Genomic DNA, 56,306 nt, shown 5'->3' on the forward strand with positions numbered 1-56,306 from the left:
AGATGTGTATAAGAGACAGCCTCCCCCTCTGACTGAAAGCAATGGACGCATCATGATTAGCGTATTCGATATTTTCAAAATCGGTATTGGTCCTTCCAGCTCTCACACCGTCGGACCAATGAAAGCCGGTAAGCAGTTCACGGATGACTTGATTGCACGCGGCATTCTGCACGACATCACCCGCGTGGTTGTCGATGTGTACGGCTCGCTTTCCCTGACCGGGAAAGGCCACCATACCGATATCGCCATTATCATGGGCCTGGCGGGAAATCTGCCGGATACCGTTGATATTGACGCGATCCCTGGCTTCATCCAGGACGTGAACACCCACGGTCGTTTGCTGCTGGCAAACGGTGAGCATGAGGTTGAATTCCCGGTTGACCACTGCATGAATTTCCATGCGGACAACCTGTCGCTGCACGAAAACGGCATGCGCATTACCGCGCTGGCCGGCGACAAAGCGGTTTACAGCCAGACGTATTACTCCATCGGCGGCGGCTTTATCGTCGACGAAGAGCACTTTGGTCAAACCACCACCTCTTCTGTTGAGGTGCCGTATCCGTACAAAACGGCGGCGGATCTCCAGCGCCACTGCCAGGAGACGGGGCTTTCCCTCTCTGGCCTGATGATGAAAAACGAGCTGGCCCTTCACAGCAAAGAGGAGCTGGAACAGCACTTCGCTAGCGTCTGGGAAGTGATGCGCGGCGGCATTGAGCGCGGGATCACCACCGAAGGCGTTCTGCCGGGCAAGCTTCGCGTACCGCGTCGTGCGGCGGCGCTGCGTCGTATGCTGGTGAGCACCGACAAAACGACAACGGACCCGATGGCCGTCGTCGACTGGATCAACATGTTCGCCCTGGCGGTGAACGAAGAGAACGCCGCAGGGGGCCGCGTCGTCACGGCGCCAACCAACGGTGCCTGCGGTATCGTTCCGGCCGTGCTGGCGTACTACGACAAGTTTATCCGTGAAGTGAACGCTAACTCCCTGGCGCGCTACCTGCTGGTCGCCAGCGCGATTGGTTCTCTGTACAAGATGAACGCCTCCATTTCCGGTGCGGAAGTAGGCTGTCAGGGCGAAGTCGGCGTGGCATGCTCCATGGCGGCGGCGGGCCTGGCGGAACTGTTGGGCGCAAGCCCGGCGCAGGTCTGCATCGCTGCGGAAATCGGCATGGAACATAACCTGGGGCTAACCTGCGATCCGGTTGCCGGACAGGTACAGGTGCCGTGCATCGAGCGTAACGCCATCGCCTCCGTCAAGGCGGTGAACGCGGCGCGTATGGCGCTGCGCCGCACCAGTGAGCCGCGCGTCTGTCTCGATAAAGTTATCGAAACCATGTACGAAACCGGTAAAGATATGAACGCCAAATACCGCGAAACCTCTCGCGGCGGCCTGGCGATGAAGATCGTAACCTGCGATTAAGCCTCTCAGGAAGCCTCGTTTTGCGAGGCTTCTTCCTGTTTTCCCTCACGCTATTCGTTTCATCCTGCCGACAGTGATACCCTTTACCCATTAGATTTAAGGGAGAATATCTGTGGCTGTTCATTTGCTTATCGTCGACGCGCTCAATCTGATTCGCCGAATCCATGCGGTACAAGGCACGCCCTGCAAGGACACCTGCCTGCACGCGCTGGAGCAGCTTATTCGCCACAGCGAGCCGACGCACGTCGTGGCCGTGTTTGATGACGAAGCGCGCAACAGCGGCTGGCGACATCAGCGCCTGCCCGACTACAAGGCTGGACGCGCGCCGATGCCGGACGATCTCCATGCCGAAATGCCCACCCTGCGTGCCGCCTTTGAGCAGCGCGGCGTCCCCTGCTGGGGTGCACAGGGCAATGAAGCCGACGATCTCGCGGCCACCCTGGCCGTAAAAGTGGCAAGTGCCGGTCATCAGGCCACTATCGTTTCAACTGACAAAGGCTACTGCCAGCTGCTCTCCCCAACTATCCGCATTCGCGACTATTTTCAAAAACGCTGGCTGGACGCGCCGTTTATTGCCAGCGAGTTCGGCGTCTTGCCTGAGCAACTGCCGGATTATTGGGGTCTGGCAGGCATCAGCAGCTCTAAGGTTCCGGGTGTCGCCGGTATTGGACCAAAGAGCGCCGCCCAGTTGCTGACCGATTTTCAGAGTCTGGAAGGGATTTACGCCCGTCTGGATGAGGTGCCTGAAAAGTGGCGCAAGAAGCTGGAGGCGCATAAAGAGATGGCGTTTATCTGCCGCGAGGTGGCGACGCTACAGACAGATTTACAGCTGGACGGGAATTTACAGCAGTTGCGGTTAGAACGTTAAAACGTCAACACGGTTTTGTAGGCCCGGTAAGCGCAGCGCCACCGGGCAAAACAAAGCACGCACTATCGCTCGTCGCGACGTCCGCCTACAGCCGCCCACCAGCGACGGATGTGTACCGTCACCTCTTCGCGGTCGTGGTACAACTGACGCGCCTGGATCTCCACGTTAATACCGTGCTCATCCAGCTGTGCCTGAATATAGGCCAGGTTCTGGGATACCTCCTCGTAGCGCTTTTTCATCGGCAGCTTGAGGTTGAAAATGGTCTCACGGCACCAGCCGTTCACCAGCCAGGAGGCCATCAGCGCGGCCACTTTCGCCGGCTTCTCCACCATGTCGCACACCATCCACGAGATGTTGTTGCGGGTTGGGCGATAGCGGAAACCGTCTTCTCGCAGCCAGGTGACCTGTCCGGTGTCCATCAGGCTTTGCGCCATTGGACCGTTATCCACAGACGACACCCACATGTTGCGTTTCACCAGCTGATAGGTCCAGCCGCCCGGGCACGCGCCAAGGTCGACGGCATACATGCCGTTAGCCAGACGCTCGTCCCACTCATCTGCCGGGATAAAGACGTGAAACGCCTCTTCCAGCTTCAGGGTTGAACGGCTCGGCGCATCTGCCGGGAACTTCAGGCGCGGGATGCCCATAAAGAATGGCGAATTGTTATTGGTGTACGAATAGCCCGCATAGCAGCAGCCCGGTGCGATAAAGAAGATATGCACCACCGGACGCTTCGGCGTTTCGTAGTTTGTCAGTATGCCCGCGTCACGCAGCGCTGCGCGCAGCGGCACGGTGAACTTACGGCAAAACTTCATCAGCTCTTTGCTTTCGTTGGTATCGGCAACCTCAACGCGCAGGTCGCCGCCCTTCTCCACCACGCCCTGCAGCATGCCCACAATCGGCGTGATGCGATCTTCCGGCGGAAGATCTTTCAGCAACTCACCCGCGACGAACATCTGGCGGGCGAAGATCAGCGAGCTGAACGGCAGCTCGCGCGCCAGCTTGTCGGCGTCTTCAGGCTGATAACATTCGAATACCACATAGCCCGCATTTTCTTTTACGCGAGCAAAGCCGAAGACTTCGCGCTTCGCCGCTTTATCGGTAATTTCCGCGGCGCACTCTTTCTCAAACCCCGGGCGACAATATAAAACAACCTTATTCATGAACAACGCCCTTGCGTTTCAGACGGATAGCTCCGATAAACATTAATACCCAACCCGCCAGGAAGCTCACGCCGCCGACAGGTGTAACAAACGCCCAGAGGCGCAAATGCGAGAGGGCCAGACAGTAAAGGCTGCCGCTAAACAGCACGGTACCCAGCGCCATAAATACGCTACTCCAGTAAAACCAGATGCTTATCCGACGCTGCATCGCTACCGCCAGCCCAAAAATAGCCAGCGTATGAAACGCCTGGTATTCAAGGCCGGTCTGGATCCAGCCCATCTCGACGGCGCCCAAAGACTTGCTCAATACGTGCGCGCCAAAGGCGCCCAGTGCAACAAAAATAAAGCCACTCACCGCGGCAAAAATCAGCATGAATCGGCTGGTCATGTTTAAGTCCTGAATTAATGCGTGCCCGGCACACAAACGTTATTGTTCATACCTGAAGCGGAATTTTTCTTGCTCGCTTGCCGCTTTCGCCAGTATCCACTGCCGGAAGGCGGCTATTTTACCCAGTTCTGCCTGACTGTCATGACAAACCAGATAAAATGCATTCTTGCTGACCAGTACATCATTAAAAGGGCAAACCAGACGGCCTGCCTCAATTTCGGACTGCGCCATCACGTTGTTCGCCAACGCCACGCCCTGTCCGTGAATGGCAGCCTGTAGCACCATCGCACTATGGCTAAAAATGGGGCCCTGCTGCACGTTTATATGACTAAGACCTAATTGACGGGTATAAGTTTGCCAGTCGCGGCGAGAGGCATCATGTAAAAGCGTATGCTGCGCCAGGTCAGCGGGTGTTTTCAGCGCCTTGTCGCCTGTTAAAAGCAGAGGCGAACAGACCGGCAGCAGATATTCTGCGTATAATTTCTCGACACGCAAGCCCGGCCAGTTTCCGCGACCATAAAAAATGGCGACATCCACATCATCGGCCAGCTTGTCTTCCTGACGATCCACCGCCTGGATTCGAACGTCGATCCCCGGATAAGCTGAGTTAAAGCTTGAGAGTCTAGGCACCAGCCACTGAATGGCAAAACTGGGCAATAAACTAACAGTCAGGGCACCTTTTGCACTGCGGGCCTGCAGCTTACGCGTGGCTTCCGTGAGCTGGGAAAAAATCTCTTTAATATCCTGAAAATAGCTCTGCCCCTCTTCGGTCAACAGCAAGGAACGATTGCGTCGGCGGAACAGCTTAAGGCCCAGGAAATCCTCCAGGGACTTGATTTGGTGACTTACTGCGGCCTGTGTCACAAAAAGCTCATCTGCCGCACGGGTGAAGCTCAGGTGACGTGCTGCTGCATCAAAAACGCGTAATGCATTAAGGGGTGGCAATCGCTTTGACATGGTTATCTGGCTTAGATGTTAACGGAATTTAACAAACAGGAAACAACGTTTAACCTATTAGTTTTTTTTATCTGAGCCATTATAATTTGTCCGTTGAGGAACTACCAGCAAATACCTATAGTGGCGGCACTTCCTGAGCCGGAACGAAGAGCTTTTTTCGGAATGCGTGTTCTGAAGGGCTTTTGGCTTACGGTTGTGATGTTGTGTTGTTGTGTTTGCAATTGGTCTGCGATTCAGACCACGGTAGCAACGCTACCAATTTTTCACTTCCTGTACATTTACCCTGTCTGTCCATAGTGATTAATGTAGCACCGCCAATTTGCGGTGCTTTTTTTTCGCCTGCGATCGGTTAATGCTCGATCTCTTTCATCTCTTTCACGTCCGTGCGGTTGATCTGCTGCTTGTTCCCGTTAGCATCTTTGTACGAAATCATCCCGGTATCGTTATCGGTAGTCGGTTTCCCTTCCGAAACGATAGAACGACCATCGTTTGTGTGCATCACGTAGTTGTTACCAGAACAGGCGCTCAGGGCAAAAGTAAACGCACAGGCAGAAATGATTGCAGCTGTCTTATTCATGATTATTCTCCTTTAGCAATTAATGCTATTCAAACCTCGATTTATAACAGGCTAAAACATCCGCCTAAGACTATTTAGCATAACCTGCTTTTTCGAGGTCGCCAGGATAAGCAGACAAATCTGATAGATATCAACCTCCTTGCCCTGCCGCTGAAATTGCGCGACGATCTCTCTATCGACACGAGGAATTCCATGAACGCTTTCAGTCCTGCGCAGTTTCGCGCACAGTTTCCGGCGCTGGCCGATGCCGGTATTTATCTTGATAGCGCCGCCACGGCCCTGAAGCCCAAGGCGGTGATCGAGGCCACGCAGCAGTTCTACAGCCTGAGCGCCGGCAACGTACATCGCAGCCAGTTTGCCGAAGCGCAGCGCCTGACCGCGCGCTATGAAGCCGCACGCGATCAGGTTGCACGCCTGATCAATGCCGAAAGCGGAAAAAACATCGTCTGGACGCGCGGCACGACCGAAGCCATCAATATGGTGGCCCAGTGCTATGCCCGCCCGCTGCTGCAGCCAGGGGACGAAATCATTGTCAGCGAAGCAGAGCATCACGCTAACCTGGTGCCGTGGCTGATGGTGGCTGAGCAAACGCGCGCGCGCGTTATTAAGCTCCCGTTGAGTGCAGACTTTCTGCCTGACGTGGCCCGTCTCCCTGAGCTGATTACCCCCCGCAGCCGTATTCTGGCGCTGGGGCAGATGTCCAACGTCACCGGCGGCTGTCCGGATCTGGCTCGCGCCATTGAGATTGCCCATGCCAGCGGCGTGGTGGTGATGGTCGACGGTGCTCAGGGCGTGGTTCATTTCCCCGCTGATGTGCAGGCGCTGGATATCGACTTCTACGCCTTCTCCGGGCACAAACTCTACGGGCCAACCGGGATTGGCGCGCTGTACGGTAAGCCAGAACTGCTGGCCAAAATGACGCCGTGGCTCGGCGGCGGCAAAATGATTACCGAGGTGACCTTCGACGGTTTTAAAACGCAGGAGGTGCCTTACCGTCTGGAAGCGGGCACGCCGAACGTGGCCGGGGTCATCGGCCTCAGCGCCGCACTTGAATGGCTGGCGGAAACGGACGCGGTTCAGGCGGAAAGCTGGAGCCGAGGGCTGGCGACGCTGGCAGAGGAAGAACTGAAAAAACGCCCGGGTTTCCGCTCGTTCCGCGTTCAGGATTCCAGCCTGCTCGCCTTTGATTTTGCTGGCGTGCATCATAGCGATATGGTGACGCTGCTGGCCGGATACGGCATTGCCCTGCGCGCAGGACAGCACTGCGCCCAGCCGCTGCTGGCGGCGCTTGGCGTAAGCGGTACGCTGCGCGCCTCGTTTGCGCCGTATAATACCCAAAGCGATGTCGACGCGCTGGTTAGCGCCGTTGACCGCGCCCTTGAAATACTGGTGGATTAATGACTAGCGCTGCTTTAGCCGGACATCCGTTTGGCACGGTCATCACTGAAGAGACCTTAAAACAGACCTTCGCCCCGCTCCAGCAGTGGGAAGATAAATATCGTCAGCTGATCCTGCTGGGTAAACAGCTCCCAGCTCTTTCCGACGATCTTAAAGCGCAGGCGAAAGAAATTGCGGGCTGTGAAAACCGCGTCTGGCTGGGCGTGAGCGTCTCCGGCGAGAAGCTGCATTTCTTCGGCGACAGCGAAGGGCGCATCGTCCGGGGCCTGCTGGCGGTCCTGTTAACCGCCATTGAGGGGAAAAGCGCGGCGGAATTGTTAACGCACTCGCCCCTGGCGCTGTTCGACGAACTGGGGCTGCGCGCGCAGCTTAGCGCCTCGCGCGGTCAGGGCCTGATCGCGCTCAGCGACGCGGTGCTGGACGCCGCACGTCAGGCTCAGGCCTGACGTTCCGCCTTCGCCATCATCTTCTTCAGGGCGTGAGAGACCGCCACAAAGCCAAAAGAGGCGGTTACCATGGTGGCCGCCCCAAAGCCTGACGCGCAGTCCATGCGTTTTGGCCCTTCCGCCGTGCTTTTCATCGCACAAACTGAACCATCCGCCTGCGGGTAGACCAGCGCTTCGGTGGAGAACACGCAGTCGACGCCCAGCTTGCCCTTGCTGTTCTTCACCACATTGAAGTCGCTCTTCAGGCGTTCACGCAGCTTGGCAGCCAGCGGATCCTGAATGGTTTTCGCCAGATCGGCAACCTGGATCTGCGTGGGATCGATTTGCCCGCCCGCGCCGCCGGTCGTGACCAGCGGCACCTTGTAACGACGGCAGTATGCGATCAGCGCCGCTTTAGGCCGCACGCTGTCGATGGCGTCAATCACATAGCTGTAGCCTTTGCTCATGTACTCCGCGACGTTATCTGCCGTCACAAAGTCGTCGATCACCGTCACCCGACACTCCGGATTGATGAGACGAATGCGCTCCGCCATCACCTCGGACTTCGCCAGGCCGACGTTATCACGCAGGGCGTGGATCTGACGGTTAGTGTTGGTCACACAAACGTCATCCATATCAATCAGCGTGATTGCGCCAATCCCGGTTCTCGCCAGCGCTTCCGCCGCCCAGGAGCCGACACCGCCAATGCCCACGACGCAGACGTGCGCATCCGCAAACAGCTGCAGGGCTTTTTCACCATAAAGACGTGCCGTGCCGCCAAAACGCTGGCGCCAGGCATCGCTGATTACCACAGACATAAAACCTCAGATGTAAAAAGGGTGAGGTTTTCCTCACCCTGAACAGTAATCCGTATTGCGCTCAGAATACCACAATCAGCCGCTGAATACGTTTCCGGTGCCCGGCGCGACCTTCAGCACCCATACGCGTCCGTAGTGGTTATACCAGCCTGCACGGTGACCGGCATCCGGGCCAATGCCCTGATAGATATCAAAGTGCTGGCCCTTAATCGCTCCGCCAACATCCAGGGCTACCATCAGACGCAGCTCATATTTGCCGTTGAACTTGCCGTTGTTGTCGAGCAGAGGAACTTCCGCCAGCAGCGTGGTACCCGCAGGAATGATAGAACGATCCGATGCCACCGACGCGCGGCCAATCAGCGGCACAGCGCTGGCCCCTTTCACCGGGGCGAAGTTTTGCGGCTTGAAGAAGACGAACGATGGGTTCTGCTCCAGCAGCTCGCGCACCTCGGCTTCACTGTGCTTTTCGCCCCACTCGCGGATCGCCTGCATCGACATATCTTCTTTTTTCACTTCGCCGCGGTCAATCAGCACCTTACCGATGCTGCGGTAGGCATGGCCGTTTTTCCCGGCATAGCTGAAGAAGTTAAGCGGTGAACCGTCGCCAAAATCAATGTAGCCGCTGCCCTGCACGTCCATGATGAAATTATCCATCAGGGAGTTGCTGTAGGCCAGGACGTAGTTTTCGCTCAGCGCACCGGCGTAGATTTCGGCGCGGGACGGCAGACGGCCGCGTTTTGGGGGCATACGGTAGATAGGGTACTGGAACTCGCCCTGGCGCGTGTGTCGCGCCTGAACCACGGGCGTGTAATAGCCGGTGAACTGGACGTTGCCGTAGTTATCCGCCCCTTCCATTTGCCAGGCATCAATACCAAACTGGCGCATGTTGCGCGTATCGCCGCCCGCCTTCAGCCAGTCCTGTACCGCGCTATAAACATTGTTCTGTGAGCTATACAGACGCGGCGACGCATTGCGGATCTGGTAGACCTGCTCGGAGAAATCACCGGCGTTGATCGGCGCGCCAACGGCGTCAGGCTGATTAACTAAAGAGAAAGGCTGGGATAACTTCCCGTCTTTATACTGCTGACCGCGATCGGTCGGTTTGGAAGAACAGGCCGCAAGAATCGCTACCATTGCGCCCGCCATCAGATACTTCGCCCAACGTCCTTTCATTATATCTCGTCTTTAAGTTGCCCATTTCCGCGTGATGAAGATAACAAACCGACAAAGCGAATGAAATGCGATCGCATGCCCTTTGGCAAATTCAGAGCAAAAAATAGTCTAAATGTCGCAATGCCGTTCACTTTACATACAAAGTTAATGATTTATGTGAAAAAGGGGTTGCATCACAAACCTATCCGAGTATAGTGCGCTTCCACGGACGCGGGGTGGAGCAGCCTGGTAGCTCGTCGGGCTCATAACCCGAAGGTCGTCGGTTCAAATCCGGCCCCCGCAACCAACACTTCTAAAAACAATAAACACCCTTAAGGGTGTTTTTTTGTATCTGCCGTTTGTGAATTTGCCGGGCATTTCACCCGGCTAAAAACCTACCCGCGCCGCGCCAGCGTCGCCCCGTCTGAGAAATACGCCCGTATCCCCGCCAGAATCGACTCCGCCACCTCCTGCTGGAACTTTGCCGTCTTGAGCTTACGCTCTTCTTCAACGTTACTGATAAACGCGGTTTCTACCAGAATGGACGGGATATCCGGTGCCTTCAGCACCGCAAACCCGGCCTGCTCAACGCTGTTTTTGTGCAGCTTATTGATGTTCCCCAGCTTGCCCAGCACCGCTTTACCAAACTTCAGGCTGTCGTTAATGGTCAGGGACTGCACCATGTCGAACATGGTGTGGTCGACGTAGCGGTCGCCGCTTTTGCTCACGCCACCGATCAGGTCCGAGGCGTTCTGGGTGTCCGCAAGGTATCGCGCCGCGGTACTGGTCGCGCCTTTGGTTGAGAGCGCAAACACCGACGAGCCGCTCGGCTGGCGGCTGGTAAAGGCATCCGCATGGATCGAGACAAACAGATCGGCACGCTGCTTCTGCGCTTTCGCCACCCTCACCTTCAGCGGAATAAAGACATCCTCATTGCGCGTCATGTAGGCGCGCATATTGCCCTCTTTATCAATTAACGCCTTCAGACGACGGGCAATTTGCAGCACCACATCTTTTTCACGCGTATGATATTTCCCCACCGCACCGGAGTCTTCGCCGCCGTGGCCGGGATCGAGCATGATCACAATCGGACGATCGCGCCCTGCTTTCCCCGGCTGCGGGCCGCTTTGCGCAGGCGGCACCTGACGCTGAAGATCGCCTTTGTTGTAATCCTCCAGCAGGGCGAGAAGCGGATCCTGAATATCCGTCGCATTGGCCGGGTAAAGATCCATCACCAGACGCTCTTTAAACGTCGCGACGGGCGCCAGGGCGAACAGCTGCGGCTTAACGTTCTGCTTAAGCTCAAACACCATGCGCACGGTTTGCGGATCAAACTGACCGACGCGCGCCGATTTAATAAACGGATCGTCACCGCGGATCTGCGCCGCTATGCCTTTCAGCACGGAGTTGAGGTTCACCCCTTCGAGATCCACCACCACGCGTTCAGGGTTGCTGAGGGCAAATTGCTTATATTTCAGCACGCGATTGGATTCAACCGTCACGCGCGTATAGGTCGACGACGGCCAGACGCGCACCGCCACCACCTGACTCGTGGCGGCAAGACCGACCTGGCTGACGCTAAGCAACCACATTGCCCCGGCCCCTTTTAACAAACGGCGGCGGCTTATTGCTGAATTGGATCCCGACATGCTTCTCCCGAGCAAGAAAACAAACTGATATACAAAAGTGCAGATTGACCGAAAACTTTAACGAATGACGCATAAACTGTCATCTATAAAAGGGTAAACAATCATACGTTAACGCACGGATTACTTATTAATTTCTGTAGGTCGCAGAAAATTTGCACTTGCACACGCGCCCATAATCGAATAAAAATACATAAATTACGAATAAACATTCATTAAGGGTTGTGCCATGGTGAAGGAACGTAGAACCGAACTGGTCCAGGGATTCCGCCATTCTGTTCCCTATATCAACGCCCACCGGGGAAAAACGTTTGTCATCATGCTGGGCGGCGAAGCCATTGAGCATGAAAATTTTTCCAGCATCGTCAATGACATTGGCCTGCTGCACAGCCTCGGGATCCGCCTGGTGGTGGTCTATGGCGCGCGCCCGCAGATCGACGCCAACCTGGCCGCTCACCACCACGAGCCGATTTACCACAAACATACCCGCGTCACGGATGCCAAAACCCTGGAGCTGGTGAAGCAGGCGGCGGGTCTGCTGCAGCTGGATATCACCGCTCGCCTGTCGATGAGCCTGAACAACACGCCGCTACAGGGCGCGCATATCAACGTCGTGAGCGGCAACTTTATCATTGCCCAGCCGCTCGGCGTGGACGATGGCGTGGATTACTGCCACAGCGGCCGCATTCGTCGTATTGATGAAGAGGCCATTCACCGTCAGCTCGACAGCGGTGCCATTGTGCTGATGGGGCCGGTGGCGGTTTCCGTAACCGGTGAAAGCTTTAACCTGACGTCCGAAGAGATTGCCACCCAGTTGGCGATCAAGCTGAAGGCGGAAAAAATGATTGGGTTTTGCTCCTCCCAGGGCGTCGTAAACGATGAAGGGGTGATTGTGCCGGAACTCTTCCCGAATGAAGCGCAGGCCCGCGTTGAAGCGCTGGAAGCCGAAGGGGATTACCACTCCGGCACCGTCCGCTTCCTGCGTGGCGCCGTGAAGGCCTGCCGCAGCGGCGTGCGCCGTAGTCACCTGATCAGCTATCAGGAAGACGGAGCTCTGCTGCAGGAGCTGTTCTCCCGCGACGGTATTGGCACCCAGATTGTGATGGAAAGTGCGGAGCAGATTCGCCGCGCGACCATCAACGATATCGGCGGCATTCTGGAGCTGATCCGTCCGCTGGAACAGCAGGGTATTCTGGTTCGTCGCTCCCGCGAGCAGCTGGAGATGGAGATCGACAAATTCACCATTATCCAGCGCGATAACCTGACCATTGCCTGCGCCGCCCTCTATCCGTTCCCGGAAGAGAAAATCGGAGAAATGGCCTGCGTGGCGGTGCACCCGGATTACCGCAGCTCTTCACGCGGCGAAATGCTGCTTGAGCGCGTGGCGGCACAGGCGCGTCAGATGGGGCTGAGCAAGCTGTTCGTCCTGACGACGCGCAGCATTCACTGGTTCCAGGAGCGCGGGTTCACGCCGGTGGATATTGATTCTCTGCCGGAAACGAAGAAAGAGATGTACAACTATCAGCGCCGTTCGAAAGTGCTGATGGCCGACCTGGGGTAATCCTTTCTTTGCCGGCGTCGTTCAGAGGGAGTCAAATATCGCGCTCAGCCCGCTTCGGCGTTCCGTGCGGGTGGCAATCGCCTGTACCAGCACCCGTTCATCGGTATACAGCGACAGGCGCTGACGCGCGCGCGTAATGGCGGTATAGATCAGCTCGCGGGTAACGACGGGGGAAAGCTGTGTGGGCAGGATAAGTGCCGCATGGTTAAACTCAGAACCCTGGGATTTATGCACCGTCATCGCCCAGGCAGTTTCATGCTCGGGCAAACGGCTCGGCTGGAAGGACTTCACGCTACCGTCCGGCATCTGGAACCAGACGCGGAGCCCCTGCCCGCGATCGAGCGCAATCCCGATATCCCCGTTAAACAACCCCAGCGCGCTGTCGTTGCGGGAGATCATCACCGGCCGGCCTTCATACCAGCGCGAGTGCGGAGTACGGTTGATTTTACGCTTTTGCGCCAGCAGCTGTTCCAGCCTGTCGTTCAGGCCGCTGACTCCAAAGGGCCCTTCCCTCAACGCGCAGAGCAGCTGGTATTCGCCAAACGCGGCAATGACCTGCTCCGGCGTGCTTTGCTGCTGTACGCCCGTCAGAAAATGTTGATACCCCAGCAGGGCGTCATCCAGCATCGCCTGATACTCTTCCCCGGTTTGCAGCGATTTTTTCTCAATATCGGTAAAGGTACCGTCAAATACCGCACAGGTAGCGTGCCGGTCGCCCCGGTTCACCGCCGCCGCAAGCTGACCAATGCCGGAGTCGCTGCCAAAACGGTAGCTTTTTTGCAGCAGACACAGGCTGTCGCGCAGCGCCCCCGCAAGTAAATGGTTTTCAGCCGCGAGCGAACATCCGGTCAGGCGCGCCAACTCCTCAGCGCGTTCAGCGGTATACCCCAGGCTGGCATAGGTGCAGATATCGCCCAGCACGGCCCCTGCCTCCACGGAGGCAAGCTGATCGCGGTCGCCGAGGAAAATGACGCGCGCGTGCGGCGGTAACGCATCAATCAAACGCGACATCATCGTCAGGTCAATCATCGATGCTTCATCCACCACCAGCACGTCCAGATGCAGCGGGTTACCGGCATGGTAGCGCAGACGCTGGCTACCCGGCTGCGCGCCGAGCAAGCGGTGCAGCGTGCTGGCTTCGTTAGGGAAAAGCGCAAGCCGCTCCCCGGTGAGCGGCAGTTTTTGCAGCGCGCCGCCTAACGACTCCGTCAGACGTGCAGCCGCTTTACCGGTGGGTGCCGCCAGGCGGATACGACACTTTTGCTCACCCGATAACTGAATCAGCGCGGCAAGCAGCTTAGCCACGGTGGTCGTTTTACCGGTGCCCGGCCCGCCCGAAATCACCGATATTCGCCGCGTTAACGCCACTGCTGCCGCCACTTTCTGCCAGTCTGTCTCGTCGTCAGAGGTAAACAGCGTATCCAGCGTTTGCCGGAGCAGTGCTTCATCGCACGGGAGCGGAGCATTGGTCTCGCTGAAAAAGCGCGCCACCGTCAGTTCGTTACGCCACAGCCGGTTCAGATACAAACGTTCACCCGTCAAAATCATTGGCGTACCGGTATCGGCGCTGCTGACGGCGGGCGAGCGGAGTAATATTTCTTGCCAGTCCACTGCCTCACCCAGAAGCGCGAAACACGCCTGTAAAGCCGGCGGCATTTTCTCATCCACCACCAGACGTGAAAGCGGCAGACAGACATGCCCTTCTCCCGCATCTTTACTCAGGATCGCCGCGGCAAGCATGACGGCAGGCTCTTCGCCCGCCACCATCATGGCAAATTGTACGTCCAGGTGGCGAAGTGCACGTTGTTCAATTGCGTCCAGCAGTAGCGCCTGCATCGTCATGCTACTTCCTCCGTGCTTGCAGCAAACAGGTTATCCATCTTTTCAATCAACTCCGCAGCCGGACGGGTGCTGAAGATACCCGAACGCGGGTTGTTAGCATCCACGCCGCGCAGAAAGAGGTAAATGACGCCGCCAAAATGATCTTCATAGCGATAATCGGCCATGCGATGGCGCAGGTAACGGTGCAGCGCCAGGGTGTAAAGCTGATACTGCAGATCGTAGCGATGCATTTGCATCGCTGAGGCCATCGCCTGCTGGGTATAGGCTTCGCTGTTTGCCCCCAGCCAGTTCGATTTGTAATCCAACAGGTAGTAGCGCCCTTCATGGCGGAAAACCAGGTCGATAAAGCCTTTCAGCATCCCCTGCACCTGGCGAAAATTCAGCGGCGGACACCCTGCGGATAACGGATTGTACTCGCGGATCAGCGCATCAAGCGCCTCGGCCCTGAGCGGGCTGGCGATGGGGAGGTAAAACTCCATCTCCACCTGCTTATCTTTGGCGGTCAGCTGGCTCAGCGAGATCCCCTGCGCCGTGAGCGGCGCGTGCAGAACAGCGCGGATCCATTCAGTGAGAACCGGCTGCCACTGTGCGTCGTAGCCTCCGCTCTGTAACATCTTCAGCACCCACTCTTCTGATACCGGTTGGGTAAAATCCAGCTCTTCAAACAGGCTGTGCAAAAACGTGCCCGGCGAGGCGCCGCGCGGAAACTGATGCGGCGTGAGCGCCGGCTCGACGGGCACGCTCCCGGCCCCAGCGGCATCCACGTCCAGTTTTGGCATCAGATCCTGCGCAATACTCTGTCCGTGCTGCTGTAAACCGGAGTAACTGGTGACGCGCCAGTCGTCAGCGATTGTGCGAGCCACCTCACGGGCATGCAGCGCTGACTCTCCCTGCTCCGGCGTCTGCCAGCGGCTGCTGTCGGGCTGGGAGGGAATATGCAGGGCAACATGCTCTGAGCAAAGTGATTCGATGCACTGGCGCAGCCCTGCGGCATCTTTAGGCTCGCCGCGCTGAATAAGCCGCCCCAGCGCGCTCAGATGAAAATCACTCTCGCCGCTCTTTTCGCCACGGCGACGGAACAGCGGCGCGACGCCCAGGGAACAGTGCCAGACCGAACGGGTCAGCGCCACATATAGCAGGCGCAGGTCTTCCGCGAGACGCTCCGCTTCGGCCAGCTCGACGCTGGACTCCGCATTGCTGAGGTCGAGTACCGCTTCGAACGACTCGCGATCGTGGTAAAAAGCCTGGTCCTGCACGCGATAATTAGCGATAAACGGCAGCCAGACCAGCGGATATTCCAGGCCTTTCGACTTGTGAATGGTGACGATCTGCACCAGATGTTTATCGCTCTCGAGGCGCATCTGCTGGCTGGAGGAATTGCTGTTAGGGTCGGCAATCTGCTGGGCCAGCCAGCGCACCAGAGCATGCTCGCTCTCCAGCTGCGTACCCGCTTCCTGGAGCAGCTCGCTGATGTGCAAAATATCGGTCAGACGGCGCTCGCCGCCCGCTGTCGCCAGCATGTTTTCCGCAATGTGACGATGTGCCATGAGCTCGCGCACCATCGCCATCACGCCGCGCTTCTGCCATTTTTCACGGTAGCGCACAAACTCTTCTACCACGGCATCCCACGCGGCTTCGTCAGTATTAAGCGCATCAATGTCACGCGCGTTCAGCCCGAGCATCGCGCTCGCTAAGGCGCTGCGGAGCGTGCTTTCACGCTCCGGGGCCAGCACAGCCTGCAGCAGCCATAGCATCTCGAGGGCTTCCAGCGTTTCAAAAACGCTGTCGCGGTTGGAGAGGTAGACGGACGGTATATTCAGTAGCGTCAGGGCGTCGCGGATAAGCGCGGCCTCCTGACGGCTGCGCACCAGCACCGTGATATCAGATGCCTTTACCGGGGCTGGTTTATCCTCCTTCCACAGCAGCGCATCGCCGCGCGCGCCTGCGCTGAGCCAGTCCCTAATTTGCGCCGCACAGTGCTGGGCCATAGCATTTTGATAGTCCGCGACGCCCCAGCCTTCCCCGTCAAGTAGCCAGAAGTTCATGGCTGGCTGAGTTTCGCCATTAACCTCGAAGCGCAACGCGGTATTTTTAGGGGCGAACTTGACTGGCTGGAAAGGGATCTCCCGGAACATAAACGCCGTATCCATGCGGCTGAAGAGCGCATTGACGCTTTCCACCATGCCGGGAGAAGAGCGCCAGTTGGTGTCGAGCGTGTAGTGCGCGTCAACCTCGCTGCGGGCTTTCATGTAGGTAAAAATATCCGCACCGCGGAAGGCGTAAATGGCCTGCTTAGGATCGCCGATTAACAACAGCGCGGTGCCGGGCTGCTGGCGCCAGATACGGCGGAAAATGCGGTACTGCTGAGGGTCGGTATCCTGAAATTCGTCAATCATCGCGACCGGGAAGCGGGTGCGAATCGCGGCGGCAAGCGCTTCGCCATTCTCACTGCACAGCGCCGCATCAAGTCGGCTCAGCATATCGTCGAACCCCAGTTCGCCCCGGCGACGCTTTTCACGCGCGACGGCGTCGCGGATCTCCGTCATGGCGCGGACGATCATCAGATCGTTGAGCGTCAGGGGCTCCGCCAGCAGGGTTTCAATCGCCAGAAACAGGGGATGTTCAGGCACGATACCGTCGGCTTTGGTCCGCTCAACCAGGAAACGCCGGGAGAATTTCTCCAGCGCATCCGGGAGCTGGTAACCGCGCGTCTCTTCCTGCGCCCACGCGCTGATCTTCTCGATCCATTTGCCCTGGTTGCCGCGATTGAACTTACGTCGATCGATCCCGGAATTCTCGATGATCGCGTCAATCTCACCGACTGACTCAATCCATTTTTGTTTGATGTCGGCAATTTTAGCGATGATTTTTTCATGGCGTGAGGCCAGGGTTTCATCTGCTGGAGGCGGGGATTTGATGACCGGCGCCTCACCCTGCAGATAACGATCGATGGCGCGCAGCAGTGCTTCGGGCCCCTTCCACAACGCATGTACCGCTTCCGCAATATCCCGCTGTAACGGATAGCAGTGGCGACGCCAGAAATCCGCGCAGGCCTGATAGCGAAGCACGGATTCATCTTCAATAAGCTGTTGCTCAAACAGCATGCCGGATTCAAAAGCATTCAGGCTCAGCATGCGCTGGCAAAAACCGTGAATGGTGAAGACGGACGCTTCGTCCATCTGCCTTTCTGCGAGGAGCAGCCACTGGGCTGCCTGTTGCTTATCGGCAATCTCTTTCAGAAGGCTCGCGTAAAGAGGGTTATCCGTGCTCTGGCGCAGACAGGCGATGCGCAGTTCGTGGATATTGGTCCGAATACGGCCGCGCAGCTCAGCGGTGGCGGCCTCGGTAAAGGTAACAACCAGCAGCTCTTCAACGCTCAAAGGACGAGGAAAAGCGGCGTTACCGCCAAGCCCTAACAGCAGGCGCAGATAGAGCGCGGCGATGGTGAAGGTTTTTCCCGTTCCCGCTGAGGCTTCAATCAATCGTTCACCCTGCAGAGGTAAACGTAAGGGATCAAGGGACTCAGCGGTATCGGTCATTCTTTCTTACTCCAGGGCATAGATTGCTGCAACGCGCTGACGCTCTTCCAGACTTTCCAGCCTTTCGGGTTCACGTAGTCCGTTTTCCCGTTCTGGCTACCGGATACCTGAGACAGGATAGTGATGCCCTGCGGCTTAATCACGGCCTGATGGAAGAAATCGGCAGCCTTCTGCGGCGTCAGCTGTTTTATCTCAGCCACTACTTTATCACGCGAATCAAATTTCAGATTACCGCGATCGAAATCTTTGCTCAGCTGCGACGCCTCTTCGCCCAGCGTCTGCGGCGGCTGCATCACCTGCGCGATGACGGCCTGCTGGATCTGAGCAAACTCTTCCGGCTTCATGGCCCGCAGTTTTGCTTCCACCTGCGTGAAGAACGCCTGATAGCGGCGCCAGAGATAGGCCGGCTGTTTGTCGCTGCTTTGCAGCAGGAAGCCCAGCCCCCATTGACGCCCCACGTTCATTGAGAAAGCAAATACCGCATAGCCAAGCTGCTCTTCTGTGCGCAGCTGGTTATAGAACCACGGCTGAATAATCTGACCCAGAACGGCGCTCTGCGCAGAGCTTGCGAATTCATCATAGCCCGTTGGCACAAACACCGCGGCCAGCGCGGAATCGGTGCTGCTCCCCGCTTTTTCAAAGATCACATTCTGTTTTTTCTCAACAAGCACGTCCTGGTTACGGCACCACTCGTCCCCTTTCGAACCGAGCTGCGTGCGAACATTTTCTGCCAGCGTTTTGGCCTGATCTTCGCTCATGTTGCCGACGATAAGAAACTCCGGGCGCGTGTTGGTTTTTAGCGAGTCACGATAAGCCAGCACCTCTTTTAATGAGATTGATGGCAGCAAGGCACGGCGTTCTTCACGCTGGAAATAAGGTATTTGCGACAGCATTTGTGCCGGCATAAGCGCCTGATCGTAAGCTTTGCCCTTTTCTGCAGAATCCATCATCTGCGCATACCAGGATTTAGCCTGCTCAAGCTGCTCTTCCGTTGGCGTGTAGCTGAAGTAACCCTCGAGCAGTGCCTTGAAAAGCTGAGGCAGACGCTGAGTATAGCCATTTGCATTAAGCATCAAACCGTTGTTGGCGTTGGTGGAGAAACTGATCCCGCCCACGGCCGCCTGGTTGCTGAGCTGATCGAGCGCGATACCGGCCAGATAGTCATTTAGCGCGAACATCACCTGATTTTTGGCGCTGTTCATCGCTTTCGGGTTACGCAGGACCACGCTGACATCAGCCTTTGGCTCGCTCGCAAAATAACGGCTTGGGGTATACACCACGCGCAGCGTCGGTTCATCAATAATGAGCTCCGGGTGCGGATAATCCTTAGTCGTTTTGATCAGCGAGAAATCATCCGGGATATAGGGGTTCAGCTCCGGCAGCTTCAACGCAATCTCACCGGCCTTCTTCTGCCAGTCGGCGAAGGTCTGGTCGCTGATTTTGTCTACCTGATAAGGGGCATCAACAAAGTATGCCGTCTTGTTATGCGGTTCGTTCGGGCTGATGTACCAGATGCGGGCATTTTGCGGCGTCATCATCGCCAGGCGCGCTTTTACCGCCTCGGCATCATAACGATCGGCAATATTGACCGCGTCGAGCGTGTGCGCCACCGGCACGCGGATCATGGTATCCGCCAGCCACTCCACGTAATCCATATCGCGGGTAATGGACGGGTAACGGAAATCGAGATCCAGCACGTGCGCCAGTTCATCAAAATAGCGCTTATCGACGCCTTTCTCGCGCAGTAAAGAGAGGTAGCTAAAGATAGCCGCCACCACTTCATCACGGTTGGCCTGACCTTTGTCGGTCAGGGTGGCGGAGATCGCCAGCACGCCGCTGTTGCCGTTTACCACGGGATCGGAATCGGCGCGGATCCCTTCCACCAGCCCCTGTTTTTGCAGCCAGTCAGATAAGGTTCCCGGGCTGCGGTTACCAATCAGGTAGGTCACCAGCTCGTCGGTTTTACTGCGAAACTGGGCTGTGTTGTTATCAATGCGGAACTCAACGCGCAGCACTTTGCGGGGCATGGCAGGAACGTAGTGGATGACGATCCCTTTTTGCGCGTCCGTGACAACCGGTACGTCTATCTTCGGCAGGTCAATATTTTTATTCGGCACCCGGCCAAACGTTTGTGCCGCCAGTCCGGCAAGCTCCGGCAACGGTTTGTTGCTGTAAATAACCGCCTTCATCAGGTTGGCGGAGTAGTATTTGTCACGAAACGCATGCAGGGCGTCAATGACCGGGCTTCCCGGTTTATCGCTCAGCGTCTCCAGGTTACCGCCCGAGAAACGTGAGCCCGGATGCGCCGGGTTGATGGTCTCGGCGCTGACCTGCGCCATACGCATACCGTCCCGGGTACGGGCCATGGTCAGCTCCGCATTGACGGCATTGCGCTCGCGGTCGGCGTATTTTTTATCGAGCAGCGGCGCGGCGATAGCATCGGCAAGACGATCAACCGCCCCTGCCAGCGCGTCATTTTCGACTTCGAGATAAAAGGCCGTGCGGTACGGTGCCGTGCTGGCGTTGTGGCTGCCGCCGTGCATTTTCAGGAATTCAGAAAGGCTATCCGGCTGCGGATATTTTTTAGAGCCCATCAGCGTCATGTGTTCGAGGTAATGCGCCAGCCCCGGATGCGCCTCAGGATCTTCCAGCGATCCAACCGGCACCACTAACGCCGAGAGGGATTTCACCGCCTGCGGATCGGAAACCAGCAGCACGGTCATACCGTTATCAAGGCGGATAGCCTGATACTGACGGGTATCTTTTTCGCTCTTACGGATAGTTTCCTGAACGGGTTGCCAACCGGAGTCTGCCTGAGTGACGGGAGCCCAAAGGGCGACAAACAAAACAAACGCTTTGAACAAGGTGCTGCCTGGCATTACGACCTCTTTATCACGGCTATCCCGTCATACTTCAAGTTGCATGTGCGTCGGCTGCATGCGTTCACCCCAGTCACTTACTCATGTAAGCTCCCGGAGATTCACGACCTTGCCGCCTTCCTGCAACTCGAATTATTTAGGGCAAACATCATTAACAAACTGCGTGCTGGACACGCCAACATCTCTTTATTTAGGTACATCAGTCCGTGATAAGAAGTGCATCATAAATGAACACTCCATACTGCGCAATTTTTATACAGCGCTCAGGACTGATTAAACTTAAACAACGGTAACAGGTAGCGCTGTGCCTCTTCCGTAATAGCCTCGAAGTATTCTGGCTCAAGCGTTCGCCATAGACGTTGATACCAGACATCCTCACCTTCACCGCGCACCATCATGTTTCCTTCATAGGCCTGCATAAATTTACTGCGCGCTTTCTGCAGCGAAGCCTCATCCGTTAACATCGCATCATTCTGCGCGTCATAACAGGCTTTTATCCACGCACCGCCACTTTCGGGCAGTAACAGGAGGGGTTTGTTCATTCCCTGAAGATAGCCCTCAATATACAAGGACAGATAGCGTAACGCCTGTTCTGCCTCCATAGGTGGGAAGCGCCATTCGCCCTCTTTGCGCACGAAGATCCGGCTTTCACCTTTATTCCCACCCGCACTGTAGACAAGATGTTCCAGCCAGAGTTGCAATCCTTGTGAAACGCTGAGCAGAGAAGGCCGCCAGCGCAGTAGCCCATCTGGCTGAACCTGGTTTAGCCAGCCCGTGAGCTGTATGCCCTTGCAGCTGAGATCGATTTCGATGCTGTGTCCGGGCTGGCGGTGCTCCCTGACGCGCTCCGCCAGAGCGGTCATCTCCTGGCACTGCGCCTCCCAGACGATTTCCCCAAACGCACCGTAAGGTAGTTGTCCTGCGGCACGGTAGCGGCGGTAAAGTTTGTCTGCATCTTCCTCTTCAACCAGCGCATTAAGCAGCTGGAGGTTTAGCTGATAGCGCTCCAGCCCTTCCAGAGTAAAGGGTTCTGCATCAGGAATTTCGCTCTCTTCAGAGCGGAAGTTGACCTGTAATCGCTGCTGGAAGAAGGCGCGCACCGGATGCGCCCAAAACCGCTGAAGCTGTTCGAAAGTCAGAGTATTAATGGGCAGCGGATCAAGCGGCTGAATAAAATCCGTATGGGCTCTCCCCTCTTTTTTCGCTGCTGGCAGCCATTCGCGGGCATAGCTCTGCTGTTCGCTGACAATATAGTTTACCGGGTCAAACGGCATGCGGCTGTGGATACAGGTAATGTGCGCCTTCACCCGCTGCTCGCTTTCATCGCAGTTAAGCGCCTCATCCCCAGCCAGATAGTGGCTCTGGCCGATATAGTCCACAAGTTCCTGCACCAGAACGGAGGGGAAGCGCTCGCTGTTGTCCTGAATGGAACGACCGATATAGCTGATGTAGAGCTTACTTTGAGCGGAGATGAGCGCTTCAAGGAAGAGATAGCGGTCATCATCACGACGGCTACGGTCACCCCGCTTTGGATCTGCATTCATCAAATCGAACCCCAGCGGTGCCAGGGCCCGAGGATAAATACCGTCGTTCATGCCGAGCAGGCAGACCACCTTAAAGGGAATTGAGCGCATTGGCATCAGGGTACAGATATTGATGGGGCCTGCCAGGAAACGCTGGCTGATTCGCTCCTGGTCAAGGCGCTGCGTCAACTCATCTCTCAGCAGCGACAAAGGAATCGCTTCGCGATAGTGGGAATTCACGCCCTCGTCAACGATAGCCTGCCACTGCGTTTCAATGAGCGCCATAGCCGCTTCGGTGTCGTTGTCTGGCAGGAAGAAATCATTAAGTAACGCCCTGCACACCGGGAGCCACTCTTCAAGTGGACGCGGCTGCATTAGCTCACGGCGCCAGCGGTTAAGTTGCATCAGCAGAGAAGCTAAATGCCCTACCAGGTCAGCAATCAAACCGCTGGACTCATCGTAAGGCAGCACTTCGTTCCACTCGCCCTGGCTGCTCTCCATGGCGTAGCCCAGCAGCATACGCGTCAGGCCAAACCGCCAGGTATGCTGGCCGGTTGGGGGAAGCTCGAACTCCTGGACGTTATCGTCATCGATGCCCCAGCGAACGCCTGATTCGTTTACCCACTGGCGAAGGTAGCGCAGCCCTTCTTCATTGATGTTGAAGCGGGCTGCCAGCACGGGAACATCCAGTAACGCCAGAACATCTTCGGAGATAAACCGGCTATCCGGCAGTGAAAGCAGGGTGATAAATGCCTGCAATGCCGGGTGCGACTGACGGGCACGACGGTCAGAGATGGCGTAAGGCAGATATCGCTCACCCGTCGCACTGCCGAAGACGGCCTGAATAAAGGGACTGTAGCTGTCGATGTCCGCCACCATCACCACGATATCGCGCGGCGTCAGTTCAGGGTCGTCCTGCAGCATCGCCAGCAGCCGATCGTGAAGCACTTCGACCTCACGCTGCGGGCTATGACAAACATGGATCGTGATACTGCGATCCTCAGCGTCCAGCTTCCGCTTGCTGTCGCTGCGCTCAAACTCTTTCGCCGTCACGCCCATGACGGCGCGGTTCTCCAGATCCAGAATATCTAACTGAATATTGTGCAGCAGACTATCCGGGGCGATCTCGACAAAGGCGTCAACGTCACCTTCGCCTGATGACGTAATATCGGAGAGCATGTGAATGTAATCACGCCCCAGCTTCCCCCATGAGGCAAGCAGTGGATTGGGCAGGTTCTGGATGCCGTCTTCATCAAAAAGCTGCCCGGCAGTCGAGCCGTCTTTAAACAGCGGGACGGATCGTTCTTCAAAAAGGCGCTTTCGCTGGCGAGTCACCAGCCGCGCAAGCCAACGTTCGTCGAGGATATCCCCCCAATACTGTCGGCAAGGGTTGGTGAACAAAATATGAATATCGATATGTTTACCCAGCGCATTCAACGCTTTCAGATAAACAGGCGGTAATGCGGATATCCCACAGATAAAAACGCGTGACGGCAGTCGGGCTGGACGCGCCGACGCATTCTCGAGTATTGAGATAAACCGATCGTACAGGTTGGCACGGTGCCACTTAGGCTGCCCAAGTTTCTCCGTATGCTCGACCAGCGCTTTCCAAAGCGGTGCCTGCCATATTTGCGCCTCCGGTAACCCTTCAACCAGTTCGCCCGCTTCCCAGCGAATTAACCAGTCAGAACGGTAAACAAGGTATTGGTCGTAGAGATCGGCGGTGCGCGACGCCAGCTGGAACAGCTTGCGCTTATCGGTATCGTCATTAAGGTAGTGGCGCAGCATGGCGAATTCATCGTGCTGGAGCATCTCCGGCAGCAGCGCCATCAGCTTCCAGCTCATGCCCTGCTTGTTGAAGGCGCTCTGCTCTGGTATGTCCGGTAACACGCGAACAAACATCTCCCAGATAAAGCTCGCGGGCAGCGGGAAATCAATATTCGCGGCAATGCCAAACTTACGGGAAAGCGACATTTGCAGCCACTGTGCCATACCGGTGCTCTGCACCAGCACCATTTCAGGCTCAAAAGGATCGTCGAGCCGCTCGCGCTCAACAATAAATTCCATCAGTGCTTCCAGCACATCCAGACGATTTGAGTGGTAGACCCTTAACATAGACGCTCCCGACTACTGGCTAACCGGGCAATGCAGACGCGTTATTTCACCGCGTCGCCCCAGAGGAGAAATAAGTGTAACCGTGATGCTGACACATCCTGCGTGCGTTGTCTGCACCCGACTGGCCTGCCAGCCTGCGGGCAGAACATTTGTTGAGAGCTGAGCCTGATTCCAGGCGTGGTGCCAGAGCTGACGATACTGGTTAAACAGCGTAAACCGCGCCGCCAGCGCCCGATGATAGCCGGCCAGTGCCGTGACGATGATGACCAGCAGCATCATCGCCAGCAGGACCTCAACCATGCTAAATCCTTTTTCTTTGCTTACGGCAGCTGGCATAGCGAACGTTCCTTTAGCGGGCAAAAATCACTCCAGCCGTGAGGCGAAAAGCGAATATTACCGTCAATAATCTCTCCTGAACGCCAGAGTAGCAGGTCGTTGACTCCGGCAATCAGTAAAACAGTGGTCTCACTCAGCCGCCGCAAACACACTTGCCAGGCGGGTGCCTTTTTGCACTGGACTTCAGGATCGGGTGACCAGCTCTGAACGCGTCCCCACTCAAGCGCTGACTGTACAGAAGCCTGCTGCTGCAGCGAACGGCTCTCTCCGCCAACGAGCGCGCTGAACGTTGTCAGCTGCTGGTTAAGGCCGGTGAGGATCAGCGTACCAAGTACCAGTAAAAGTAGAACCAGCGCCAGCGAAGACATACCGCGTTGACGGTTCACAGGTTGTACCCCGTGACCGTATACAAAGCCTGATAAGGCTCTCCTTGATCGCCGTTGCGCAGGGCGGACAGTTCGATATTCAGCTCCGGCGCAAACCCGGCGTGTGTTACTTTCCTCACCACAAAATGCGCGATGGCGAGCCTGTCCGGGTCCGTGAGCTTTTCCCATCCCTGACCTTCACATGAGGTTGCCCCACGAAGCGTTTCCAGCGCGCCCGATTCCAGACGAAAACCGGTGCTGTCGTTTTCTGATGCACTGCGATCCCAACGACCGTTACTGTTGGTATCCCACCGAACAATGACGCAGCTGCCCTGCCTTGCGATCGCCAGCCCTTGCCCCTGGCAGTTCCCAGCACAGTAACCCGCACGCTGAAGCTGTTTGCCGAGAGCAAACAGGCGCTGCCAGACCTCTTCTTCCAGCTCTCTCTGGCCGGATTGCAGTAATACCGCCTGATGCAATCCGGGTAGAAAGCGCGATGCGCCAATCAACAACAGGCTACTGATGGCCGTAGCAATCAGAACTTCTGTCAGCGAGAAACCGCGTTGTCTCATCGACATGAACCTCCTTGTGAGACCTTACACATTCTGATGCGCCCTCCGTCTGAGATCAGGATAAGCCATTCTCCGGCACGGCTTTGCACGCGTATCCGCCCTGCCCATGCCGTATCCCTTAACCCATAGAAGCCTAATGACGGTGTGACCTCGCTCACCGCGACCTCTGGCCAGAGTGGAATCAGAACAAAGGGGCTGCCCTTCTCACAGCCTTGCACGGCAGCGCTCACCAGACACTGCTGTTCCCCAACCCGCAGCTGGGTTATGTGATGATCGCGGTTGTACCTGTTGGCATCATTTCGCAGAAACACCAGATAGTCGCGCACCTGGCTGGCGGTTTGCCACAGCCGCTGCTGCCGCTGCCAGCTGTCCCAGCCGTACAGACCTGAGGCGCTGAGTATGACAACCAGCGAGACTGCCACCAGCGTTTCGATAAGCGTAAAGCCGTTCTCTTTTTTCATGCGGGAAGTGTGGCGATTCGCCGTGGGCGTGGCGAGCGGTGAATAATGGTTTTACGAGGCGTTATCCGAAGTATCAGGAGAGTTGCAGCGCGTTGCACGTTTTCTGGATAACGCCTCGGAAAACGAAATAAAGACGAAAAAAAACCGGCGCTAAACAGCACCGGTTATGTCACGCTTTACCGCATCAGATAGCGACGGGCGCTTTGATACCAGGGTACGGGTCGTACCCCTCAATCTCAAAATCATCAAAGCGGTAATCGAAGATCGATTCCGGTTTGCGTTTGATAATCAGCTTCGGCAGCGCGCGCGGTTCACGAGTGAGCTGAAGATGCGTCTGTTCCATATGATTGCTGTAAAGATGGGTGTCCCCACCTGTCCAGACGAAATCACCCACTTCCAGGTCGCACTGCTGCGCCATCATGTGGACTAACAGCGCATAGCTGGCAATGTTAAACGGCAGGCCGAGGAACACGTCACAGGAGCGCTGGTAGAGCTGGCAGGAGAGCTTGCCGTCTGCGACATAGAACTGGAAGAACGCGTGACACGGAGCCAGCGCCATTTTATCCAGCTCGCCCACGTTCCAGGCGGAAACGATGATTCGGCGAGAGTCCGGATCGTTTTTCAGCTGGTTCATCACGGTGGTGATCTGGTCAATATGGCGGCCATCAGGCGTTGGCCATGCGCGCCACTGCTTGCCGTAAACCGGGCCCAGGTTGCCGTTTTCATCTGCCCATTCGTCCCAGATGGAGACGTTGTTTTCGTGCAGATACGCAACGTTGGTGTCGCCTTGCAGGAACCAGAGCAGTTCATGAATGATCGAGCGCAGGTGGCAGCGCTTCGTCGTCACCAGAGGGAAGCCTTCTTGCAAATTGAAGCGCATCTGGTGGCCAAAAATGGAGAGCGTACCGGTACCGGTACGGTCGTTTTTCGGCGTGCCCTCATCGAGCACTTTTTTCATCAATTCAAGATACTGTTTCATGGTTCCTCAGGAAAGTTGTTGCTGTGGACGACGACGATACGCCCAAATCATCATAATGGCACCCGCGACAATCATCGGAATGGAGAGGATCTGCCCCATGCTGATGTACTGTACCCATTCGCCGGTAAACTGCGCATCCGGCTGGCGGAAGAATTCAACGATGATGCGGAACGCGCCATAGCCAATCAGGAACAGTCCGGAAACAGCTCCCATCGGGCGCGGCTTGCGAATAAACAGGTTGAGGATGATAAACAGCACCACGCCTTCCAGCGCCAGTTCATACAGCTGGGACATATGACGCGGCAGCACGCCGTAGGTATCGAAAATGGACTGCCACTCCGGGTGCGACGGCAGCAGCGCGATATCCTCCGCGCGGGAGCCCGGGAAGAGCATCGTGTACGGCACGCTTGGGTCAACGCGGCCCCACAGCTCACCGTTAATAAAGTTGCCCAGACGACCCGCCCCCAGACCAAACGGGATCAGCGGTGCGATAAAATCTGACACCTGGAAGAAGTTGCGTTTGGTGCGTTTGGCAAAAATCACCATCACCAGGATCACCCCAATCAGGCCGCCGTGGAAGGACATGCCGCCGTCCCAGACGCGGAACAGGTAGAGGGGATCGTTCAGGAACACCGGGAAGTTATAGAACAGTACATACCCAATACGGCCACCGAGGAACACGCCGAGGAAGCCCGCGTACAGCAGATTTTCAACTTCGTTTTTGGTCCAGCCGCTGCCAGGACGGCTGGCGCGACGGCCCGCGAGCCACATGGCAAAAATAAAGCCCACCAGGTACATCAGACCGTACCAGTGAAGCGAAACAGGTCCTACTGAGAAAATGACCGGATCAAACTCCGGAAAATGCAGATAACCACTGTTCATCTGTCACCACAAGATGTTGTTATTCCGCTGAAAGTGGACAGCGGTAGACATGCGATTCTGCCTTAAGCAGAGGCTCCAAAGTTGCGAATCATAGCATAAGGCGGGCGCGGAGGATGCGCCAGAGATGTAAAAGATGTGTATAGGTTTTTGTGCGCACTGGCGCCCTCTCCACAAGGAGAGGACGAAAGACGATTAGCGACCACCGCGGATCAGGCCGCCCATACCGCGCCGTTCCATAAATGCCGCCACCTGGTGACGAACCTCTGCGGCCAGCTGCGCCTCAAGGCTGCGCTCAGCCAGCTCGCGGGCATCATTGATGTCGATATGCCGCAACAAATACTTCACGCGCGCTACTGCGCGGCCGTTCATTGACAGATGGCGATACCCCAGACCAATCAGGATCGCGACGCACATCGAGTCTCCGGCCATTTCACCGCACAGGCGGAGATCAATACCGTACTGTTCAGCCTCACGGACAATCATCGCCAGCGCGCGAATGATCGCCGGGTGCAGGCTATCGTAGATACTGGCGACGCGGGTGTTGTTCCGGTCGACGGCCAGAATATATTGCGTCAGGTCGTTGGTACCGACAGAGATAAAATCAACGCGATTTGCCAGCTGCGGCAGCATAAAGACCATAGATGGCACTTCGAGCATGACGCCGATCCGTGGTTTCGGGATCGCATAGCCAATCATCTCTTCCACTTCACGACCAGCACGTTCGATCAGGCGCCGCGCTTCGTCGATTTCATCTATGCTGGTGACCATCGGCAGCAGGATACTGAGATTGCCCGTCGCGGCGTTGGCGCGCAGCATCGCGCGCACCTGGATCAGGAAGATCTCCGGCTGATCGAGCGTAATGCGGATCCCGCGCCAGCCCAGACACGGGTTCTCTTCGCTGATGGGCATATACGGTAGCTGTTTATCCGCCCCGACATCCAGGGTTCGCAGGGTGACAGGCTTGTCGTTGAACATCTGCAACATCCCCTGATACTGCGCCACCTGCTCCTCTTCGGAGGGGAAACCGCTCTGCAGCATGAAGGGGATTTCAGTGCGGTATAAACCGATCCCGTCGATGCGGCTGCCAAGCTTCTCTTCGTGCTCGGGGCTTAAGCCGGCGTTGAGCATGACTTTGATCCGCTCTCCGCTTTTAAGCTGCGCGGGCAGGTTAACGTCATCTTCCGCCAGCTTGCTTAATTCATTCTCTTCGCTGATGAGACGCTGATATTCCTGGAGCAGAACCGGCTCAGGATCGACCAGCAGTTCACCGCGGTAACCATCAACCACCAGCGTGCGGCGATGCAGCACCGAAGGCTGAATATCCGCCCCCATAACGGTAGGGATACCGAGCGCGCGCACCATAATGGCGGCATGGGAGTTCGCTGCACCATCACGTACGACAACCCCGGCGAGTCTGTCCTGCGGCAGCTCGGCCAGTGTTGTTGCCGAAAGTTCATCGGCCACCAGCACAAACCGTTTTGGCCAGGCATTCGGCCCCTGTATGGTATCATCGAGGTGGAACAGCAGGCGCTGTCCCAGCGCGCGGAGATCTCCCGCCCGCTCTTTCAGATAACCGTCGGTCAGTGCAGCGAACTGCTCGGCAAATTTTTCGATGACCTTTTTAACCGCCCACTCCGCGACTGCGCCTTTATCAACCTCAGCAAAAAGCTCACGGCGCAGACGCGCGTCGGAAAGCAGGTGCGAGTAGAGGTCGAAGATGGCCGCCGTCTCTTTTTGCGCACCAGCGGCAAAGCGCTTGCTGTAGCGACGGAACTCATTGGCCGCCTCTTCCAGCGCGGCGGTAAGACGCTCGCGCTCCAGCGCTTCATCAAGCGTAGAGGCTTCGTAGACCTGCTCCATCAACGGCAGCGTGGCGTCCATCCAGCCTTCCGCAATCGCCACCCCTGGCGATGCCGGAAGGGCGCGAATGCGCGTATGGCGGTACTGACCAAAGAGCGCAGCAAGCTGAGACTGAGAGAGGATCGCCGCCATCTGTGTCGCCAGCGTGACGAGGAAAGACTCTTCGCTTTCATCATACTGACGCAGCTCGCGCTGCTGGACGACCAGCACACCGAGTAGCTGACGACGCTGAATAATCGGCACACCCAGAAACGCGCGGAAGCGTTCTTCTTTTACGGAAGGGATGTATTTAAAGCTGGGGTGTTTTTGCGCGTCGGCAAGGTTGATAGGTTCAGCCAGCCGCCCAACCAGACCGACGATACCTTCATCAAATGCGAGCGTTACGGTGCGCCCCCGCGGCTTTTTCAAACCGCGGGTCGCCATCAGGTAATAGCAGCGCCGATCGTGGTCGGCCAGATACACCGAACAGACCTCGGTCTCCATCGCAAGACAGATGTCAGTGACCAGAATATTCAGCGCCTCGTTGAGGCGCGGAGCGCTGGCCACCTTCTCGACTATTTCTCGCAAGCGGGTGAGCATGATTTGCGTAGCTTAACCTCTTTTACGTCGCCAGGCAGGTGCGCTCTGCGGCTTAGGCGGGATCTCCTGAAGCTGCATCACCACACTTGCAAACTCTTTCATCACCCTACGGTAAACATCGCGCTTAAATGACACGACCTGACGAACAGGATACCAATAGCTCACCCAGCGCCAGCCATCGAACTCCGGCGTACTGCTGGTTTGCATATTGATGTCCGAATCGTTGCCCACCAACTGCAGAAGAAACCACTTCTGTTTCTGGCCGATACAAACCGGCTTTGTGTCCCAACGCACCAAACGTTTCGGTAACTTGTAACGCAACCAGTTGCGGGTCGAGGCAAGGATGCGAACATCTTTTCGGCTTAAACCGACCTCTTCAAAAAGCTCCCGGTACATCGCTTGTTCTGGGGACTCTCCCGGATTGATCCCGCCTTGCGGGAACTGCCAGGAGTGCTGACCATATCGACGGGCCCACATGACCTGGCCCTGACGATTACAAATTACTATTCCTACGTTCGGGCGGTAGCCATCGTCATCAATCACCGGACTACCCCAAACTAAACCTTATATATGAATGATTGTTTCACACTACAGTGAGGCGGTAAACCACTCTCTTACAGGCCTGCAACCTAATAACATTTGAATAACTCACAAATAAGCGCAGAGTTATAAACAGATGTGCGGTCTCAAGGGCAATTTTATTCACCTTTTCTGTGGATATAGTTGTGAAGAAGTGTCTGATTACCGATGAACAACCTGAAATGGCCTCTGCCCTCCCATTTCTCACCTTCAACATAAAGCCATATTTTTCATTATCTTATATTCATATCGACAAACAAAATGCAGAATAGCGTGACGATCGTCACAGCAGGGATCGTCGTGCTGATGAAAGATCGAACAGCGTCGGTTTTATCCACAGATTGTGCCAATAAGTTAGGCACAATTTGTCTGAAATTTGGATTTTCGTCGCACGTCAAGGCTGTAAATTGAAACAGTAGTCAGGGTTATGCCCAGTTATCCCATTTTTCTGTGGATAACATGGTGTAAGATCCTGTTTATTGTCAGTGACCAGATTTGAACAACCCGTTTTGCGTCCCTGATGAAACCGTGAAAACTTCATAAAAAAACCTATAAATCATGCACATGGAATATTGGTACAGAAAAAGTTAAACTCTATCCACAGGGGACTGTTTCTTCGTTTATTTTTTAATCAAAAGGTTATCGTCATGCATCCGCTTTCACCCTTGCTCTCACCGCCTTCGAGCGAAAGCCAGTTGCTACAGCAGGCTCAGCGCCTTGCAGGCTTCTCGCTGGGCGAACTTGCGGCGATGGCAGGGCTACAGATCCCGAAGGATCTGAAACGAGATAAGGGCTGGATCGGCATGCTTCTGGAGCTGTGGCTGGGGGCAAGCGCCGGGAGCAAGCCAGAGCAAGATTTCGCGGCCCTTGGCGTAGAGTTAAAAACCATTCCTATCGACCGCCAGGGTCGGCCCCTGGAGACTACCTTTGTCTGCGTTGCGCCCTTAACCGGCAATACCGGCGTAACGTGGGAAACCAGCCACGTGCGCCATAAGCTGAATCGCGTGCTTTGGGTTCCGGTTGAAGGCGAACGGCAGATCCCGTTAGCTGAACGCCGCGTTGGCGCGCCGCTGCTCTGGAGCCCGGATGAAGAAGAGGAGCATCAGTTGCGCCTGGACTGGGAGGAACTGATGGACATGATTGTGCTCGGTCAGGTCGAGCGAATTACCGCCCGGCACGGAGAAGTGTTACAGCTGCGCCCGAAAGCGGCAAACAGCAAAGCGCTTACCGAGGCGATCGGCGCGATGGGCGAACCCATACTGACGCTACCGCGCGGTTTTTATCTCAAAAAAAATTTCACCGGCGCGCTGCTTGCTCGTCATTTCTTACTTAAAACATAGTTTTTTACTTATTTTGCGAGCTCACAAACATAATCGCCTGGTTTTTAAGATTTTACCGCTTCACCCTGTTGCTATAACGGGTTAATACTACACTATGATTTGATACGAGCCAGATGAGGACGATAACGATGAAAAAATGGGCGGTGTTAATTTCAGCAGTCGGGTTGGCGTTTGCCGTTTCGGGCTGCAGCAGTGATTACGTCATGGCGACGAAAGACGGCCGGATGATCCTGACTGACGGTAAACCTGAAGTCGACGATGATACCGGTCTGGTCAGCTACCATGACCAGGCAGGCAATAAAATGCAGATCAATCGCGACGAAGTCTCGCAAATTATTGAGCGATAACAGTCGGAGGTCAGTAGCCTACTGGCCTTTTTGATTTTTTTCTTCCCCTTTTGCTTCCCCTCTGCCATGTTTATATTCCTTTGTCGGGAGGTTCCTGACGCGGTCTACATGTCTATTGAAGGAAGCCGGCTATGCATTATCACCGTATCCCCCACAGCGCTCTGGAGATAAGTCAACTGGGGTTGGGCACGATGACATTTGGTGAACAAAACAGCGAAGCCGATGCCCATGCACAACTCGATTATGCCGTCAGCCAGGGGATTAACCTGATTGATGTCGCAGAGATGTACCCTGTGCCTCCACGCCCTGAAACGCAGGGACTTACCGAAACCTATGTCGGTAACTGGCTGGCAAAACGCGGTAACCGTGAAAAGTTGGTTATCGCCTCGAAAGTGAGTGGCCCCGCGCGAAACAACGATGCCGGGATCCGCCCAAACCAGATCCTCGATCGCAAAAATATCCGCGCCGCGCTGGACGCGAGCCTGAAGCGCCTGCAAACCGACTATCTCGACCTTTACCAGGTCCACTGGCCGCAGCGTCCAACCAACTGTTTTGGCAAGCTCGGGTATAGCTGGAACGAGAGCGCCCCCGCCGTTACGCTGCTGGAAACGCTGGAGGCGCTGACCGAATGCCAGCGCGCGGGAAAAATCCGCTACATTGGCGTGTCCAACGAAACGGCCTTTGGCGTAATGCGCTATCTGCACCTGGCGGATAAACACGATCTGCCGCGCATCGTCACCATCCAGAACCCGTACAGCCTGCTTAACCGCAGCTACGAGGTGGGGCTGGCCGAAGTGACGCAATATGAGGAAGTGGAACTGCTCGCCTATTCATGCCTCGGTTTCGGCACCCTGACGGGGAAATACCTGAACGGTGCGAAACCGGCCGGGGCGCGTAATACCCTCTTTAGCCGCTTTACCCGCTACAGCGGCGAGCAGACGCAGAAAGCCGTTGCAGCCTATGTGGATATCGCGAAGCGCCACGGCCTGGATCCGGCGCAGATGGCGCTGGCCTTCGTGCGCCGTCAGCCGTTTGTTGCCAGTACCCTGCTTGGCGCGACGACCATGGAACAGCTGAAAACTAACATTGAGAGTTTCCATCTGAACCTGAGTGAAGAGGTGTTAGCGGAGATTGAAGCGGTGCATCAGGTTTATACCTATCCTGCGCCGTAGCTGATGCTTTTGCCGGGTAAGGCGAAGCCGCCACCCGGCTACTTATTAACGGCGACGCTGCCAGACCCACAATCCCGCAATCGCCGCCGCGAACAGCCCACCAAATCCGACGCCAATCGCCACCACCGGGACACCCACTTTTACCGCCAACGAGTAGAGCCCCAGCATTAACAGCATGGCCAGGTTTTCACCGAGATTTTGAACCGCAATGGCATTCCCCGCCCCGACGGTCTGCTTGCCAAGCTCCTGGAGTAACGCATTCAGCGGTACCACAAAGAAGCCCCCCAGAATACCAATCAGGATCAACAGAGCATAAGCGGGCAATAACGCATGTTGCAGCGAGAAAATAAGCACCACGAGGCCAATCAGGATCCCCGCGGGCATGCAGCGTGCAACCGTTTCAAGCGTCACCAGCTTCGCCGCCGCGCCCGCCCCAGCCACAATCCCGATAGCCACCATCGCATTCAGATAGGTCGGCGTCGCGTTGTCGGTGATCCCCAGCGCCACCGGTACCCACAGAACCAGCAGGAAGCGCAGCGTGACGCCCGCCCCCCAGAACATACTGGTTCCCATCAGGGAGAAACGCGTTTCCCCGTTACGCCACAGCACGCGGCACGCGTTAAAGAAACTGCCGGTCATCGGTTTAAAGCGCCAGGACTGGCCCGGGCGAGCCACCGGCAGCTTCGGAATAAACAGGTTAGCCACGACCGCCCCACCATACACCACTGCACACACGCCCAGGGCAGCCAGAACATGCCAGTCGGCCAGCACGCCACCCGCGACGGAGCCGAGGAGGATAGCGGCAATCGTTGACGACTCCATCAGGCCGTTGGCTTTCACCAGCTTATCGCCCGTGGTCAGTTCTCCGAGAATGCCATACTTCGCTGGGGAGTAGGCGGCAGCACCGATGCCCACCAGCGTATAGCCAACAAACGGATTAAAACCAAAACATATACTGGCAGCGCCCAGCAGCTTGAGACCGTTGGCAAACATCATCACCCGGCCTTTCGGGAAGCTGTCCGCCACCTGCCCCACAAACGGGGCAAAGATAATGTAAGCGCCCACAAACACCATCTGCAGGATCGGCTGACTCCAGTCAGGGTAAAACTCGGCTTTCAGCAGCGCCAGCGTGGCAAACAGCAGCGCGTTATCACCGAACGCAGAGAGAAACTGCGCGGCGATGACCGCCATCATGCCTTTTGAACGCAGCGAGGTGTTAGTGTGTACTGACTCACGCATTATGCTGCTCCGCCTCTTCAACCATACCTTTCAGGGTCACGAAATCGGGCTTGCCGCTACCCAGCACCGGAAGCTGCTTCAGGTAGCGAATATCGCGCGGCACGGCCAGTTCAGGAATACCGTGTTCACGCGCATAGCTCAGTAACCTGTCGCGCTTAAGCTCAGCATCAGTGGTAAACAGTACCAGCGCCTCGCCTTTGCTGGCATCGCTCTTCACGACCGTGGCGTGCATCTTCTCGGCGGACACGGCCGTCGCCAGTTGTTCAACCATTTCCAGAGAGACCATCTCACCGGCGATTTTGGCGAAGCGTTTTGCGCGCCCCTGAATCTGTACAAAGCCTTGCTCATCGAAACGAACGATGTCACCGGTGTCGTACCAGCCGGTTTCAATCTCGCCGTTGACGTTTTCCGCCGTTGGCGCTTCCAGCACGCCTGGGTTTTCCACGCGCAGGTAACCGTTCATCACGTTTGGCCCTTTCAGCTGCAGGCGGCCACCGTCCTCAATGCCCGGCACCGCCAGCAAGCGCGCATCCATCCCCGGCAGAATTCGCCCCACCGTTCCCGGTTTCGCCGCCATCGGCACGTTAATCGAGACAACGGGCGCGCACTCGGTAACGCCATAACCTTCAAGAATGCGCAGGCCAAACTTGTCCTGCCAGATCTGACGCGTGCTCTCCTGCAGCTTTTCCGCACCGGCCACCACGTACCGAACGCGGAAGAAATCATACGGATTGGCGAAACGGGCATAGTTACCCAGGAAGGTTGAGGTCCCGAACAGGACGGTGCAGTTACGGTCATACACCAGCTCCGGCACGATGCGGTAATGCAGCGGGCTGGGATAGAGGAACACCTCGGCACCGGTCAGCAGCGGCGTGAACAGCCCCACCGTCAGGCCAAAGGAGTGGAACAGCGGCAGCGCCGACATAAAACGGTCATTCGCGGTAAAGTCGGCAATGCTTTTGATCTGCTCAACGTTCGCCAGAATACTCTTGTGGCTGTGGACGACGCCTTTCGGATTACCCTCCGAACCCGACGTGAAAAGGATAATCGCGTCATCTTCCGGCTGCTGTTTGACCTGAGCCAGATGCGGCACCAGCAGATGCGCAAAAATCCACAGCTTGTCGCCGGTGGTCACGTCCGCTTTTAGATCTTCCAGGAAGACCCAGCGTACCTGGGTCAGCTGTTCCGGCAGATGCCACAGCTTGCCTTTGTCCAGAAACTGTCGGGAGGTAAAGATGGTATTGATTTGGGCGGCGGTAATGGCGCTGGTCAGCCCTTTCACGCCCGCCGTGTAGTTCATCATCGCCGGTATACGGCCACGGGAAACCGCACCAAAAATCACCGCCGCGCTGATGCCCGCGTTTGGCAGCATCAGGCCGATCTTTTCGCCCTTTTTGCTGTACTTCTCAAGAATGCGGCCCACGAACAGCGTCTTGGTCAGCAGTTTACGATAGGTATCTGGGGTAAAGTTGATGTCTTCAATGCAGTTTTTCTTCGCGCCGTAGCGGTACTGCGCCGAAAGCAGGGATTCATACAGCGTTTCGCGCGGACGAACGGCCATGCGCGCTTCCATCATAATCTGGTGCAGCATTTCCCCGGCGATTTTACGGCGATCGCGGGCACGCGGCGCTTCCGGCATCGGTAACGACGTTGGCGGCAGGATATGCAGCGTGATTTTGGGGAACAGACGCTGCTTTACCAGCCCCTTAAGGCGGCTGAAATGGGTCAACTCTGCGCCTTCAATGCGCAGCGGCACTACGGTCGCGTTTGATTTCGCCGCGACAAACCCCGCGCCGTCGTAGATTTTCATCAGCGAACCGGTCACTGAAATGCGCCCTTCCGGGAAAATGACCACCGGACGCCCCTGCTCTACCAGACGTACCAGGTGTTTAATCATCATCGGCTTTGTCGGGTCAAGCGGTACGAAATCGATAAGTGGGGTGAGCCAGCGCATATACCACTGCTGGCTGATGGAGGTATAGACCGCAAACACCGGACGCACGGGCAGAAACAGCGCAAGCAGGATGCCGTCTATAAAGGAAACATGATTGGGTGTGATGAGAACGCGCTCGCCACGAAGCGCCTGGGCGTCGCCAGTGACGCGGATGCGAAAAAGAATACGGAACAGTGTACGGAAAAACCCAAATAGCATCTCAACTCCCTTTGCCAGACAGTGTGGTGGGTTGACAGTAAATGGTGGCAGATTACACGAGAAGTGATACGGGAGCGACAGCAAAAGTGGAGGCGAAAAAAAACCTGCGCATCCGCGCAGGTTGGTGCAAGAGATGAGTACGAAACCGTACTAAGAATTCTCACCAATCAATACCTCTGGGATCTTGATTGTGGCTGTTGACCCTGCGCTTCGCCAGCAGGAAAACGCAAGGGAATGAGCCGAAATGCAACCAGGTGTGAATATTCTCTTTTGCTGTTACAGGTTGAACGATCAGGCAAAAAAAACCTGCGTAAGAACGCAGGCTGGTGTAAGTCGTGTTAATCAACCGGAGTTGATTCCACCTATCAATACCTCTGGGATCTCGACTCTACCAACCTCTTTAACGTCATCGCCACCGGACAATCGCAACAGCCTGAGGCAAAGTGTAACTAAAGGTTCAGAATGACATTCTTCTGACATGACCAGGCGTGTAACGATTACACTACCAGGGTTGGTCTGCGTCACGTTTGTGGCGCGCGGAAACCGGCTTCCCTTGAATGGACGTCACTTTTCCGCAACACTATTCAGTGTGTAAACGCTTACCCCATATAAGAAGGTTATAAATGGCGACAATAAAGGATGTGGCTCGTCTGGCAGGTGTGTCGGTAGCTACCGTCTCCCGCGTGATTAATGATTCACCCAAAGCCAGTGACGCATCACGCCAGGCGGTACAAAGCGCCATGGAAACCCTGAACTACCATCCGAATGCCAACGCCCGCGCGCTCGCCCAGCAGTCAACAGAGACTATTGGGCTGGTGGTGGGAGACGTTTCCGACCCCTTTTTCGGTGCCATGGTAAAAGCGGTTGAACAGGTCTCTTATCAGACGGGTAATTTTTTGCTGATCGGCAATGGCTATCATAATGAACAAAAAGAACGCCAGGCCATCGAGCAGCTGATCCGCCACCGCTGCGCTGCACTGGTGGTACACGCCAAAATGATCCCGGATGCCGAGCTAATACACCTGATGAAGCAAATGCCCGGCATGGTGATTATCAACCGTATTATCCCCGGCTTTGAAAAACGCTGTGTAGCCCTCGACGACCGCTACGGCGCCTGGCTTGCGACCCGTCATCTGATTCAACAGGGTCATACCCGGATTGGCTATCTCTGCTCCAATCACCCCATTTCTGATGCGGAAGACCGCCTGCAGGGCTACTACGACGCCCTGCGCGAAAACGGTCTGCCGTGCAATGACCGTCTGGTGGCCTACGGTGAACCGGATGAGAGCGGCGGCGAACAGGCCATGACGGAGCTGCTGGGTCGCGGACGGACTTTCACCGCGGTCGCCAGCTATAACGATTCGATGGCTGCCGGGGCAATGGGCGTCATGAATGACAACGGGATCGAGGTGCCAGCGGAAATCTCGCTGATTGGCTTCGACGATGTTTTGGTCTCCCGGTACGTGCGCCCACGCCTGACCACCGTACGCTACCCCATCATCACGATGGCCACCCAGGCCGCAGAGCTGGCGCTGGCGCTGGCCGAACAACGCCAGCCGCCGGAGATTACCCATCTCTTCAGTCCAACGTTAGTGCGCCGTCACTCCGTTGCTGCGCCCGCTGACGCGCAGAGCGAATAGCGATACAGGTGTACCGTTTTATCCGGATACTCCAGCCCATCGCCAATATACTGCCAGCCGTAACGTTCATAGAAGTCGCGGCAGGCAGACCAGAGATGAAGTTCCTCGTACCCGGCCCGTGCGGCGAAGCGAATAACATGCTGCTGTAACTTTCCTGCCAGCCCCTTGCCGCGCGCCGCGTCATCAACGTAGAGCGCCGCCAGCCACGGACAGAGATCCTGACGGGTAATCAAATCACAGCGCCAGAGTCCCACCGTCCCGAGAAGCCGTTCATCCTCTACGGCGATAAAGGTCAGCGGCAGGGCACCCGGCGTCTGGCTGTGCTCGACGATGCTATGGAAAAAATCCCGCGCAAGCCCCTCGCCAAAGGCCTGCCAGAGCCAGTCGGTGACCTGCTCCGCATAGCGCGGTGCTGCGTAAAGCGGGAGAATGACGGTCTTTTTCACGTTTCACCTGCGTTTTTAATGAATATGCTGGTCTGACGCCTCCAGCCCGGTTTGGCGATTATTTTACCAGAGTCAGACTATTTAGTTTTACTTCCGGCAGGCCAGGCGAATCGTGACCAAAAAGCGTGATCGTGGCAGAAGTTTTGCGCTTCCCGCATCGCTTATACGCTGTCAGGTCTGTGTTAAACTGCAAACCATTACGTGGAAGCAGGAATGTAGAATGGCAACAATGCTGGATGTCTCACTGCGCGCGGGCGTGTCGAAGGCTACCGTCTCGCGCGTGCTGAACGGCACAGGTCAGGTTAAAGAGAGCACGCGTCAGCAGGTCTTTGCTGCGATGGAAGAGCTGGGCTACCGCCCAAACTTTCTCGCGCGTTCGCTGGCTAACCAGACCAGCAACAGCATTGGTCTGGTCGTCTCTACCTTCGACGGCTTTTACTTTGGTCGTCTTTTGCAGCAGGCGTCGCGGCAGACCGAAACCCACGGGAAACAGCTGATCGTCACCGACGGTCACGACGCGCCAGAGCAGGAAGAGCAGGCGGTGCAAATGCTGGCCGACCGCCAGTGCGATGCCATCGTGCTTTACACGCGCTATATGAGCGAAAAAGCGATCATCAAGCTGATTAATACCGTGCAAACGCCGCTGGTGGTCATCAACCGTGAAGTCAGTCAGGCACCGGAGCGCTGCGTGTTCTTCGAACAACAGGATGCCGCGTTTAAGGCGGTGGATTACCTGATCAATCAGGGCCACCGGGAGATCGCCTGCATTACCGTTCCGATCCACACCCCCACAGGTAAAGCACGGCTGATGGGCTACCGTAAGGCGCTTGAAAAGCACGGCATTCGTCTGGACGAGCGTCGAATAAAGTACGGTGATGCGGGAATGACGCGGGGCTATGAGCTGTGTAAGGAGCTGATTGCTGAAGGGGTGTCGTTCAGCGCGCTGTTTGCCTGTAACGATGATATGGCGCTGGGCGCGTCCAAAGCGCTGCATCAGGCAGGGCTTAAGATCCCGCAGGATATCTCCCTGTTCGGCTTTGACGATGCCCCAAGCGCAAAGTGGCTGGAGCCTGCGCTGTCGTCGGTTTATCTGCCGATAGATAACATGATCGTCACGGCTATCGATCAGGCGATCCGGCTGGCGAAGAACCAGCCGGTCGATGCGATCCCGCCGTTTACCGGCACGCTGGTATTACGCGATTCGGTCACAACGGGGCCGTACTTTAATCAAACGAGTTCCAGCGCCAGCAGTTCCTGAATGGTCTGGCGACGACGGATCAACCGCGCCTTGCCGTTATCAAACAGCACTTCCGGCAGCAGCGGACGGCTGTTGTAGTTCGAGGACATAGACGCCCCGTACGCCCCGGTGTCGTGCAGCACCAGGTAATCGCCCGGCTTCACCTCGGGCAGCGCGCGGGTTTCAACTTTGCCACCTTCCTGCTGGGTAAACACATCACCGGATTCACACAGCGGGCCTGCGACCACCGTCTCGCGGCGCGGCGCGTGCGTTAAATCGCGGCCATCAGCAGCCAGGGCGGTAATGTGATGGTAGCTGCCGTACATGGACGGACGCATCAGGTCGTTAAAGCCCGCATCAATCAGCACGAAGTGGCGGGAGCCCATCTCTTTGACGCTGCGTACCTGCGCCACCAGCACGCCGGCTTCGGCTACCAGGAAACGACCCGGCTCAATTTCCAGCTTCACGGCATGGCCCAGATGCGCGGCAATTTGATCGCGCGCGGCGCTCCACAGGCCGTAATAGTGATCGGTGTCGATCGCCTCTTCCCCTTCACGATAAGGAATGGAAAGACCGCCACCGGCGGAGATCGCCTCCAGATCCTGACCGAAGTCGACAACCTGGCGCACCATCGCCCCGCACACCTGCTCCAGGTGCCCGTAATCGACGCCGGAGCCAATGTGCATATGAATACCGACCAGCTTCAGGCTGTAGCGCTGCAGTACCTCAAGCGCGGCAGGCATATCGGCGTACCAGATCCCGTGCTTGCTGTTTTCGCCCCCGGTGTTGGTTTTTTGGCTATGGCCATGTCCAAAGCCCGGGTTGACGCGCAGCCAGACGCGATGGCCGGGTGAAACCTGCCCAAGCTGCTCCAGCATATCCACAGAACCGGCGTTCACCGGCACCTGCAGTTCATGCACGCGCGCAAGCGTGGTGGCGTCGATCACATCCGCGGTAAAGACGATCGCGTCAGGATCGGTTTTCGGATCAAAGCCTGCCGCCAGCGCACGCTCGATTTCACCCAGCGATACGGAGTCAACTTTCACGCCCTGCTCGCGCATCAGGCGCAGAATATGAATATTGGAGCAGGCCTTCTGGGCAAAACGCACCACGTCAAACTGATGCAGGGCGGCGATCTTCTCGCGAACGATCTGCGCGTCGTAGACCCATACCGGGCAGCCAAACTCGGCGGGCAGGCGCAGCAGGTTTTCAGCGTTCAAATCGGTATCCGTCTGGTTGAGCGGGCGTGGCATGGTCTTCTCCGGTTCAATTCATTTTTTATGATTACGCCACAGCGGAAGCAGAATAAAAAATATCGTTTTATCGCGAGTCTATGCAAAAATGATATGGACAGTTCCTTGCTTTCAGGTGCCCTATGCCCGCCGTCAATTTACGCCACATCGAGATTTTTCACGCCGTGATGACCGCCGGCAATCTCACCGAAGCCGCGCAGATGCTGCATACCTCGCAGCCGACGGTCAGCCGCGAGCTGGCGCGCTTCGAGAAAGTGCTGGGGCTGAAGCTGTTCGAACGCGCCCGGGGCAGGCTTCACCCGACGGTGCAGGGGTTGCGCCTGTTTGAGGAAGTGCAGCGCTCATGGTACGGGCTGGACAGAATCGTCAGCGCGGCGGAAAGCCTGCGCGAGTTTCGTCAGGGCGAGCTGTCGATTGTCTGCCTGCCCGTCTTCTCTCAGTCCTTCTTACCGACGCTGCTCCAGCCTTTTCTGGCCCGCTATCCTGAGGTCAATCTCACCATCGTCCCGCAGGAGTCGCCTCTGCTTGAAGAGTGGCTGTCGGCACAGCGCCACGATCTCGGGTTAACCGAAACCCTCTCGACACCCGCAGGAACGGCGCGCACGGAACTGCTCGCGCTGGATGAAGTGTGCGTTCTGCCCGCCGGGCATCGGCTTGCCCACAAAGCAGTGCTGACACCCGCGGATTTTCATGGTGAAAACTACATTAGCCTGTCGCAAACGGACAGCTACCGGCAGCTGCTGGATACGCTTTTTTCTGAGCATCAGGTGAAGCGGCGGATGGTCGTTGAAACCCACAGCGCGGCGTCAATATGCGCGATGGTGCGCGCGGGCGTTGGCGTTGCGGTCGTCAATCCGCTTACGGCGCTGGACTATGCAGGAAGCGGGATCGTCATCCGCCGTTTTAGCGTTTCCGTCCCGTTCACCGTAAGCCTTATCCGCCCGCTGCACCGTCCGGCTTCCGCGCTGGTGGACGCATTCACCGAACACTTAGTTGAGCATGCGCGTCAGGTGGCGCTTCGCTTACCTGACCTGCAAAACCCGTTATGACAGCATAAATTCCACGGCATCTGCCGCGTGAATGGCCGCGGTATCAAACACCGGGATGGGGCTTCGTTCGCCCGGCACCAGCAAACCGATCTCCGTGCAGCCGAAAATCACCCCTTCAGCCCCCTGCTGCGCCAGTTTATCTATTACGCTGACGTAATATGCGCGGGAGGTTTCGCTGAAGGTTCCGAGGCAGAGCTCGTCGAAGATAATCTGATTGATGCGCGCCCGGTCCCCCTCATCCGGGATCAGGCTTTCAATCCCAAACTCGCTGTGCAAGCGCCCGCGATAGAAATCCTGCTCCATGGTGTAACGTGTGCCCAGCAAGGCCACGCGCGACATTCCCGAAGCGCGAATGGCGCGTCCGGTGGCGTCCGCGATGTGCAGGAACGGCAGCGAACAGCGCGCTTCAATGTGCGAGGCCACTTTGTGCATCGTGTTGGTACACAGCAGAATGCCCTGCGCCCCCGCACGCTCCAGCCCCAGCGCGGCATCAGCCAGGATTTCTCCGGCTTTATCCCATTCGCCGCTCGACTGGCAGGCTTCGATTTCATGAAAATCAACGCTGTGCAGCAGCAGGCTCGCGGAGTGCAGGCCGCCCAGACGCTGCTTTACGCCTTCGTTAATCAGGCGGTAATAAGGGATTGTCGATTCCCAGCTCATCCCACCTATCAGGCCAATCGTTTTCATCATCGCTCCTTATCTGTTTAAGCCAGTGAAGCAAACTTGTGATCCTGTTTCCAGTTCTTTATTACGTCGTTTTCTTTTTAATCTGGCCAATGTAAATTAAATAAAACACTGTTTTATTATGAAGGGCAAAACCATGTTTATGTTCCACAAAGAGACCGCGTCTGAAGATCTTGGGAATGGCGTTACGCGTCGCGTGCTGGCCCACGGCGGCAGGATGATGGCGGTTGAAGTACAGTTTGAGCAGGGCGCGATTGGCCCACTGCATAACCACCCGCACGAACAGTTAACCTATGTTCTCTCTGGTGAATTTGAGTTTACCATTGGTGAAGAGAAGCATGTCGTGACGGCGGGAGATACCCTCTACAAAAAACCACATGTGATGCACGGCTGCGTCTGCCTCAGAGCCGGCACGCTGCTGGACACCTTTACGCCTGTTCGCGAGGATTTCCTGAAATAAAAAAGGCGCTGTTGCAGCGCCTTCATGTGTGCAGAATTTATTCCGTTACCGGCTCTGGCAATGGGTTTCGGCTGAGCATGGCCTCACGGAGTAATACGCTGCCGCAGGCAAACAGAGCGCCAAGGATCGCCGCCAGAATGACAATCATGCCTTTGCCCGGGCCGTCTTTTTTCACCGGCATCGATGGCGAAAGCTGATACCTGAATGGCTCAAGCTTAACGTCTGCGAAGGAGAGTTTTTTCAGCTGCGCCAGGTAATATTCCCGGTTCTGGAAGTCCGCGTTCAGCTCCGTCACATCCTTCAGATTTTTTTCAATCCTTAGCTTTTCCGCGATACCGTCAGCCCCGAGCGCAACGGAGTAATCCGGATCGTCTTTTATCCCCTGTCCGTTGCTATAAACGGGCTTCTTAATGCCCGCCGCATTCGCCACTTCCAGCGAATAGTTCAGCCGCTGCAGGTTGGTGTTATGCACATTGGTCAGACGAACGCGGTCGAGCGTCAGCTGCTGCTCTACCTCGTTCGTTTTGAGGGCGATCTGGTTGCGGATATTCTGCACCGTTTCTTTCTCAACAATTGCCGAGATATAGTTGATATACCCCTCCAGAACGGATTGGGCATCGGCTGCGGTCGGCGCAGTGAAGCTCAATGTCCAGGAGACGAAAGGCGCTTTATCCGCATCTTTTCCCTGAACATCATTCACCGCTTTCATTTTGTCTGCAATATTGACAACCGCACGGTGCAGTTCAAGCGGGTCCACTTGCGCATTCTTGAGCTGCGCCATCACGTAAGGGGAAGAGGTCATATACTCTTCAAGCAATGACTGCGACTGGAATTTTTTAATAAACAGGTCAAAGACTTCCTGACGGGTAACCGGCACCTTCACATCAAGAACCTGCAGCGCAACCATCATCTGGCTCAGCGGGTTCCACTGTGTCTGTTCCGCCGGAGTGATCACCGCTTTACTGGTCCATTTTTGCGGCAGTAGAAGCGCAATTGCCAGACCTGCCAGCGCGAAAACAAAGATAATGGTGGCAATGCGTTTTTTCGCGGTAATCAGAATATCTAACAGGCCCAGAAGATCGATCTCTTTTGAACTGACTGCTGGAGGAGCATATGAGGAAAAATCGAGGTCCGTATTTTTTTTGAAATCCATTGCTGACATAGCCGTTCTTCTGTTTCGGGTGCAGTAAATTCCTGCCGGGTGAGTTCAGTTGCCCGATAATACAAGAAACTAAGAATAATCTGAACGCGAGAATGGACTATCTGAGGAATTGCTATCAAAGTTGGTAGTTATTCAGCATCACGCTAACAAAACGCCGGGTGGCGCTGCGCTTACCCGGCATTAACTCTTACACGCCGATATTTCGCAGTTTCTCCCCGCTCATCAGCTTGCGTTCAATATGTTCCAGCGTCACGCCTTTGGTTTCTGGAATTAGCCAGAATGTCACGCCAATAAACGCCACGTTCAGCACCGTATAGAGCCAGAAGGTTCCCGCCGCGCCAATCGCATCCAGCAGCGTCAGGAAGGTCGCGCCGATGATCATGTTCGACACCCAGTTGGTGGTGGTGGAACAGGTGATACCAAAATCGCGACATTTCAGCGGCTGAATTTCAGAGCACAGGATCCACACCACCGGCGCGGCGCTCATCGCGTAGCCAGCAATACACATCATGGTCATGCCCACGGAGAGCCAGGAGAGGCCGCTGGACGCCGTGCCGTTATCAAACTGCATCAGGCAGTAGCCGAGGATCAGGGTGCCGAGCGCCATCACGCTAAAGCCAATTTTCAGCGCCGGTTTACGTCCGGCTTTATCGACGGTGAACACCGCGATAAAGGTGGCGAACATAAAGGTCAGCCCCACCACCAGCGTGGCGATCATCTGCTGTTCGGTGGTGGTAAAACCGGCCATTTTGAAGATACGCGGGGCGTAGTACATGATGATGTTCATCCCCGTGAACTGCTGCATCGCCTGCAGCAACATGCCGAGGAACACCGCGCGGCGCACGTTGCGGTTAGCCTTAAACAGCGACCAGCCGCCCTGCTTCAGCTTCAGGCTTTCGCGGATCTCGTTCAGCTCTTCACGCGCTTTCTCAGACGTGTCGCGCAGCATGCGCAGCACCTCTTCCGCTTCCACGTGACGCCCTTTTTGTGCCAGCCAGCGCGGACTGTTGGGCAGGAAGATCACTAAAACAATCAGCACTACCGCAGGCAGCGCCAGCACGCCGAGCATCGCCCGCCAGTTACCGCTGTAGCTGAAGTACGTATCGGACAGGAACGCCAGCACGATGCCCAGCGTCACCATCAGCTGGTACATGCTAATCATCTTGCCGCGCACGTTCTCGCTCGCCATTTCGGAGAGATACAGCGGCGCGGTGTAGGAGGCAATCCCCACCGCCACGCCCAGCAGCACGCGGGAGAGCAGCAGCACTTCAACGTTAGTGGCAAACGCCGAACCTATGGACCCGGCAACAAACAGGACCGCCCCGACCATCAGGCTGTATTTACGCCCAAGGCGGAACGAAAGCCAGCCGTTAAACAGCGCGCCGATGGCCGCGCCGAGCATCATGCTGCTCACCACCCACTCCTGCAGGCGGTTACTCAGCGTAAAGTGATCGGTAATAAACGGCAGCGCCCCGGCGATAACGCCGATATCCAGGCCGAACAACAAACCGGCCACGGCTGCCGCAATGGAGACAAACTGGTTCATGCGGCGGGTATCGCGCAGCGCGGCGGGCATCAGGGTAGAGTCATTTATAGATGTCATATTTTTCCTGCCTCAACAGCAAAATTCGTTAAATGAAATTACGAGATAGCGGGTAAAAGTGTCAGGCCGGAATTCGTGAAGATATGGATTATTTCGCTATGGCATAGCGATCTGTGATGGACATTACAATTTCAACTAATGCTGGATAATCACCTAATTTTACTAACACCTTAATTTTTAAATAATAAAAATGTGATGGCAGTCATCTATGATTTTTAAGTATGGATTTTTCGTGTTTATCAATATGGACTTTGACAAATTTAAGCAAAAAAAACCTCCGCCGAAGAGCAGAGGTATTTGTCATAAGTTAGGTTATCGCGCCAGCCAGCCGCCATCAACCGCGACGGTATAACCATTGATATAGTCCGATGCCGGGGAAGCCAGGAACACTACCGGCCCCATCAGATCGCTCGGCAGCCCCCAGCGGCCCGCCGGAATACGCTCCAGGATCGCCGCACTGCGTTCTTCGTCAGCACGAAGCTGCTGGGTGTTGTTGGTGGCCATGTAGCCCGGCGCAATCGCGTTGACGTTGATGTTGTGCTGCGCCCATTCGTTCGCCAGCAGGCGGGTCACGCCCATCACCGCGCTTTTCGACGCGGTGTAAGACGGCACGCGGATGCCGCCCTGGAAGGAGAGCATCGACGCGATGTTAATGATCTTGCCGCCCTTGCCCTGCGCGATGAAGTGCTTCGCCGCCGCCTGGGACATAAAGAATACGCTCTTGATGTTCAGGTTCATGACATCGTCCCAGTCGGTCTCGCTGAAGTTAATCGCGTCTTCACGGCGGATCAGCCCCGCGTTGTTGACCAGAATGTCGATATGGCCAAATTCCGCCACCGCGCGATCCAGCAGCTCCGGAATAGCGTCGATTTTACGCAGGTCGGCGGTCAGGCTGAGAAAACGGCGGCCCAGCGCGGTTACGCGTTCGATGGTTTCCGTGGGCTCAACGATGTTAATCCCGACGATATCACAGCCCGCTTCCGCCAGGCCTAACGCCATCCCCTGGCCCAGTCCGGTGTCACACCCGGAAACCACGGCCACTTTACCCTGCAGAGAAAATGCATCCAGAATCATGTTTGTTCCTTACTCTTTCAGCGCCTGTCATCAACAGGCAGATGTATGCTTAACTGCCCGCGACTAGCGCAGATCCTTAACCGCGACGTGGTCCATATCATCGAAGACCTGGTTTTCTCCAACCATCCCCCAGATGAAGGTATAGGCTTTCGTCCCCACGCCGGAGTGAATAGACCAGCTGGGTGAAATCACCGCCTGCTCGTTATGCATGACGATATGACGGGTTTCCTGAGGCTGTCCCATCATGTGGAACACGCAGGCGTCTTCATCCATGTTGAAGTAGAAGTAGACTTCCATGCGGCGTTCGTGGGTATGGCACGGCATGGTGTTCCACAGGTTACCCGGGGCCAGTTCGGTCAGACCCATGCTGAGCTGGCAGGTTTCCAGCACATCCGGCACGAAGTATTTATTGATGGTGCGGCGGTTGCTGGTGAGGTTGTCGCCCAGCGTCACGGGCGCAACGTCCGCGGGCGTTACTTTTTTGGTTGGATAAGCGGTGTGCGCCGGGGCGCAGTTGTAGTAAAACTTCGCGGGTTTACTGCCGTCGATGCTGGCAAAGACCACCTCTTTCGCCCCTTTGCCGACGTACAGCCCGTCGCGATGGCCAATCTCGTAGCACTGGCCGTCCACGGTAATCGTGCCCGGCCCGCCAATATTAATCACGCCCAGTTCACGACGCTCCAGGAAGTAGCTTACGCCCAGCTGCTTGCCTACTTCACCGCCCACGGAGACGGTTTTCGCCACCGGCTTAATGCCGCCCACGATAATGCGGTCGATGTGGCTATAGACTATGGTGTACTTATCGGCTTCGAACACCTGCTCAATTAAAAACTCGCTGCGCAGTCCCTGAGTATCCAGCGTTTTGGCGTGCGCGCTGTGGATGCTTTGTCTGACGTCCACGGTAACCTCCAGATGTGGTCATGCCCGAAGGCAGAAATTAAACGAAACGACGTTTCGTTTTATGATGAGCACATACTAGCGGCATAAAATAGGGTTTTCAATTGCAATTAAAACAACGTTTCATTTTTTATTTTTGTTTATAACAGAAATGACGCGCGGATCACGATTACTTCCCATGAAGAGAAGAACACGATAAAAAAAACCTCCCGAAGGAGGTTTTTTAAGTGGGGAGAAATTAGCGTTCGATGGCGAGCGCCACGCCCTGTCCGCCGCCTATACAGAGGGTAGCGATCCCTTTGCGCGCGTTTCGCTTTTTCATTTCGTGGACCAGCGAAACCAGGATTCGGCAGCCGGACGCGCCGATGGGATGACCCAGCGCAATTGCACCGCCGTTCACGTTGACCCGCAGCGGATCCCACTCCAGCATTTTGCCGACCGAGATCGCCTGCGCGGCAAAGGCTTCGTTCACTTCGATCAGATCGACATCCGAAAGTTGCCACCCTGCGCGCTCCAGGCAGCGACGGGTAGCGTAGACCGGCGCAATCCCCATCAACGCTGGATCCACGCCCACGCTGGCAAACGCCTTAATGCGGGCCAGCACGGGGAGATCGAGCTCAAGGGCTTTACTTTCGCTCATCATCATCACGGCGGCGGCACCGTCGTTAATGGACGAGGCATTGCCAGCGGTGACCGAGCCCTGCGTTTCAAACGCGGGATTCAGTCTCGCCAGGCCTTCCGCGCTGGCATCCGTGCGCGGCTGTTCATCGGTATCGACGACGATCGCCTCGCCGTTCTGACGCTGCGTGCTGACCGGGACAATCTCGTCGCGAAAGCGACCGGAATCAATCGCGGCACGCGCTTTTTGCTGCGAACTGAGCGCATAAGCGTCCTGCAATTCGCGGCTAATGCCGTACTCGCGCGCCAGGTTTTCTGCCGTCACGCCCATATGATAGTCGTTGAACGCATCCCACAGCCCGTCATGCACGAGGCTGTCGAGCAGCTGGCTGTTGCCCAGCTGCGCGCCGGTTCGGCTATCGGTGAGAACGTGCGGCGCGCGGCTCATGTTCTCTTGTCCGCCAGCGATAACCACATCCGCTTCACCGCACTGAATGGCCTGGGTGGCGAGATGCAGCGCTTTTAACCCTGAACCACAGACGTCGTTGATGGTAATGGCGGAGACGGTATTGGGCAGCCCGCCCTTCAGCGCCGCCTGACGCGCAGGGTTTTGCCCGGCACCGGCCGTGAGAACCTGCCCCAGGATCACCTCATCAACTTCATGGGCTGCGATCCCGCTACGTTCCACCAGCGCTTTAACGACCACGCTGCCCAGGTCAACCGCCGAGTGACGCGCAAGCGCTCCCTGAAAACAGCCGATAGCCGTACGCAACGCACCCACTATTACGACATCTTTCATCACGACCTCTGTGTTAAATGACATGACGATAGTAGAGGATTGTTACTGGCAATTATCTTAATTGTTTAAAAATAGTGAGTTTAATCACAAGGATTAGCGTGCATCCTGCAGATACTGCCGTAGCCAGCTTCCGGCCACGCCGGGAGGGGATCGTTTATTCCACAGTAGATCGATGCCGATCGCCCGTGGCCAGCCGGGAACATTGAGCTGTACCAGCGACTTCGCGGCGGCGAATTCATCCACCAGCGCGCACGGCAGCACGCACCAGCCGAACCCCTGGACGGCCATACTCAGCAGTAACAGGTAGTTCGGCGCTGACCAGACGGGCCCGCGCGCGATCTCAGCCTCGCGCTCAAGGTAGGTGCTGAGCCTCAGCTCCCGCCAGCCGTGCAGCTCGTCGCTCTGCACCTCGTATTGTCCGGCGAGCGGATGCGTGGTCGCGGCATATATCGCCATTCGGGTCTGCACCGGCAGCCGGGTAGCGCCAATATCCGTAGGATAACCGTCTCGCGCTTCCGTCAGCCCCACCTGCGCGCGCTCCTTTTGTAGCAGATCGATCACGTCCTCTTCCTCGCCAATCAGGCATTCGAATTCCGTGTGGGGAAAGCGAGCGTCAAACTGCTTCATCAGATCTTCAAGCACGTCGGGGTTGAGGGTATCGGAGAGGACAAACGTCAGACGCGCCTCCGTTTGTGCCGTTAACGACACCGCCAGTTCATCCAGCCGCGTGCTGGCGGCGAGGATGGCCTGCACATAGCCCAGCACCTGTTCTCCCTGGACCGTTAACACCGGCTGGCGCGCCGAGCGGTCAAACAGTTCGAAACCCAGATCGGCTTCAAGGTTGGCAATGGAGGTGCTGATCGTCGACTGGCTTTTACGCAGCCTGCGCGCGGCAGCAGAGAAAGAGCCTGCCGCAACGGTCTCAACAAACGCGGTAAGAGCTTCAGGTGAATAGCGCATAAACTATCTACTTTATCGATGGATACTATCTTTAATATATCAGCTTTAGCGATAAAAATAGGCTGCATCAACGCCCATACCGGTGAATAAATGAGGTCTACACTATGCAACATCAGGATGCACTCCAACGTAAGCTGCCGGAGCGGATCTTTCATGCTGTCTGTTTCGAAGGGATTGCCACGGCAATTCTCGCCCCCACGGCGGCATGGCTGATGCAGCGCTCGGTGGTGGAGATGGGTGGGTTAACCATTATCCTGGCTACCACCGCCATGCTCTGGAACATTATCTATAACTTCGGTTTCGACCGTTTCTGGCCTGTCCAGCGCGTAAAACGTACGGCAAAAGTGCGCGCGCTGCACGCCCTGGGGTTCGAATGCGGGTTTATTGTAATCGGCGTGTCGATTGTCGCCGCCGTGCTGGGCGTGACCCTGCTTGAGGCATTCACGTTAGAAATTGGTTTCTTCCTGTTCTTCCTGCCATACACCATGTTCTATAACTGGGCATACGATAACCTGCGTGAGAAATTCCTTAAGCGTCGCCAGCAACGACGCGCTCTGGCAGGCTAAACCCTCGCTGGCCGGACGCCTGTTCCGGCCAAACTCCGTCGAAGCAACTGCGCTCTTCAGGCATAACTATGGTAAATTGCACGCCATTCTGATGGTTTGTTAGTTGAAACGTTGCTCTAATGTCGAAAATTTGGTCAAAAGATGAGACTCTCTGGAGTTTCGCTCTCTATGGCACGGCCGTGGGTGCAGGAACGCTGTTCTTGCCCATTCAGCTGGGCTCCGCAGGCGCTATTGTCCTGTTTATCACCGCCCTCGTGGCCTATCCGTTAACCTACTGGCCGCACCGGGCGCTGGCGCAATTTATTCTCTCGTCAAACACAAAAGGTAATGAAGGGATCACCGGCGCCGTCTCCCACTACTATGGTAAGAAGATTGGCAATCTGATCACCACGCTCTATTTCATCGCCTTTTTTGTGGTGGTGCAGATTTATGCGGTGGCCATTACCAACTCGTTAACCGAGCAGCTGGCAAAACACCTGACGGTGGACACCACCGTTCGCGTGCTGGTCAGCCTGGGGGTGGTGCTGGTATTGAATCTGATTTTCCTGATGGGACGGCATATCACGATAAAAGTGATGGGCTTCCTGGTGTTTCCGCTGATTGCCTATTTCCTGTTTGTCTCGATCTATCTCACCGGAAGCTGGCAGCCCTCGTTGCTCACCAGCCAGATGGCTTTCGATCGCCAAACGCTGCATCAGGTATGGATTTCAATTCCGGTGATGGTGTTTGCCTTTAGCCATACCCCGATTATCTCAACGTTTGCCGTTGACCGTCGCGAGAAATTTGCCGACGGTGCCATGGATAAATGCAAGAAGATCATGAAGGTGGCGTACCTGATTATCTGCCTGAGCGTGCTGTTCTTTGTCTTCAGCTGCCTGCTCTCTATTCCACCGTCCTATATTATGGCCGCCAAAGAGCAGGGGGTGACGATTCTGTCAGCGCTGTCGATGATGCCGTCTTCCCCAGCCTGGCTCGGCATTTCCGGGATTATCGTGGCGATCGTAGCGATGTCGAAATCGTTCCTCGGCACCTATTTTGGGGTGATTGAAGGGGCGACGGAGATCGTGAAGTCGTCGCTAAATCAGGTGGGTATTAAAAAGAGCCGCGCCTTTAACCGCGCCATTTCCATTATGGGGGTGTCGTTAATCACCTTTGCGGTCTGCTGCATTAACCCGAACGCCATCTCAATGATTTACGCCATCAGCGGCCCGCTTATCGCCATGATCCTGTTTATCATGCCGACGCTGTCGACGTATCTGATCCCTTCCCTGAAACCGTACCGCTCAATTGGCAGCCTGCTGACGCTGGTCGTCGGCGTGCTGTGCGTGTCGGTGATGTTTGTTGGCTAGACGTACTCGTGCCCGGCGTGCTGCCGGGCGCGTTATTTACGCCCGAATATCGTCATATTCCCGCGTCTTATCAAACTCATGCTTCGCAAACGGGCACAGCGGAATAATTTTGCGGTTCTCACCGCGCATCTTCTCCACCACTTTCGCCACCAGCTGTTTACCGACGCCCTGCCCTTTCAGGCTCTCATCCACATCGGTGTGCTCGATAATGCTCAGGTGCTCGCCGGTCGGCACGAAGACAATCTCTGCGACCTGATTGCCGTTCTCATCATTCACGTAAAACTTGTTATGGCCTTCCAGAATTTCCATGGTTCCTCGCTTATTTTTGGCGATACTTCAGCGCACCGCTCGGGCAGGTATCAATCACGCGTACAACCGTTTCAACGTCCACTTCATCGGGAATGATCCACGGCTTACGTTTCAGATTAAACAGCTTTGCGCTCCCACGCACGCAGTTACCTGAGTGTTTGCAGATCCCGGTATTAAAGTAAACGTCAATTTTCTCGCCGGTATAGGCCCGGTAACCCTCATCCAGTAGTTCTTTATCCATGACATTGCCTCTGTAATTATTATCTTGCTGAATGAAGCATAGCCTTACGGGATCCTGATGGCTATAACGCCGAAAACGAAAAGCCAGGTCACAACTCTTTTCTCGCCAGATTGCGTCCGCTATTGGCACATGTCAGGCTCCGCAAATCTCTCACTTTCATAGGGCTAGCACAGGTTGAATGAAACGCAGACTCTCTTTTCAGGTAAAGCTGTTTTTAGCGCTGGTGTGCTTCTCCTGCCTGCTGTTAGTTCTGCTGGGAACGATCCTGTTTCATTTTATTGACCGACAGCTACACCACGATTTGGGCCAGCGCGCCCGGGTTCAGGCCAGTGAAATCGCCCTGATACCGGGTCTGCCGGAAATGGTGGCAGCCAGAGATATCCCCGGTATCGCCCGCTTAATACAGCCGCTGCGTGCCGAAAGCGATGCCAGCTATATTGTGATTGGCGATACCCGGGAACAGCACCTTTATCATTCGGAATCACCGGAGCGCATTAATTTACCGATGATTGGAGGGGATAATGCGGAGGTGTTAAAAGGCAAAACCATTATTTCCGTGCGTCAGGGCGGGATTGGGGTGTCGCTGCGCAGCAAAGCGCCAATCTTTAATGCGCAGCATCAGGTCATTGGCATCGTCTCGGTCGGCTATCTGACCTCGTATATCGCCAATATTAACGCCCGCATTCTCTGGCAGGCTGGACTGTACGGTATTGCCCTTCTGCTGTTGCTGTTTATTTTCTCCTGGCTGTTTACCCGCAATCTTAAAAAGCAGATGTTCCGCCTTGAGCCGAAAGATATCGCCCAGTTGGTTTTGCAGCAACGCGCGCTATTAGAAGCCATGTACGAGGGGGTATTTGCCATCAATGAAGAGAAGCGGCTGATTTTAATTAACCGGGCAGCCAGGGAGATGCTCGATATTCATCAAAGTGAGAAAGAACTTATCGGCAAACCGCTGGAAGACGTTCTGCAGACGTTGCCGGGCTTTTTATCCCAGCGCTACGCCTCGGTAAGCGCTGGTCGCCACGACCAAATCGCAGTGCTTAACCAGCGAGAGGTGATCGTTAACCGCGTGGCGATTGAAGTCGAACCCGGCGTTGAAAGCGGCTGGGTGTACAGCTTTCGCGACAAAAACGACATTAACACCCTCAGCAGCCAACTGAGCCAGATCAAGCGCTATGCGGACAACCTGCGCATTATGCGCCACGAGCAGCTGAACTGGACCGCCACGCTGGTGGGGCTGCTGCAGATGAAACACTATGACGAGGCGATCCGTTACATCCAGGTGCAGTCAGAAGGCGCGCAGCGCGTGCTGGATTTTGTCTCCGCCCATTTTGTCTCTCCGGCCCTGTGCGGGCTGCTGTTAGGAAAATACGTCAGCGCGCGCGAAAAAGGCGTTGAACTGCAATTTGACCCGGCCTGCCAGCTCACCCGCATGCCCGGCACGCTCAACGAAACGGAGCTGATGTCCATTATTGGTAACCTGCTGGATAACGCGGTGGACGCGACCCTTAAGGCACCGGTCCCCGCGCCGGTGGAACTCTACATTTCTGACCGCAACCAGGAGTTGTTGATAGAGGTGGCAGACAGAGGCTGCGGTGTGGATGAGGCGGTGAAGCCACACATTTTCCGCCAGGGATTCAGCAGCAAACCGGAAAGTGAAAACGACATTGTGGGTACCGAGCACGGTATTGGCCTGTTTCTGGTGGCAGGCTATATCAGGAAAGCGGGCGGCAGCATAGAGATCGCCGACAACACGCCGCAGGGCACCATTTTTTCTGTGTTTATTCCCAATGGACAACCGCATGACCCAACCACTTGACGTTGTGATCGTTGAAGATGAACCGCACCTGGCGGAACTGCATCGCGAGTATATCGAGCAGAATTTTCACTTGCGCGTGGTGGGCATCGCCGCGTCGATTGAGCAGGCATGCCGCCTGATTCGTCAGCATCAGCCGCGGCTTATCCTGCTGGACAACTATCTCCCGGACGGTAAAGGCGTGGAGCTCATCGATAACCCGCTGCTGAAAAGCTATGAATGCTCGGTGATCTTCATCACCGCCGCCAGCGATATGCAGACCTGCAGCCATGCCATGCGCAGCGGCGCGTTTGACTACCTGATCAAGCCCGTCTTTTTCCAGCGCCTGCACGCCTCGCTGGAGCGGTTTATGCGCTTCGTCCACACCGTGCAGCAGGTGAAGGTGGTCGACCAGCACGCGCTGGATCGTCTGTTTAATCTGCCTGCCGCGGAAGCCTCCATTACGCCGTCGACAAAGGGCATTGAACCCCAAACGCTGGAAAGGATTAAACGCCTGTTCGCCGAACATCCCGACAGCGCGATGTCGGTTGAAGAGGTGGTGGAAAACGTGGGGATCAGCAAAACCACGGGGCGTCGCTACCTGGAATACTGCGTGGAGAGCGGGTTAATCATCGTCGAAATGCTGTATGGCAATATTGGTCATCCACGGCGGCTATACCGCAAAGCCGACGATAAACCGTAATCCGAAACCGTTCGCAGGCAAACGTTCGTGGATTTTATGGTGTTAATTGCTGAAACGATGGTGACAGTCACACTTCGGAATCATTGCCCGCGCCTCCCTATTGTCGGAGGCGCGCTTTACGCTATGTTGACAATTAGTTCCTCAAATGTAACTAAAAGGTTAACTATAATGTCGAACACGTTCCGAATTTCTCTGCTTACCGCTACCGTACTGTTCTCTGCTTCTGCACTCTCTGCCCTGCCGCAGGACTATCCTGCTGAGTATCAAAAAGTTGTCGATGCCGCCACCAAAGAGGGCAAGGTGGTGATTTACTCCACCACCGACACC

The 56,306-nt window shown here is 56.1% G+C and carries 48 protein-coding genes, 1 tRNA gene and 1 pseudogene; 18 read left to right on the forward strand and 32 right to left on the reverse strand.

Features of this window, described 5'->3' with window-relative positions; all coding sequences use genetic code 11:
- Positions 1–52 precede the first annotated feature (52 nt).
- Both sdaB and xni read left to right on the forward strand, forming a co-directional pair.
- Positions 53–1,420 (forward strand): L-serine ammonia-lyase II, encoded by a 1,368-nt coding sequence (sdaB, locus tag HBA26_RS15490; protein WP_126344949.1) that lies wholly within the window; start codon positions 53–55, stop codon positions 1,418–1,420.
- A 112-nt stretch (positions 1,421–1,532) separates the two neighbouring features.
- A complete protein-coding gene (gene xni / locus HBA26_RS15495) occupies positions 1,533–2,288 on the forward strand; it encodes a flap endonuclease Xni (protein WP_047367472.1) in 756 nt (251 codons plus the stop codon).
- A 62-nt stretch (positions 2,289–2,350) separates the two neighbouring features.
- Here xni and rlmM read toward each other — a convergent pair whose 3' ends face one another.
- The 4 genes from rlmM to HBA26_RS15515 all read right to left on the reverse strand — a co-directional run bounded on the left by rlmM (position 2,351) and on the right by HBA26_RS15515 (position 5,373).
- Entirely contained in the window at positions 2,351–3,451 is a 1,101-nt protein-coding gene (rlmM, locus tag HBA26_RS15500; RefSeq protein ID WP_028014271.1) for a 23S rRNA (cytidine(2498)-2'-O)-methyltransferase RlmM, read from the reverse strand.
- The gene (locus HBA26_RS15505) at positions 3,444–3,839 is read right to left on the reverse strand and encodes a DUF423 domain-containing protein (protein ID WP_028014272.1); all 396 of its coding nucleotides are present in this window, start codon (positions 3,837–3,839) and stop codon (positions 3,444–3,446) included. The genes rlmM and HBA26_RS15505 overlap by 8 nt, the downstream gene beginning before the upstream one ends.
- Positions 3,840–3,878: 39 nt before the next feature.
- Positions 3,879–4,796, reverse strand: coding sequence for a glycine cleavage system transcriptional regulator GcvA (gene gcvA, locus HBA26_RS15510; protein ID WP_014885066.1), 918 nt, complete (start codon positions 4,794–4,796; stop codon positions 3,879–3,881).
- Between the two features lie 349 nt (positions 4,797–5,145).
- On the reverse strand, positions 5,146–5,373 hold the full coding sequence (locus HBA26_RS15515) for a YgdI/YgdR family lipoprotein (RefSeq protein WP_008499648.1): 228 nt from the start codon (positions 5,371–5,373) through the stop codon (positions 5,146–5,148).
- Positions 5,374–5,565: 192 nt separating this feature from the next.
- On the opposite strand from HBA26_RS15515, the gene csdA reads away from it, so the two are divergent.
- A complete protein-coding gene (csdA, locus tag HBA26_RS15520; RefSeq protein WP_126344948.1) occupies positions 5,566–6,771 on the forward strand; it encodes a cysteine desulfurase CsdA in 1,206 nt (401 codons plus the stop codon).
- On the forward strand, positions 6,771–7,217 hold the full coding sequence (gene csdE / locus HBA26_RS15525; protein WP_047364461.1) for a cysteine desulfurase sulfur acceptor subunit CsdE: 447 nt from the start codon (positions 6,771–6,773) through the stop codon (positions 7,215–7,217). Before csdA ends, csdE begins: the two co-directional genes overlap by 1 nt.
- On the opposite strand, the gene tcdA is transcribed toward csdE, so the two are convergent.
- Positions 7,208–8,014 (reverse strand): tRNA cyclic N6-threonylcarbamoyladenosine(37) synthase TcdA, encoded by an 807-nt coding sequence (tcdA, locus tag HBA26_RS15530; RefSeq protein WP_006811804.1) that lies wholly within the window; start codon positions 8,012–8,014, stop codon positions 7,208–7,210. The genes csdE and tcdA overlap by 10 nt on opposite strands.
- A gap of 75 nt (positions 8,015–8,089) precedes the next feature.
- On the reverse strand, positions 8,090–9,187 hold the full coding sequence (mltA, locus tag HBA26_RS15535) for a murein transglycosylase A (protein WP_126344947.1): 1,098 nt from the start codon (positions 9,185–9,187) through the stop codon (positions 8,090–8,092).
- A 209-nt stretch (positions 9,188–9,396) separates the two neighbouring features.
- Between mltA and HBA26_RS15540 the strand changes: the two genes are divergently transcribed.
- Positions 9,397–9,473, forward strand: a tRNA-Met gene (locus tag HBA26_RS15540).
- Positions 9,474–9,561: 88 nt separating this feature from the next.
- Here HBA26_RS15540 and amiC read toward each other — a convergent pair.
- On the reverse strand, positions 9,562–10,815 hold the full coding sequence (gene amiC / locus HBA26_RS15545; RefSeq protein ID WP_126344946.1) for an N-acetylmuramoyl-L-alanine amidase AmiC: 1,254 nt from the start codon (positions 10,813–10,815) through the stop codon (positions 9,562–9,564).
- Positions 10,816–11,041: 226 nt separating this feature from the next.
- Here amiC and argA point away from each other — a divergent pair, with 226 nt between their 5' ends.
- Positions 11,042–12,373, forward strand: a complete 1,332-nt coding sequence (gene argA / locus HBA26_RS15550) for an amino-acid N-acetyltransferase (RefSeq protein WP_014885072.1) — start codon at positions 11,042–11,044, stop codon at positions 12,371–12,373.
- Positions 12,374–12,394: 21 nt separating this feature from the next.
- On the opposite strand, the gene recD is transcribed toward argA, so the two are convergent.
- From recD to rppH, 12 genes are all read right to left on the reverse strand, one after another.
- Complete coding sequence (gene recD / locus HBA26_RS15555) at positions 12,395–14,215, reverse strand: exodeoxyribonuclease V subunit alpha (RefSeq protein WP_045260899.1); 1,821 nt, start codon at positions 14,213–14,215, stop codon at positions 12,395–12,397.
- Positions 14,212–17,754, reverse strand: a complete 3,543-nt coding sequence (gene recB / locus HBA26_RS15560) for an exodeoxyribonuclease V subunit beta (RefSeq protein ID WP_166720951.1) — start codon at positions 17,752–17,754, stop codon at positions 14,212–14,214. The genes recD and recB overlap by 4 nt, the downstream gene beginning before the upstream one ends.
- Positions 17,751–20,633, reverse strand: a complete 2,883-nt coding sequence (ptrA, locus tag HBA26_RS15565) for a pitrilysin (RefSeq protein WP_126344944.1) — start codon at positions 20,631–20,633, stop codon at positions 17,751–17,753. The genes recB and ptrA overlap by 4 nt, the downstream gene beginning before the upstream one ends.
- A 263-nt stretch (positions 20,634–20,896) precedes the next feature.
- Positions 20,897–24,271 (reverse strand): exodeoxyribonuclease V subunit gamma, encoded by a 3,375-nt coding sequence (gene recC, locus HBA26_RS15570; RefSeq protein ID WP_126344943.1) that lies wholly within the window; start codon positions 24,269–24,271, stop codon positions 20,897–20,899.
- A gap of 12 nt (positions 24,272–24,283) precedes the next feature.
- Entirely contained in the window at positions 24,284–24,607 is a 324-nt protein-coding gene (locus HBA26_RS15575; protein WP_048960720.1) for a prepilin-type N-terminal cleavage/methylation domain-containing protein, read from the reverse strand.
- Positions 24,592–24,993 (reverse strand): DUF2509 family protein, encoded by a 402-nt coding sequence (locus HBA26_RS15580; RefSeq protein ID WP_047367465.1) that lies wholly within the window; start codon positions 24,991–24,993, stop codon positions 24,592–24,594. Before HBA26_RS15580 ends, HBA26_RS15575 begins: the two co-directional genes overlap by 16 nt.
- Complete coding sequence (locus HBA26_RS15585) at positions 24,990–25,550, reverse strand: prepilin peptidase-dependent protein (RefSeq protein WP_126344942.1); 561 nt, start codon at positions 25,548–25,550, stop codon at positions 24,990–24,992. The genes HBA26_RS15580 and HBA26_RS15585 overlap by 4 nt, the downstream gene beginning before the upstream one ends.
- Complete coding sequence (locus tag HBA26_RS15590; protein ID WP_041908382.1) at positions 25,541–26,005, reverse strand: prepilin peptidase-dependent protein; 465 nt, start codon at positions 26,003–26,005, stop codon at positions 25,541–25,543. Before HBA26_RS15590 ends, HBA26_RS15585 begins: the two co-directional genes overlap by 10 nt.
- A 184-nt stretch (positions 26,006–26,189) precedes the next feature.
- Positions 26,190–26,984, reverse strand: a complete 795-nt coding sequence (gene thyA, locus HBA26_RS15595) for a thymidylate synthase (RefSeq protein ID WP_047367463.1) — start codon at positions 26,982–26,984, stop codon at positions 26,190–26,192.
- 6 nt (positions 26,985–26,990) lie between these two features.
- Complete coding sequence (lgt, locus tag HBA26_RS15600) at positions 26,991–27,866, reverse strand: prolipoprotein diacylglyceryl transferase (RefSeq protein ID WP_028014284.1); 876 nt, start codon at positions 27,864–27,866, stop codon at positions 26,991–26,993.
- Between the two features lie 192 nt (positions 27,867–28,058).
- Positions 28,059–30,305, reverse strand: a complete 2,247-nt coding sequence (gene ptsP / locus HBA26_RS15605) for a phosphoenolpyruvate--protein phosphotransferase (protein WP_126344941.1) — start codon at positions 30,303–30,305, stop codon at positions 28,059–28,061.
- A gap of 12 nt (positions 30,306–30,317) precedes the next feature.
- Entirely contained in the window at positions 30,318–30,848 is a 531-nt protein-coding gene (rppH, locus tag HBA26_RS15610; protein WP_013098553.1) for an RNA pyrophosphohydrolase, read from the reverse strand.
- A gap of 683 nt (positions 30,849–31,531) precedes the next feature.
- Here rppH and mutH point away from each other — a divergent pair.
- From mutH to HBA26_RS15625, 3 genes are all read left to right on the forward strand, one after another.
- Positions 31,532–32,224 carry a DNA mismatch repair endonuclease MutH gene (mutH, locus tag HBA26_RS15615; protein ID WP_028014286.1) on the forward strand — a complete coding sequence of 231 codons (693 nt, stop codon included), beginning with the start codon at positions 31,532–31,534 and terminating at the stop codon, positions 32,222–32,224.
- 128 nt (positions 32,225–32,352) lie between these two features.
- Complete coding sequence (locus tag HBA26_RS15620; RefSeq protein ID WP_014885085.1) at positions 32,353–32,571, forward strand: YgdI/YgdR family lipoprotein; 219 nt, start codon at positions 32,353–32,355, stop codon at positions 32,569–32,571.
- A 131-nt stretch (positions 32,572–32,702) separates the two neighbouring features.
- Positions 32,703–33,743 (forward strand): NADP(H)-dependent aldo-keto reductase, encoded by a 1,041-nt coding sequence (locus HBA26_RS15625; RefSeq protein WP_028014287.1) that lies wholly within the window; start codon positions 32,703–32,705, stop codon positions 33,741–33,743.
- Positions 33,744–33,788: 45 nt separating this feature from the next.
- Here HBA26_RS15625 and lplT read toward each other — a convergent pair whose 3' ends face one another.
- Together lplT and aas are read right to left on the reverse strand one after the other, a co-directional pair.
- The gene (gene lplT, locus HBA26_RS15630) at positions 33,789–34,982 is read right to left on the reverse strand and encodes a lysophospholipid transporter LplT (protein WP_126344940.1); all 1,194 of its coding nucleotides are present in this window, start codon (positions 34,980–34,982) and stop codon (positions 33,789–33,791) included.
- Positions 34,975–37,134 carry a bifunctional acyl-ACP--phospholipid O-acyltransferase/long-chain-fatty-acid--ACP ligase gene (gene aas, locus HBA26_RS15635; protein ID WP_126344939.1) on the reverse strand — a complete coding sequence of 720 codons (2,160 nt, stop codon included), beginning with the start codon at positions 37,132–37,134 and terminating at the stop codon, positions 34,975–34,977. Before aas ends, lplT begins: the two co-directional genes overlap by 8 nt.
- A 623-nt stretch (positions 37,135–37,757) precedes the next feature.
- Between aas and galR the strand changes: the two genes are divergently transcribed.
- Positions 37,758–38,774 carry an HTH-type transcriptional regulator GalR gene (gene galR / locus HBA26_RS15640; RefSeq protein ID WP_069732749.1) on the forward strand — a complete coding sequence of 339 codons (1,017 nt, stop codon included), beginning with the start codon at positions 37,758–37,760 and terminating at the stop codon, positions 38,772–38,774.
- On the opposite strand, the gene HBA26_RS15645 is transcribed toward galR, so the two are convergent.
- Positions 38,735–39,220 (reverse strand): GNAT family N-acetyltransferase, encoded by a 486-nt coding sequence (locus tag HBA26_RS15645; protein WP_047367460.1) that lies wholly within the window; start codon positions 39,218–39,220, stop codon positions 38,735–38,737. The genes galR and HBA26_RS15645 overlap by 40 nt on opposite strands.
- Before the next feature lie 220 nt (positions 39,221–39,440).
- Between HBA26_RS15645 and HBA26_RS15650 the strand changes: the two genes are divergently transcribed.
- Entirely contained in the window at positions 39,441–40,478 is a 1,038-nt protein-coding gene (locus HBA26_RS15650) for a LacI family DNA-binding transcriptional regulator (protein ID WP_028014292.1), read from the forward strand.
- Here the strand turns inward: HBA26_RS15650 and lysA are convergent.
- Complete coding sequence (lysA, locus tag HBA26_RS15655; protein WP_126344938.1) at positions 40,448–41,710, reverse strand: diaminopimelate decarboxylase; 1,263 nt, start codon at positions 41,708–41,710, stop codon at positions 40,448–40,450. The two genes, HBA26_RS15650 and lysA, sit on opposite strands and share 31 nt — an antisense overlap.
- 122 nt (positions 41,711–41,832) lie before the next feature.
- Between lysA and HBA26_RS15660 the strand changes: the two genes are divergently transcribed.
- The gene (locus tag HBA26_RS15660; RefSeq protein WP_045260912.1) at positions 41,833–42,759 is read left to right on the forward strand and encodes a LysR family transcriptional regulator; all 927 of its coding nucleotides are present in this window, start codon (positions 41,833–41,835) and stop codon (positions 42,757–42,759) included.
- Here HBA26_RS15660 and HBA26_RS15665 read toward each other — a convergent pair.
- Positions 42,754–43,446 carry an aspartate/glutamate racemase gene (locus tag HBA26_RS15665; protein WP_049136427.1) on the reverse strand — a complete coding sequence of 231 codons (693 nt, stop codon included), beginning with the start codon at positions 43,444–43,446 and terminating at the stop codon, positions 42,754–42,756. The two genes, HBA26_RS15660 and HBA26_RS15665, sit on opposite strands and share 6 nt — an antisense overlap.
- A gap of 133 nt (positions 43,447–43,579) precedes the next feature.
- Here HBA26_RS15665 and HBA26_RS15670 point away from each other — a divergent pair, with 133 nt between their 5' ends.
- Positions 43,580–43,903, forward strand: a complete 324-nt coding sequence (locus tag HBA26_RS15670; protein WP_045260914.1) for a cupin domain-containing protein — start codon at positions 43,580–43,582, stop codon at positions 43,901–43,903.
- 37 nt (positions 43,904–43,940) lie between these two features.
- Here the strand turns inward: HBA26_RS15670 and wzz(fepE) are convergent, their stop codons facing one another.
- The 6 genes from wzz(fepE) to HBA26_RS15700 form a co-directional block, all read right to left on the reverse strand.
- Positions 43,941–45,065 (reverse strand): LPS O-antigen length regulator Wzz(fepE), encoded by a 1,125-nt coding sequence (gene wzz(fepE), locus HBA26_RS15675; protein ID WP_048999239.1) that lies wholly within the window; start codon positions 45,063–45,065, stop codon positions 43,941–43,943.
- A gap of 187 nt (positions 45,066–45,252) precedes the next feature.
- A complete protein-coding gene (locus HBA26_RS15680; protein ID WP_028014298.1) occupies positions 45,253–46,668 on the reverse strand; it encodes a sugar porter family MFS transporter in 1,416 nt (471 codons plus the stop codon).
- A gap of 312 nt (positions 46,669–46,980) precedes the next feature.
- The gene (gene kduD / locus HBA26_RS15685) at positions 46,981–47,742 is read right to left on the reverse strand and encodes a 2-dehydro-3-deoxy-D-gluconate 5-dehydrogenase KduD (RefSeq protein WP_003862835.1); all 762 of its coding nucleotides are present in this window, start codon (positions 47,740–47,742) and stop codon (positions 46,981–46,983) included.
- 63 nt (positions 47,743–47,805) lie between these two features.
- Entirely contained in the window at positions 47,806–48,642 is an 837-nt protein-coding gene (kduI, locus tag HBA26_RS15690; protein ID WP_166720952.1) for a 5-dehydro-4-deoxy-D-glucuronate isomerase, read from the reverse strand.
- Positions 48,643–48,877: 235 nt separating this feature from the next.
- Positions 48,878–50,056 carry an acetyl-CoA C-acetyltransferase gene (locus HBA26_RS15695; protein ID WP_028014300.1) on the reverse strand — a complete coding sequence of 393 codons (1,179 nt, stop codon included), beginning with the start codon at positions 50,054–50,056 and terminating at the stop codon, positions 48,878–48,880.
- 93 nt (positions 50,057–50,149) lie between these two features.
- Positions 50,150–51,016 (reverse strand): LysR family transcriptional regulator, encoded by an 867-nt coding sequence (locus HBA26_RS15700; protein ID WP_063155120.1) that lies wholly within the window; start codon positions 51,014–51,016, stop codon positions 50,150–50,152.
- Between the two features lie 104 nt (positions 51,017–51,120).
- Here HBA26_RS15700 and HBA26_RS15705 point away from each other — a divergent pair, with 104 nt between their 5' ends.
- Both HBA26_RS15705 and HBA26_RS15710 read left to right on the forward strand, forming a co-directional pair.
- Positions 51,121–51,582, forward strand: a complete 462-nt coding sequence (locus HBA26_RS15705; protein ID WP_041908370.1) for a multidrug/biocide efflux PACE transporter — start codon at positions 51,121–51,123, stop codon at positions 51,580–51,582.
- A 119-nt stretch (positions 51,583–51,701) separates the two neighbouring features.
- Entirely contained in the window at positions 51,702–52,931 is a 1,230-nt protein-coding gene (locus tag HBA26_RS15710) for an amino acid permease (RefSeq protein ID WP_059358104.1), read from the forward strand.
- A gap of 36 nt (positions 52,932–52,967) precedes the next feature.
- On the opposite strand, the gene HBA26_RS15715 is transcribed toward HBA26_RS15710, so the two are convergent.
- Entirely contained in the window at positions 52,968–53,240 is a 273-nt protein-coding gene (locus tag HBA26_RS15715; RefSeq protein ID WP_048957332.1) for a GNAT family N-acetyltransferase, read from the reverse strand.
- Positions 53,241–53,250: 10 nt separating this feature from the next.
- Positions 53,251–53,481, reverse strand: coding sequence for a 4Fe-4S mono-cluster protein YjdI (yjdI, locus tag HBA26_RS15720; RefSeq protein WP_041908367.1), 231 nt, complete (start codon positions 53,479–53,481; stop codon positions 53,251–53,253).
- Between the two features lie 178 nt (positions 53,482–53,659).
- On the opposite strand from yjdI, the gene HBA26_RS15725 reads away from it, so the two are divergent.
- The 3 genes and pseudogenes from HBA26_RS15725 to HBA26_RS22935 form a co-directional block, all read left to right on the forward strand.
- Positions 53,660–55,300: a sensor histidine kinase gene (locus HBA26_RS15725; RefSeq protein ID WP_126344936.1), complete on the forward strand. Its 1,641-nt coding sequence runs from the start codon at positions 53,660–53,662 to the stop codon at positions 55,298–55,300.
- Positions 55,284–55,979, forward strand: a complete 696-nt coding sequence (locus HBA26_RS15730; RefSeq protein WP_120301907.1) for a response regulator — start codon at positions 55,284–55,286, stop codon at positions 55,977–55,979. The genes HBA26_RS15725 and HBA26_RS15730 overlap by 17 nt, the downstream gene beginning before the upstream one ends.
- Positions 55,980–56,102: 123 nt before the next feature.
- A pseudogene (locus tag HBA26_RS22935) lies at positions 56,103–56,306 on the forward strand (ABC transporter substrate-binding protein); the annotation flags it as partial.

Source organism: Enterobacter sp. 725m/11 (genome assembly GCF_011683705.1).
GTDB classification, from domain to species: domain Bacteria; phylum Pseudomonadota; class Gammaproteobacteria; order Enterobacterales; family Enterobacteriaceae; genus Enterobacter; species Enterobacter bugandensis.

Bases quoted from the DNA above. Each gene is read 5' to 3' on its own strand.
- HBA26_RS15590 (WP_041908382.1), bottom strand. From the start codon at position 26,005: ATGAAAAAAGAGAACGGCTTTACGCTTATCGAAACGCTGGTGGCAGTC.
- recD (WP_045260899.1), bottom strand. From the start codon at position 14,215: ATGACGATGCAGGCGCTACTGCTGGACGCAATTGAACAACGTGCACTT.
- HBA26_RS15670 (WP_045260914.1), top strand. From the start codon at position 43,580: ATGTTTATGTTCCACAAAGAGACCGCGTCTGAAGATCTTGGGAATGGC.
- HBA26_RS15650 (WP_028014292.1), top strand. From the start codon at position 39,441: ATGGCAACAATGCTGGATGTCTCACTGCGCGCGGGCGTGTCGAAGGCT.
- HBA26_RS15665 (WP_049136427.1), bottom strand. From the start codon at position 43,446: ATGAAAACGATTGGCCTGATAGGTGGGATGAGCTGGGAATCGACAATC.
- HBA26_RS15725 (WP_126344936.1), top strand. From the start codon at position 53,660: ATGAAACGCAGACTCTCTTTTCAGGTAAAGCTGTTTTTAGCGCTGGTG.
- aas (WP_126344939.1), bottom strand. From the start codon at position 37,134: ATGCTATTTGGGTTTTTCCGTACACTGTTCCGTATTCTTTTTCGCATC.
- HBA26_RS15625 (WP_028014287.1), top strand. From the start codon at position 32,703: ATGCATTATCACCGTATCCCCCACAGCGCTCTGGAGATAAGTCAACTG.
- HBA26_RS15575 (WP_048960720.1), bottom strand. From the start codon at position 24,607: ATGCCAGCTGCCGTAAGCAAAGAAAAAGGATTTAGCATGGTTGAGGTC.
- lplT (WP_126344940.1), bottom strand. From the start codon at position 34,982: ATGCGTGAGTCAGTACACACTAACACCTCGCTGCGTTCAAAAGGCATG.
- HBA26_RS15515 (WP_008499648.1), bottom strand. From the start codon at position 5,373: ATGAATAAGACAGCTGCAATCATTTCTGCCTGTGCGTTTACTTTTGCC.
- HBA26_RS15705 (WP_041908370.1), top strand. From the start codon at position 51,121: ATGCAACATCAGGATGCACTCCAACGTAAGCTGCCGGAGCGGATCTTT.
- tcdA (WP_006811804.1), bottom strand. From the start codon at position 8,014: ATGTCTGTGGTAATCAGCGATGCCTGGCGCCAGCGTTTTGGCGGCACG.
- HBA26_RS15710 (WP_059358104.1), top strand. From the start codon at position 51,702: ATGTCGAAAATTTGGTCAAAAGATGAGACTCTCTGGAGTTTCGCTCTC.
- lgt (WP_028014284.1), bottom strand. From the start codon at position 27,866: ATGAACAGTGGTTATCTGCATTTTCCGGAGTTTGATCCGGTCATTTTC.
- HBA26_RS15730 (WP_120301907.1), top strand. From the start codon at position 55,284: ATGACCCAACCACTTGACGTTGTGATCGTTGAAGATGAACCGCACCTG.
- csdA (WP_126344948.1), top strand. From the start codon at position 5,566: ATGAACGCTTTCAGTCCTGCGCAGTTTCGCGCACAGTTTCCGGCGCTG.
- ptsP (WP_126344941.1), bottom strand. From the start codon at position 30,305: ATGCTCACCCGCTTGCGAGAAATAGTCGAGAAGGTGGCCAGCGCTCCG.
- argA (WP_014885072.1), top strand. From the start codon at position 11,042: ATGGTGAAGGAACGTAGAACCGAACTGGTCCAGGGATTCCGCCATTCT.
- gcvA (WP_014885066.1), bottom strand. From the start codon at position 4,796: ATGTCAAAGCGATTGCCACCCCTTAATGCATTACGCGTTTTTGATGCA.
- sdaB (WP_126344949.1), top strand. From the start codon at position 53: ATGATTAGCGTATTCGATATTTTCAAAATCGGTATTGGTCCTTCCAGC.
- mutH (WP_028014286.1), top strand. From the start codon at position 31,532: ATGCATCCGCTTTCACCCTTGCTCTCACCGCCTTCGAGCGAAAGCCAG.
- amiC (WP_126344946.1), bottom strand. From the start codon at position 10,815: ATGTCGGGATCCAATTCAGCAATAAGCCGCCGCCGTTTGTTAAAAGGG.
- HBA26_RS15700 (WP_063155120.1), bottom strand. From the start codon at position 51,016: ATGCGCTATTCACCTGAAGCTCTTACCGCGTTTGTTGAGACCGTTGCG.
- HBA26_RS15620 (WP_014885085.1), top strand. From the start codon at position 32,353: ATGAAAAAATGGGCGGTGTTAATTTCAGCAGTCGGGTTGGCGTTTGCC.
- HBA26_RS15680 (WP_028014298.1), bottom strand. From the start codon at position 46,668: ATGACATCTATAAATGACTCTACCCTGATGCCCGCCGCGCTGCGCGAT.
- HBA26_RS15660 (WP_045260912.1), top strand. From the start codon at position 41,833: ATGCCCGCCGTCAATTTACGCCACATCGAGATTTTTCACGCCGTGATG.
- ptrA (WP_126344944.1), bottom strand. From the start codon at position 20,633: ATGCCAGGCAGCACCTTGTTCAAAGCGTTTGTTTTGTTTGTCGCCCTT.
- recB (WP_166720951.1), bottom strand. From the start codon at position 17,754: ATGACCGATACCGCTGAGTCCCTTGATCCCTTACGTTTACCTCTGCAG.
- HBA26_RS15695 (WP_028014300.1), bottom strand. From the start codon at position 50,056: ATGAAAGATGTCGTAATAGTGGGTGCGTTGCGTACGGCTATCGGCTGT.
- rlmM (WP_028014271.1), bottom strand. From the start codon at position 3,451: ATGAATAAGGTTGTTTTATATTGTCGCCCGGGGTTTGAGAAAGAGTGC.
- HBA26_RS15715 (WP_048957332.1), bottom strand. From the start codon at position 53,240: ATGGAAATTCTGGAAGGCCATAACAAGTTTTACGTGAATGATGAGAAC.
- csdE (WP_047364461.1), top strand. From the start codon at position 6,771: ATGACTAGCGCTGCTTTAGCCGGACATCCGTTTGGCACGGTCATCACT.
- lysA (WP_126344938.1), bottom strand. From the start codon at position 41,710: ATGCCACGCCCGCTCAACCAGACGGATACCGATTTGAACGCTGAAAAC.
- mltA (WP_126344947.1), bottom strand. From the start codon at position 9,187: ATGAAAGGACGTTGGGCGAAGTATCTGATGGCGGGCGCAATGGTAGCG.
- kduD (WP_003862835.1), bottom strand. From the start codon at position 47,742: ATGATTCTGGATGCATTTTCTCTGCAGGGTAAAGTGGCCGTGGTTTCC.
- HBA26_RS15585 (WP_126344942.1), bottom strand. From the start codon at position 25,550: ATGTCGATGAGACAACGCGGTTTCTCGCTGACAGAAGTTCTGATTGCT.
- HBA26_RS15505 (WP_028014272.1), bottom strand. From the start codon at position 3,839: ATGACCAGCCGATTCATGCTGATTTTTGCCGCGGTGAGTGGCTTTATT.
- galR (WP_069732749.1), top strand. From the start codon at position 37,758: ATGGCGACAATAAAGGATGTGGCTCGTCTGGCAGGTGTGTCGGTAGCT.
- thyA (WP_047367463.1), bottom strand. From the start codon at position 26,984: ATGAAACAGTATCTTGAATTGATGAAAAAAGTGCTCGATGAGGGCACG.
- recC (WP_126344943.1), bottom strand. From the start codon at position 24,271: ATGTTAAGGGTCTACCACTCAAATCGTCTGGATGTGCTGGAAGCACTG.
- yjdI (WP_041908367.1), bottom strand. From the start codon at position 53,481: ATGGATAAAGAACTACTGGATGAGGGTTACCGGGCCTATACCGGCGAG.